Annotated in this window: 44 protein-coding genes, 1 tRNA gene and 10 pseudogenes (2 of these 55 cut by a window edge); 27 read left to right on the top strand and 28 right to left on the bottom strand. The window is 56.5% G+C overall.

Translation table 11 applies throughout. The annotated features are described in order from the left end of the window. The 4 genes from JFU47_RS05555 to JFU47_RS05540 form a co-directional block, all read right to left on the bottom strand. Positions 1-510, bottom strand: the 5' portion of a protein-coding gene (locus tag JFU47_RS05555; protein WP_140682579.1) for an extracellular solute-binding protein. Its footprint begins 1359 nt before the window's first position; only the first 510 of its 1869 coding nucleotides appear in the window; its start codon is at positions 508-510; its stop codon lies beyond the left edge, outside the window. A gap of 135 nt (positions 511-645) precedes the next feature. Then, complete coding sequence (locus JFU47_RS05550) at positions 646-927, bottom strand: peptidylprolyl isomerase (RefSeq protein ID WP_046048458.1); 282 nt, start codon at positions 925-927, stop codon at positions 646-648. A gap of 106 nt (positions 928-1033) precedes the next feature. Further along, positions 1034-1915, bottom strand: a complete 882-nt coding sequence (locus JFU47_RS05545) for an esterase/lipase family protein (RefSeq protein ID WP_201181703.1) — start codon at positions 1913-1915, stop codon at positions 1034-1036. A 288-nt stretch (positions 1916-2203) separates the two neighbouring features. Continuing rightward, positions 2204-3292 carry a 3-deoxy-7-phosphoheptulonate synthase gene (locus tag JFU47_RS05540; protein ID WP_140894770.1) on the bottom strand — a complete coding sequence of 363 codons (1089 nt, stop codon included), beginning with the start codon at positions 3290-3292 and terminating at the stop codon, positions 2204-2206. A 626-nt stretch (positions 3293-3918) separates the two neighbouring features. Between JFU47_RS05540 and JFU47_RS05535 the strand changes: the two genes are divergently transcribed. The 6 genes from JFU47_RS05535 (at position 3919) to JFU47_RS05510 (ending at position 8445) form a co-directional block, all read left to right on the top strand. Continuing rightward, complete coding sequence (locus tag JFU47_RS05535) at positions 3919-4677, top strand: carbon-nitrogen hydrolase family protein (protein WP_201181701.1); 759 nt, start codon at positions 3919-3921, stop codon at positions 4675-4677. Further along, a complete protein-coding gene (locus tag JFU47_RS05530) occupies positions 4677-5120 on the top strand; it encodes a GNAT family N-acetyltransferase (RefSeq protein ID WP_140682567.1) in 444 nt (147 codons plus the stop codon). The genes JFU47_RS05535 and JFU47_RS05530 overlap by 1 nt, the downstream gene beginning before the upstream one ends. A 126-nt stretch (positions 5121-5246) precedes the next feature. Continuing rightward, positions 5247-5888, top strand: coding sequence for a response regulator transcription factor GacA (gene gacA / locus JFU47_RS05525; RefSeq protein ID WP_123368181.1), 642 nt, complete (start codon positions 5247-5249; stop codon positions 5886-5888). A 2-nt stretch (positions 5889-5890) separates the two neighbouring features. After that, positions 5891-7714: an excinuclease ABC subunit UvrC gene (uvrC, locus tag JFU47_RS05520; protein ID WP_201181699.1), complete on the top strand. Its 1824-nt coding sequence runs from the start codon at positions 5891-5893 to the stop codon at positions 7712-7714. A 32-nt stretch (positions 7715-7746) separates the two neighbouring features. After that, a complete protein-coding gene (pgsA, locus tag JFU47_RS05515) occupies positions 7747-8307 on the top strand; it encodes a CDP-diacylglycerol--glycerol-3-phosphate 3-phosphatidyltransferase (protein WP_008150904.1) in 561 nt (186 codons plus the stop codon). A 62-nt stretch (positions 8308-8369) separates the two neighbouring features. Further along, positions 8370-8445: transfer RNA gene (locus JFU47_RS05510), tRNA-Gly, on the top strand. Positions 8446-8876: 431 nt separating this feature from the next. Here the strand turns inward: JFU47_RS05510 and JFU47_RS05505 are convergent. The 3 genes and pseudogenes from JFU47_RS05505 to JFU47_RS05495 form a co-directional block, all read right to left on the bottom strand. Beyond that, positions 8877-9691, bottom strand: a pseudogene (locus JFU47_RS05505) (HpcH/HpaI aldolase/citrate lyase family protein). Beyond that, positions 9688-10530, bottom strand: coding sequence for an FAS1-like dehydratase domain-containing protein (locus JFU47_RS05500; protein WP_201181690.1), 843 nt, complete (start codon positions 10528-10530; stop codon positions 9688-9690). Before JFU47_RS05500 ends, JFU47_RS05505 begins: the two are co-directional and overlap by 4 nt. Positions 10531-10555: 25 nt before the next feature. Next, a pseudogene (locus JFU47_RS05495) lies at positions 10556-11125 on the bottom strand (electron transfer flavoprotein subunit alpha/FixB family protein); the annotation flags it as partial. Between the two features lie 17 nt (positions 11126-11142). Between JFU47_RS05495 and JFU47_RS05490 the strand changes: the two are divergent. Continuing rightward, positions 11143-11814 (top strand): annotated as a pseudogene (locus JFU47_RS05490) (SDR family NAD(P)-dependent oxidoreductase); the annotation flags it as partial. 135 nt (positions 11815-11949) lie between these two features. Next, positions 11950-12366 carry a hypothetical protein gene (locus JFU47_RS05485; protein ID WP_201182315.1) on the top strand — a complete coding sequence of 139 codons (417 nt, stop codon included), beginning with the start codon at positions 11950-11952 and terminating at the stop codon, positions 12364-12366. Here JFU47_RS05485 and JFU47_RS33365 read toward each other — a convergent pair. Together JFU47_RS33365 and JFU47_RS05475 are read right to left on the bottom strand one after the other, a co-directional pair. Beyond that, a pseudogene (locus tag JFU47_RS33365) lies at positions 12303-12464 on the bottom strand (FAD-dependent monooxygenase); the annotation flags it as partial. The gene JFU47_RS05485 and the pseudogene JFU47_RS33365 overlap by 64 nt on opposite strands. Before the next feature lie 469 nt (positions 12465-12933). Next, positions 12934-13407 carry a MarR family winged helix-turn-helix transcriptional regulator gene (locus JFU47_RS05475; protein ID WP_201181686.1) on the bottom strand — a complete coding sequence of 158 codons (474 nt, stop codon included), beginning with the start codon at positions 13405-13407 and terminating at the stop codon, positions 12934-12936. Between the two features lie 124 nt (positions 13408-13531). Between JFU47_RS05475 and JFU47_RS05470 the strand changes: the two genes are divergently transcribed. The 6 genes from JFU47_RS05470 to JFU47_RS05445 all read left to right on the top strand — a co-directional run bounded on the left by JFU47_RS05470 (position 13532) and on the right by JFU47_RS05445 (position 20638). Further along, the gene (locus JFU47_RS05470) at positions 13532-14422 is read left to right on the top strand and encodes an SDR family NAD(P)-dependent oxidoreductase (RefSeq protein WP_201182269.1); all 891 of its coding nucleotides are present in this window, start codon (positions 13532-13534) and stop codon (positions 14420-14422) included. A 669-nt stretch (positions 14423-15091) separates the two neighbouring features. After that, positions 15092-15478, top strand: a complete 387-nt coding sequence (locus JFU47_RS05465) for an ectoine synthase (protein ID WP_201181678.1) — start codon at positions 15092-15094, stop codon at positions 15476-15478. A gap of 109 nt (positions 15479-15587) precedes the next feature. Continuing rightward, entirely contained in the window at positions 15588-16892 is a 1305-nt protein-coding gene (locus JFU47_RS05460; RefSeq protein ID WP_274609982.1) for an MFS transporter, read from the top strand. Further along, positions 16889-18418, top strand: a complete 1530-nt coding sequence (locus tag JFU47_RS05455) for a class I adenylate-forming enzyme family protein (protein WP_201181674.1) — start codon at positions 16889-16891, stop codon at positions 18416-18418. Before JFU47_RS05460 ends, JFU47_RS05455 begins: the two co-directional genes overlap by 4 nt. A gap of 32 nt (positions 18419-18450) precedes the next feature. Further along, complete coding sequence (locus tag JFU47_RS05450) at positions 18451-19437, top strand: class I SAM-dependent methyltransferase (RefSeq protein ID WP_201181672.1); 987 nt, start codon at positions 18451-18453, stop codon at positions 19435-19437. Next, entirely contained in the window at positions 19430-20638 is a 1209-nt protein-coding gene (locus JFU47_RS05445) for an acyl-CoA dehydrogenase family protein (protein WP_201181670.1), read from the top strand. The genes JFU47_RS05450 and JFU47_RS05445 overlap by 8 nt, the downstream gene beginning before the upstream one ends. Before the next feature lie 268 nt (positions 20639-20906). Here JFU47_RS05445 and JFU47_RS05440 read toward each other — a convergent pair whose 3' ends face one another. The 8 genes from JFU47_RS05440 to JFU47_RS05405 form a co-directional block, all read right to left on the bottom strand. Continuing rightward, the gene (locus tag JFU47_RS05440) at positions 20907-21605 is read right to left on the bottom strand and encodes an outer membrane protein (RefSeq protein ID WP_201181662.1); all 699 of its coding nucleotides are present in this window, start codon (positions 21603-21605) and stop codon (positions 20907-20909) included. Positions 21606-21692: 87 nt separating this feature from the next. Further along, the gene (locus JFU47_RS05435; protein ID WP_201181660.1) at positions 21693-22166 is read right to left on the bottom strand and encodes an SRPBCC family protein; all 474 of its coding nucleotides are present in this window, start codon (positions 22164-22166) and stop codon (positions 21693-21695) included. Positions 22167-22225: 59 nt separating this feature from the next. Continuing rightward, the gene (locus tag JFU47_RS05430) at positions 22226-25639 is read right to left on the bottom strand and encodes a polyketide synthase family protein (protein ID WP_201181659.1); all 3414 of its coding nucleotides are present in this window, start codon (positions 25637-25639) and stop codon (positions 22226-22228) included. Between the two features lie 348 nt (positions 25640-25987). Beyond that, on the bottom strand, positions 25988-26800 hold the full coding sequence (locus tag JFU47_RS05425; RefSeq protein WP_242485077.1) for an acyl carrier protein: 813 nt from the start codon (positions 26798-26800) through the stop codon (positions 25988-25990). A 118-nt stretch (positions 26801-26918) separates the two neighbouring features. Then, entirely contained in the window at positions 26919-28679 is a 1761-nt protein-coding gene (locus JFU47_RS05420) for an FAD-dependent monooxygenase (RefSeq protein ID WP_201181657.1), read from the bottom strand. Between the two features lie 3 nt (positions 28680-28682). Next, positions 28683-29294, bottom strand: coding sequence for an HAD-IB family hydrolase (locus JFU47_RS05415; protein WP_201181655.1), 612 nt, complete (start codon positions 29292-29294; stop codon positions 28683-28685). Further along, on the bottom strand, positions 29281-30804 hold the full coding sequence (locus tag JFU47_RS05410; RefSeq protein WP_201181653.1) for a class I adenylate-forming enzyme family protein: 1524 nt from the start codon (positions 30802-30804) through the stop codon (positions 29281-29283). The genes JFU47_RS05415 and JFU47_RS05410 overlap by 14 nt, the downstream gene beginning before the upstream one ends. A gap of 81 nt (positions 30805-30885) precedes the next feature. Further along, entirely contained in the window at positions 30886-31899 is a 1014-nt protein-coding gene (locus JFU47_RS05405; protein WP_201181651.1) for an SDR family oxidoreductase, read from the bottom strand. Between the two features lie 616 nt (positions 31900-32515). On the opposite strand from JFU47_RS05405, the gene JFU47_RS05400 reads away from it, so the two are divergent. Then, positions 32516-33112 (top strand): TetR family transcriptional regulator, encoded by a 597-nt coding sequence (locus tag JFU47_RS05400; protein ID WP_201181649.1) that lies wholly within the window; start codon positions 32516-32518, stop codon positions 33110-33112. Positions 33113-33627: 515 nt separating this feature from the next. Here JFU47_RS05400 and JFU47_RS05395 read toward each other — a convergent pair. Then, positions 33628-34521 (bottom strand): annotated as a pseudogene (locus tag JFU47_RS05395) (carbohydrate porin); the annotation flags it as partial. A 71-nt stretch (positions 34522-34592) separates the two neighbouring features. On the opposite strand from JFU47_RS05395, the gene JFU47_RS05385 reads away from it, so the two are divergent. After that, positions 34593-36110, top strand: a complete 1518-nt coding sequence (locus JFU47_RS05385; protein WP_201181647.1) for an EAL domain-containing protein — start codon at positions 34593-34595, stop codon at positions 36108-36110. A gap of 713 nt (positions 36111-36823) precedes the next feature. Here JFU47_RS05385 and JFU47_RS05380 read toward each other — a convergent pair. Further along, positions 36824-38719, bottom strand: coding sequence for a sigma-54-dependent Fis family transcriptional regulator (locus tag JFU47_RS05380; RefSeq protein ID WP_201181645.1), 1896 nt, complete (start codon positions 38717-38719; stop codon positions 36824-36826). Positions 38720-39062: 343 nt separating this feature from the next. Here JFU47_RS05380 and JFU47_RS05375 point away from each other — a divergent pair, with 343 nt between their 5' ends. The 6 genes and pseudogenes from JFU47_RS05375 to JFU47_RS33500 all read left to right on the top strand — a co-directional run. Next, positions 39063-40163 carry an ATP-NAD kinase family protein gene (locus JFU47_RS05375; protein WP_201181643.1) on the top strand — a complete coding sequence of 367 codons (1101 nt, stop codon included), beginning with the start codon at positions 39063-39065 and terminating at the stop codon, positions 40161-40163. Beyond that, positions 40141-41118, top strand: a complete 978-nt coding sequence (locus JFU47_RS05370) for a thiamine pyrophosphate-dependent dehydrogenase E1 component subunit alpha (protein ID WP_123366093.1) — start codon at positions 40141-40143, stop codon at positions 41116-41118. Before JFU47_RS05375 ends, JFU47_RS05370 begins: the two co-directional genes overlap by 23 nt. A 33-nt stretch (positions 41119-41151) precedes the next feature. Beyond that, positions 41152-42171 carry an alpha-ketoacid dehydrogenase subunit beta gene (locus JFU47_RS05365; RefSeq protein WP_201181641.1) on the top strand — a complete coding sequence of 340 codons (1020 nt, stop codon included), beginning with the start codon at positions 41152-41154 and terminating at the stop codon, positions 42169-42171. Then, a complete protein-coding gene (locus JFU47_RS05360) occupies positions 42168-43280 on the top strand; it encodes an acetoin dehydrogenase dihydrolipoyllysine-residue acetyltransferase subunit (protein WP_201181639.1) in 1113 nt (370 codons plus the stop codon). The genes JFU47_RS05365 and JFU47_RS05360 overlap by 4 nt, the downstream gene beginning before the upstream one ends. 89 nt (positions 43281-43369) lie before the next feature. Next, positions 43370-44434, top strand: a complete 1065-nt coding sequence (locus JFU47_RS05355) for a 2,3-butanediol dehydrogenase (RefSeq protein ID WP_242485096.1) — start codon at positions 43370-43372, stop codon at positions 44432-44434. Positions 44435-44884: 450 nt separating this feature from the next. After that, a pseudogene (locus JFU47_RS33500) lies at positions 44885-45010 on the top strand (DUF7740 domain-containing protein); the annotation flags it as partial. Here JFU47_RS33500 and JFU47_RS05350 read toward each other — a convergent pair. The 6 genes and pseudogenes from JFU47_RS05350 to JFU47_RS33045 all read right to left on the bottom strand — a co-directional run. Further along, positions 45009-46087 (bottom strand): annotated as a pseudogene (locus tag JFU47_RS05350) (IS3 family transposase); the annotation flags it as partial. The pseudogenes JFU47_RS33500 and JFU47_RS05350 overlap by 2 nt on opposite strands. 33 nt (positions 46088-46120) lie before the next feature. After that, positions 46121-46396 (bottom strand): annotated as a pseudogene (locus JFU47_RS05345) (methyl-accepting chemotaxis protein); the annotation flags it as partial. Between the two features lie 551 nt (positions 46397-46947). Then, positions 46948-48081, bottom strand: a complete 1134-nt coding sequence (locus JFU47_RS05340) for an aminotransferase class V-fold PLP-dependent enzyme (RefSeq protein ID WP_201117413.1) — start codon at positions 48079-48081, stop codon at positions 46948-46950. 495 nt (positions 48082-48576) lie between these two features. Then, positions 48577-48933, bottom strand: a complete 357-nt coding sequence (locus JFU47_RS05335) for a hypothetical protein (protein ID WP_201181632.1) — start codon at positions 48931-48933, stop codon at positions 48577-48579. Positions 48934-49087: 154 nt separating this feature from the next. Further along, the gene (locus JFU47_RS05330) at positions 49088-49708 is read right to left on the bottom strand and encodes a tyrosine-type recombinase/integrase (RefSeq protein ID WP_201181631.1); all 621 of its coding nucleotides are present in this window, start codon (positions 49706-49708) and stop codon (positions 49088-49090) included. Positions 49709-49804: 96 nt separating this feature from the next. Then, positions 49805-49996, bottom strand: a pseudogene (locus JFU47_RS33045) (VOC family protein); the annotation flags it as partial. A gap of 196 nt (positions 49997-50192) precedes the next feature. On the opposite strand from JFU47_RS33045, the gene JFU47_RS05325 reads away from it, so the two are divergent. After that, positions 50193-50684, top strand: a complete 492-nt coding sequence (locus JFU47_RS05325) for a phosphate-starvation-inducible PsiE family protein (protein WP_201181621.1) — start codon at positions 50193-50195, stop codon at positions 50682-50684. 57 nt (positions 50685-50741) lie between these two features. Continuing rightward, positions 50742-51167, top strand: a complete 426-nt coding sequence (locus JFU47_RS33360; protein WP_342215353.1) for a LysR substrate-binding domain-containing protein — start codon at positions 50742-50744, stop codon at positions 51165-51167. A 266-nt stretch (positions 51168-51433) separates the two neighbouring features. Here the strand turns inward: JFU47_RS33360 and JFU47_RS05315 are convergent, their stop codons facing one another. Next, on the bottom strand, positions 51434-51769 hold the full coding sequence (locus JFU47_RS05315) for a c-type cytochrome (protein WP_201181619.1): 336 nt from the start codon (positions 51767-51769) through the stop codon (positions 51434-51436). Positions 51770-52383: 614 nt separating this feature from the next. Here JFU47_RS05315 and JFU47_RS05310 point away from each other — a divergent pair. The 3 genes and pseudogenes from JFU47_RS05310 to JFU47_RS05305 form a co-directional block, all read left to right on the top strand. After that, positions 52384-53577: pseudogene (locus tag JFU47_RS05310) on the top strand (RAD55 family ATPase); the annotation flags it as partial. A gap of 9 nt (positions 53578-53586) precedes the next feature. Further along, positions 53587-53847, top strand: a complete 261-nt coding sequence (locus tag JFU47_RS33040) for a hypothetical protein (RefSeq protein ID WP_242485076.1) — start codon at positions 53587-53589, stop codon at positions 53845-53847. Positions 53848-53871: 24 nt separating this feature from the next. Then, a complete protein-coding gene (locus JFU47_RS05305) occupies positions 53872-54609 on the top strand; it encodes a sensor histidine kinase (protein WP_242485075.1) in 738 nt (245 codons plus the stop codon). A gap of 250 nt (positions 54610-54859) precedes the next feature. On the opposite strand, the gene JFU47_RS05300 is transcribed toward JFU47_RS05305, so the two are convergent. Both JFU47_RS05300 and JFU47_RS05295 read right to left on the bottom strand, forming a co-directional pair. Then, positions 54860-55585, bottom strand: coding sequence for a Crp/Fnr family transcriptional regulator (locus tag JFU47_RS05300; RefSeq protein WP_201181617.1), 726 nt, complete (start codon positions 55583-55585; stop codon positions 54860-54862). 76 nt (positions 55586-55661) lie between these two features. Continuing rightward, positions 55662-57671, bottom strand: partial view of a GH36-type glycosyl hydrolase domain-containing protein gene (locus JFU47_RS05295; protein ID WP_201181616.1) — the final stretch only. The gene runs 6639 nt beyond the window's last position; 2010 of the gene's 8649 nt are visible here — the last part of the coding sequence; its start codon lies off the right edge, out of view; its stop codon occupies positions 55662-55664.

The raw sequence follows: 57671 nt of genomic DNA, 5'->3' as shown, positions 1-57671 counted from the left end.
TTCCACTTCGACGCCTTTGACGTCGGCAAATTGGGTGCGATAACGCAGGCTACCCTGGGTCATCAACAGGTCGAAGGTGTAGCGCACGTCTTCGGCCGTGATCGGTTTGCCGTCCGCGAAACGGGCCTTGGGGTTCAGGTAGAAGCGCAGGAACAAACCGTCGTCCGAGCGCTCCATCTGCTGCGCCACCAGGCCGTACACGGTGTAAGGCTCGTCCAGCGAACGCTGGGCGAGGGGCGAGTAAAGCAGGCCGTCGATCTGTGTGACGCCAATGCCTTTATCGATGTAGGGCAACATATGATCGAAATGACCGATTTCGACGGCCGAGCGGCGCATCGTGCCACCCTTGGGGGCTTGCGGGTTTGTGTAGGCAAAATGACTAAAGCCGGCAGGATACTTCGCCGGTTCACCGTACACGGTCAACGCATGTTGCGGTGCTGCAGTCACACCGGTGACGCTCAACAACAGAGCCACGGCAGTGAACAATAAAGTAGGGAACGCCAGTCGCATTGTCAGCCTTAGAGCCGGGTGGTCAATATCCGCAATTTGTACGCTAGCGGCGCGTCCCTCGCCACCCGTATCACGTATCCCAAACACAACGGCCCACCAAAAGGTGGGCCGTTGTGCAAAAAACTCAAGGGTTGATCAGTCCTGACGGCTGGTCACTTCCAGCAGGTGGTAACCAAACTGGGTCTTGACCGGGCCTTGCACCACGTTGATCGGTGCGCTGAAGACCACGGCGTCGAATTCCTTGACCATCTGGCCTGGACCGAACGAACCCAGATCACCGCCCTGGCGGCTGGACGGGCAAGTGGAGTTGGCTTTGGCGACTTCGGCGAAATCAGCGCCGCCTTCGATTTGGGCTTTCAATTCGTTGCACTTGGCTTCGCTGGCAACGAGGATGTGACGGGCAGTGGCTTTAGCCATGGTGAAATACTCCTTTCAATGTTCAGTAAAGTGCGGAGCCTACCGGATTCAGTGGTCTATTTCTTCTCAAAGTTCCCTCCCGTCCGCACAGATCGCGGGCATTCCTTTATGGGCCGGCATTTCTCAGGCGCTCCGCATGCTGCACATAAAGGGCAATCGGGTCGATGCCCTTGCGCAGCGGACCGGCGGTCTGGCTGAGGCTGTCCAGATGGTCCAGCGGGTAGTCGGACCGAATGACTTTGCCCAAATGGGAGCTGTAGCGGCCAACCAGGCCATCGTTCTGCTCGGGTTCGGTGGTGAAGTAGTGGGAAAAGGCACGGAGGAACCCGTGCAGCGGACTCAGAGCATCAAGCCCTTTGTCGAGGATGTCGCCCTGCAGGGTGCCGCTCCAGGAGTAATAACGTACGCCGTTAACCAGTTCGCGAACCTTGCCACCCCAAGTTTTCGGCAACCCCTGGGGGTACTTGTCGTTAAACGCGCCTACACCTTCGGTGGTCAGGGCATTCAGAGCGGCGATGGCGTTCTGCGGCAGGTGACGGTGGCCGCTGAGTAACGATAGAAAGTCTGCAAACAACGTTGCAACTGTCGAGGCGACGTGTTCCGGCAGGCGCCCTGGCGTGAGCGCCTTGCGCAAGAAGTCGGCCAGTTCCGAGCCGTGATTCGGTCCGCTGACGGACGTCACCGAAGCGATTACTTGCGGCGCTATTGCTGCTGCGTAACGTGCGGCGAGTGCGCCTTGGCTGTGGCCGATCAGGTTGACTTTGTTGGCACCGGTTCCTTCCAGTACCCGTTCGATCTGCGCCAGAAGTTGGTCGCCGCGGACTTCATTGCTATGGGTAGCCGACAGGTGCGGGATAAACACTCTTGCACCTGCACTCCTGAGGGCCTGCTTGACGTCATGAAAGAGTTCGATTTTGCCGATGCGATCGAAGCCGAAGAGCCCGTGGACCAACAGGATCGGATACTGAGTAGTTGCATTCCGTAGCATGTTCTTTCCTTTTTCGCAGTGGTTCAGAGGTGTGTTGATGGGCTCACTCTAAAGCACACCAGCAGCTCGGCGTTGTATGAAAAAGCCGCTGTAACCTGATGAAAACGGAATAGAAAATGTACGAAAGTTCGAAAGTACATGAGGTCTTGTGCGGAATATTTGGACATCTTTTTATCTGTAACAGAGCGTTTTCCTGCGATGGCCTACTTCGGGAACATCCTTTGCCTGTTGATAGTGTCTCGATTCCGACGTCCAGTCCTCGATGGGAGGACTGGAAGATGGGTTGCCTCACGCCGATTGTTGATCCCTGCGCTGCCCTCTGAGCCGATCGGCTGCCTGGCGCAACAACAATTCCGTGCCGCTCCAGCCGAGGCAACCGTCCGTGACGGACACGCCGTAACGCATTGACGGGCCCAGCGGTTGGCAGCCTTCGAACAGATGACTCTCGATCATCATGCCGATCAGTGATCGATCACCTTGCAGGCGCTGTTCAAGCACGTCGTTAAACACCGCTGGCTGACGCAACGGGTCTTTGCCGCTGTTGGCATGGCTGCAGTCGACCATGATCCGGGCCGGGATCTTCAGTTTGGTCAAATCGCTGTTCACCCGGGCGATGCTGTCGCGGTCGTAGTTCGGCCCGCGGTGTCCGCCACGCAGCACCAGGTGGGTGTCGGGGTTGCCCGGCGTCTGAATGATTGCCGGATGACCCTGGCTATCGACACCGAAATGGCGATGCGGATGGGCGGCAGAGCGCATGGCGTCGCTGGCCACACCGACACCACCATCGGTGCCGTTCTTGAAGCCGACCGGCATGCTCAGGCCGCTGGCCATTTCCCGATGGATCTGCGATTCGGTGGTGCGAGCGCCAATAGCGACCCAGCTCAACAGATCGTCGAAGTAGCCGGCAGCCATTGGTTGCAGCAGTTCGGTGGCAATCGGCAGTCCCAGGTGGAGCATTTCTCGCATCAACTCGCGGGACAGGGTCAAGCCGGCGGCCATGTCGTCGCTGCCGTCGAGGTGAGGATCGTAGGCCAGGCCTTTCCAGCCGACCGTGGTGCGGGGTTTTTCGACGTAGGCGCGCATCACCAGCAGCATTTCATCACTGACCTCGGCGGCGAGGCGGGCGAGGTTGCCGGCGTATTCGAGGGCGGACTGAGGATCGTGAATCGAGCAGGGGCCAACAATGACCAGCAGACGGGAGTCTTCACCGTTAAGGATCGCGCGAACCGCCTGGCGGTGGGCGGCGACTTGCTGACTCAGGGCGTTGCTGAGTGGCAGTTGCTGTTTGAGTTGCAATGAGCTGGGCAGACGCAGAGTCAGCGCTTCATTAGCAGGGCTCAAGGTGGACAGCGGCAGAGCAGAGACGGACGAGTTCATATTCGGGCTTCCTGGGCTGGCGGCGGGTTCGTTCCCGCGCGCTCGGCCCTACTGGGGTGTTCGACAATTAGCCGGATTGGCTGCGTGTGTGTGCTTGCCACCTGTGGGTGACCGATCGGAGGCGGCAGGCTGTCCCGAGCGGAGGCTGCTAAATCGCCAGGCGGTAAAACTGTCGTAACGGTAATAAGTGGCGTAGTTCATTTTTTGAATCCTCTGGTTGTCTGGTGTGTCGCTAAAAATGTGCGGGGCTGAAAAAACAAAACCCCCGGTCGGGAAGCCGACCGGGGGTTGAGAATTCTCTGGTGGCGACCCGTTTAAAGTGGGCGCCGTGTGGGTATCAGGCGCGCCAGTGGCTAAACCAATACCCAAAATAAAAGCTGACCGGAGCACAAACGTCATTCACCCGGGCAGCCGCCACCGAGCGCAGGGCGCTGACGGTACGAAGCTGTGAGAGGGGGCTGGACATGGTCTTTCTCCGATGAGTGCGCCGAGCTTACTCGAGGCCGGTACGTGGATTCAATCAGAAAATGCTATCGATCACCGGAGGCATTTTCTATCGCTTGAGTGCGTCGCCGGTTATGACACACTTTGTGCTCCGCTTACGTGCAACGTCACAAGGACGAACCATGACGCCCCTGATCATCGCCGCTGCTCAATCGATCTCCATCGCCGGCGACCTTGCCGCAAACATGGTGTGGCATCAGCGCTTCATGCAACTTGCCGCGGAGCAGGGCGTGCAATTGCTGGTGTTCCCGGAGTTATCGCTGACCGGGTACGAACGTGGACTTGCGGCGGAATTGGCCATTGCGCCAGACGCCGAGGTTCTGCAACCGCTACGGGATTTCGCGCAGGAAGTTGGTGTAACGACTGTCGTCGGGATGCCGATTCGCCTGTCGGAGGATTCGCCCGTATTGATTGGGGCGCTGGTGTTGGGCGCTGATGGATCGCTCGGGATCTACAGCAAGCAACATCTGCATCCAGGCGAGGAGGTTGCATTTGCACCGGGAACCGGCGGTTCGACCCTGAACATTGGTGTCGATACGGTCGCGTTGGCGGTGTGCGCGGATTTCTCTCACGCCAGTCATGCCGCCGCGGCGGCGCAGCAAGGCGCCGATCTCTATGCGGCGGGTGTGCTGATCACGGAAAACGGCTACGCCCCGGATACCGCGTTGTTGCAAGGCTACGCCAGCGCTCATTCGATGACGGTCCTGATGGCCAACCATGGAGGTGCAACGGGTGGCTGGGAATCGGCAGGACGCAGCGCGATCTGGGCGTCGGACGGTTCGCTGATTGCGGCCGCACCGGGTACAGGCAACCTGATGGTCGTGGCTCGCCGCGATGCTGAAGGCTGGAACGGGCAAATAGTGGCTGTCGCGGAGGCTTGATGGCATTTGAATTACGCCCGGCGACGCTCCGGGACCTCGACTTCGCTCGTGAACTGACCCGCAACAACATGCTGCGCTATTACATTCAGCACGATCTGCTGTGGCAGGACGAAGGCTTCGATATAGGCTGGGCCGGGCGCGAGAACTGGTTGATTGTGAGTGGCAGTACGGTGCTGGGCTTTTTCAGTCTGAGTCGTGACGCCAAAGCCCTGTACATCCGCGAATTGCACGTCCTCGAAGCGTTTCGAGGGCAGGGCGCCGGTTCCTGGGCGATTGATCAGGTATTCGCCATGGCGTGCAAGGAACGGCGTCCGGCATTGCGTTTGACGGTTTTTGAAAATAATCCCGCGCAAGCGTTGTATGAGCGAAAGGGCCTGAAGGTGGTCGGCACAGACGCGTGTTTCCTGAGAATGCAGCGCGATATCGATGCCTCGCCTGGCTGAAACACGCATGCGACAAGCCTTTCAAGATGTATTGAAACTTTTTATATGACGCTTGCCGCTAGGTCTGCCAGTTGCTTTTTGCTAAGGTGTCGGCAACCCAATAAGACCATATCGCGAGGTGTCTGCTTGATTAGGGTGCTAGTAGTCGATGACCATGATCTCGTTCGTACAGGCATTACACGAATGCTGGCTGACATCGATGGCCTGCAAGTAGTCGGCCAGGCTGAGTCCGGGGAAGAATCCCTGCTCAAGGCGCGTGAGTTGAAACCCGATGTGGTACTGATGGACGTCAAGATGCCCGGTATCGGCGGTCTTGAAGCCACGCGCAAATTATTGCGCAGTCATCCGGATATCAAAGTCGTCGCGGTCACCGTGTGCGAAGAAGATCCGTTTCCGACGAGGTTGTTGCAGGCCGGTGCCGCGGGTTATCTGACCAAGGGTGCCGGGCTCCCGGAAATGGTCCAGGCTATCCGCCTGGTGTTTGCCGGGCAGCGCTATATCAGCCCGCAAATCGCACAGCAACTGGCGATCAAATCCTTCCAGCCGACCAATGATTCGCCTTTCGACACCTTGTCGGAGCGGGAAATCCAGATCGCGCTGATGATTGTCGGCTGTCAGAAGGTCCAGATCATTTCCGACAAACTGTGCCTGTCGCCAAAAACCGTGAACACTTACCGTTACCGCATTTTCGAAAAGCTTTCGATCAGCAGCGATGTCGAGTTGACGCTGTTGGCGGTTCGTCATGGCATGGTCGATGCCAGCCTCTGAAAATGACTGAAGTCTTCGATCCAAGCGCCTTTCTGTCGACGGTCAGTGGGCGTCCCGGTGTGTATCGCATGTTCGACAGCGAGGCACGCCTGCTCTATGTCGGCAAGGCCAAGAACCTCAAGAATCGCCTGTCGAGTTACTTCCGCAAATCCGGTCTTGCGCCCAAGACCGCGGCGCTGGTCGCGCGTATCGCTCAGGTCGAAACGACGATTACGGCCAATGAAACCGAAGCCTTGTTGCTTGAGCAGACGCTGATCAAGGAGTGGCGTCCGCCCTACAACATTCTGCTGCGCGACGATAAATCCTACCCCTACGTCTTTCTCTCGGATGGCCAGTTCCCTCGCTTGAGCATCCATCGCGGTGCAAAAAAGGCCAAGGGCAAATATTTCGGCCCTTATCCCAGCGCCGGTGCGATTCGTGAAAGCCTGAGCCTGCTGCAAAAGACGTTTTTCGTTCGTCAGTGCGAAGACAGCTATTACAAGAACCGCACGCGCCCTTGCCTGCAATACCAGATCAAACGCTGCAAGGCGCCCTGTGTCGGGCTGGTGGAGCCTGAGGTGTATGCCGAAGACGTACGACACTCGGTGATGTTCCTCGAGGGGCGCAGCAATGCGCTGACGGATGAGTTGTCCGCAGGAATGGAAGAGGCGGCGATCAACCTCGAGTTCGAACGTGCGGCCGAGTTGCGGGATCAGATCTCATTACTGCGTCGGGTCCAGGACCAGCAAAGCATGGAGGGCGGGACAGGCGATATCGACGTGATCGCAGCGTTTGTCAATCCGGGTGGTGCCTGCGTTCATTTGATCAGTGTGCGCGGCGGGCGGGTGCTGGGGAGCAAGAACTTCTTTCCGCAGGTGGGTATTGAGGAGGACGTTTCTGAAGTCATGGCGGCGTTTCTCGGCCAGTACTTCATCAGCAGTCCCGAACGCGACTTGCCGAGCGAACTGATCGTCAACGTGGTTCACGAAGACTTCCCGATCCTGATCGCGGCCATCGATGAGCTGCGCGGTCGCGAATTGACCATCAGTCATAGGGTTCGTGGTACGCGAGCACGCTGGCAACAATTGGCGGTCACCAATGCCGAGCAGGCCCTGGGAGCGCGACTGGCCAACCGTCAACACGTTGCTGCACGCTTCGATGCCCTGGCGGAAGTGTTGAACCTGGATGAGCCACCGCAACGCCTGGAGTGTTACGACATCAGTCACTCCAGTGGTGAAGCAACCGTGGCATCCTGCGTGGTGTTCGGTCCCGAAGGTCCGATCAAGTCCGACTACCGTCGCTACAACATTGAAGGCGTCACCCCGGGCGATGACTACGCCGCGATGCATCAGGCCCTGACCCGACGATTCAGCAAACTGAAGGACGGGGAGGGCAAGCTACCGGACATTTTGCTGGTGGACGGTGGCAAGGGGCAGCTGTCCATGGCCCGCGACGTGCTCAATGAATTGGCCGTGCCTGATCTGATTCTGCTGGGCGTAGCCAAGGGCGCCACGCGCAAGGCTGGTTTCGAAACCCTGTACCTGAATGATGCTGCCCACGAATTCACCTTGCGCGGTGATTCCCCCGCGCTGCATTTGATCCAGCAGATACGCGACGAAGCTCACCGTTTCGCGATTACCGGGCACCGCGCCCGTCGTGGGAAAACCCGCCGCACGTCTACACTGGAGGGCGTCGCCGGTGTCGGACCGACCCGTCGCCGCGATTTGTTGAAACATTTTGGTGGATTGCAGGAGCTGTCTCGTGCCAGCATCGAAGAGATCGCCAAAGCACCCGGGATCAGTAAAAAGCTCGCAGAGTTGATTTATGCCAATCTGCACAGCGAGTAGAATGCCCCCTCACCTCGTAGCCAGTTGTGCCGATGAATATCCCTAATCTGATTACCGTACTACGCGTCCTGCTCATTCCGATCTTCATTTTACTGTTCTACCTGCCGTATCAATGGAGCTACCTGGCGTCCGCCTCGGTGTTCGCATTTGCCGCCGCCACAGACTGGCTGGATGGGTATCTGGCCCGCCGACTGGAACAAAGCACACCGTTCGGGGCTTTTCTCGATCCCGTGGCTGACAAGCTGATGGTCGCTGTTGCGCTGGTATTGCTGGTGCAAGAACATGGCAACCTGTGGCTCACACTGCCGGCCGCCGTGATCATCGGTCGCGAGATTGTCGTCTCGGCACTTCGCGAATGGATGGCCGAACTCGGCGCCCGCGCTCATGTCGCCGTGTCGAACCTGGGCAAATGGAAAACCGCCGCGCAAATGCTGGCGCTGGTGATCCTGCTGGCCAATCCGTCGGATTTCACGTTCTGGGTGCTGCTGGGTTACGCCTTGCTGCTGATATCCGCGGGCCTGACGTTGTGGTCCATGGTCCAGTATTTGCGGGCTGCCTGGCCGCATCTGAAGACCGACGTGGAAAAGAAATAAACTTTTTTGAATCAAGGGGTTGACGGGGCATCTGGATTCTATAGAATGCGCCTCACCAAGACGCGGGAATAGCTCAGTTGGTAGAGCACGACCTTGCCAAGGTCGGGGTCGCGAGTTCGAGTCTCGTTTCCCGCTCCAAGCATTAGAAAATGGATCTCTTAAAAGAGGTCCATTTTTTTCGTCCAAAGAAAAGTCATTCTTTGGCTTTTGCCGCGCCGCCCCTGAAAACACTCAGATCCAGCCCCAATGGGCACATTTTCCAGTACATCAATCTGGTGTTTGGCAGATCGATTTTTTCGTGGTGCCAGCCTCGAAACCGTACCAGGCTCTTCAATCCATACGAGACATTGCCAGGGTGCTGGTCGCTAGCGGCATCGATCCGCGTGTCCATCAGCAGCTGGAGCGTAATGCTGGGCGCCTGACCACGGAAAACACCTAAGAAGCAGTCTTTCAACTTCGACGTGACCATGGCGGTAGTGAGGTTGATCGAAATAGCATGGGCAAGACTGGCAATAATGGGTCATGACACCATCCTGCAGGGTGGGAGAATAAAAATGGCTGTTGTCGGACTAGTTCGCGCGCGCGAGAATGGCTTGTGCACGACCAATGACTGGGGCATCGACCATTTGCCCATCCAGCACGAAGACGCCTTCACCGGAGCTGGCGGCTTCGACAATGCGCTGTGCCCAGTCCAGCACTTGCGCGCAGGGCTTTAAGGCTTTGTGGATGATCGCCACCTGACTTGGGTGGATACACAAGGCGCCACCAAAACCCATGTCGCGGGCGAACTGAACGGTGTTGCGCAGTCCTTCAGTGTCCTCGATTGACGGGAAGACACCGTCCAGCGCCGGGGCCAGCCCGGCAACCCGAGTGCTGAGCAGCACGGCATAGCGGGCGTGACTCAGAATCTCTTCGGCAGCCCGGCTGCCGGTACTCAAGTTCAGGTCCAGACCCAGATCGAGGCTGCCGAACGACAAACGCTCAACGCCCCGTGCGCTGGCAATCGAGTCGAGCGCAGCCAAACCCTTTGCACTTTCGATAATCGGCCAGATCGGTTTTCCAGTGCTACCTGCGTTGATGACGTGCGCAGCGCTTTCAGTTTTTGGCAGCAGAATGCCGATCACGCCGGCATGGCGTCGGCAAAGGTCCAGATCCGCACCGTGCGCCCAGTGGCCCGGGGCGTTCACGCGAACCAGAATCTGCGCATCCGGGGTTCACTCAAAAAGCGCTCAAGGTTATCCCTGGCCTGCTCTTTGAGGTTTTCCTGCACCGCATCTTCCAGATCGACAATCACCCGGTCGGCGCCGGTGGCAATGGCTTTTGCGATCCGCTCAGGACGAGTGGCCGGCACAAACAGCGCAGAACGAACAATCGGCGTGCTCATAAGATTTCTTCCTGATTGAACTCGATTTCTCCAAGCTGGGCGATGCCATCCTGATTGCCTGCCCAAACCTGTGCCTTGCCGCCGTCGATCAAGCGTCCGCCGACCTCGAAGGGTTGAGGCGAAATCAACGGTCGAACCCCGCGAAAGCTAAAGCGCTTCAATCGCGCGCACGGGTGCGCTTTGGTAAGCGCCCGCAAGTTCAGGGTGGCGATCAATGGACCATGCACCACTAGTCCCGGATAACCTTCGGTCTCAGTGACATAAGGCCAGTCATAGTGAATTCGATGTCCATTGAAGGTGACTGCGGAGTAGCGGAACAGCAGGGCCGGGGAGGGTTCGACCGGCTCACGCCATTGGCCTTCAGGGACCGAATCGCTGCCGCTCAGTTTGGGCGGCGTCGTTTCCCGGTAAACGATGTCCTGCTCATCTTGCAAGACGCGCTGGCCGTCCTGGAAATACTCGTGGCGCACCGTGACAAACAACAAAGAGCCGGTGCGTCCGTGCTTTTCTTCGACATTGAGGATCGTCGACACACAGATCACCTCGGCCTCAACCAATAACGGCTGGTGAAACTCAAGTCGGCTACCCGCCCACATGCGATTGCGATTGTGCGCCGGCGGTAAAAAGCCACCGAGCGCCGGATGCCCGTCCGGACCCAGTTCACTGGCGGCAACCGGCTCCTGAAAAAACGCCCAGTGCCACAAGGGAGGAAGTGCTTCGCCGGGCTGCGGCGCCACTTCGCCCAATGTTGCTGCGATTCGTTTGACCAGGTTGAAACTGATTCGGTCTTGGCTTTCCTGACGACGGCCAATCCAGGCGGAAAAATCGAAAGTGTTCATGTACGTCACTCCTGTCGGTCGGTGATCAGGCCAGGGCGGCCATTTCGGGGATGGCTTCGAACAGGTCCGCTACCAGGCCGTAATCGGTCACCTGGAAGATCGGAGCTTCTTCGTCCTTGTTGATCGCAACGATCACTTTGGAGTCCTTCATGCCGGCCAAGTGCTGGATCGCGCCGGAAATACCGACCGCGATGTACAGCTGTGGAGCAACGATCTTGCCGGTCTGACCGACCTGCATGTCGTTGGGTACGAAACCTGCGTCAACCGCAGCGCGGGAAGCGCCAACCGCCGCACCCAGCTTGTCGGCCAGGGCGTACAGGTGTTTGAAGTTGTCACCGTTCTGCATGCCTCGGCCGCCGGAAACGACGATCTTGGCTGCGGTGAGTTCCGGACGATCGGACTTGGCCAGTTCTTCACTGACAAAGCTGGATTTCCCCGCGTCGTAAACGGTGTAGAGCGCTTCTATCATCGCCTAGCCACCTTCAGTCGCCACGGGGTCGAAACCAGTGGCACGCACGGTGATAACCTTCACGGACGCGTCGGACTGAACGGTCGCGATGGCGTTACCGGCATAAATCGGGCGTTTGAAGGTGTCAGCGTGCCCAGGCCGGTGCATCGGTAGCTTTGGCGGACGTCAATGGGGAGGCGGTGCGTGCTGCGGCCGAGGAATTGGTTCGCGCAGGTTTTAAGGCCACTGGCATTCGTTGTGATGTCGCCGACGTGAATCAGGTCGAGGCCATGGTCAAGGAAACCGTCGCCACTTTCGGGCGTCTGGACGCCGCCTTCAACAATGCAGGAATTCAAAATCTCCTAGCGGAAACGGCTGACGCTACCGTCGACGATTACGACAAAGTCATGTCGGTCAATCTTCGTGGCGTGTGGAGCTGCATGAAGTTCGAGTTACAGCACATGCGCCGGCAGGGCAGCGGAACCATCGTCAACTGCTCCTCCTTGGGTGGGCTGGTAGGAGGCGCCGAGCGGGCCAACTACCACGCTGCAAAACATGGGGTTATCGGTCTGACCAAAAGCGCTGCGCTTGAATATGCCGCGCGCAACATCCGCATCAATGCCGTATGCCCAGGGCTGATCTGGACCTTGATGGTCGACCAGATGGTCGCTTCGGGTCAGGGCGAGGCTTTGGACTCGATGGTGAAAAGAGTGCCTATGGGCCGTCACGGGTTGCCTGAGGAAATCGCCGATACGGTTCTGTGGCTCAGCAACTCCACCTCCAGCTATGTGACCGGTCAGTCCATCTCAGTGGATGGCGGTTTCATCATGCGTTAAGACGCCTGCAAGGAGGTTGCTTGCAGAAAAGTATTCTCTCCCAGCCACAGCATGAACCCAGTTCGATTTGGTGCGGCTCTTTTAGAACCGTCCGTGGGGTTGCGCCTGAAATTCAGTCAAAGGAATAAGAATTCGATGCCGCCGTCCAATGTCTCCAAGCAGAACAGCGTTTTGCTGATTGTCCTAGGCACAGTGATTTTATTAGTTGGCCTGTTCATGCTGGGGGGCGGAGGCTATCTCATCACGCTTGGCGGCTCTTGGTATTTCACGCTCGCAGGGTTGGGGCTTACCCTCAGCGGGGCCTTCGTAATACAGCGCCGCCTGATCGGTGCACTGCTCTATCTTATAGTGTTCGCGGCATCGATCATTTGGTCGCTTTGGGATGTGGGGTTCGCCTTCTGGCCGCTGTTTTCGAGCCTGTTTGCACTGGCGGTACTCGCTGTCGTCGTGCTTGTAGCGATGCCACACTTTCATTGTATTGGACAGCAAGCGTCTGCGCCGTCCGCACCGATCAGATACTGGGCGCGAACAGAATGCGAGTGCCCATTTTGATCCCGTACGGTGGCGACCACGCAATCCGCTTCCTCAACCAAACTCTCCAGCTCGAAACCACCCAGGCTGGTCACCGATTTCAGTCGGGAAACCTGGTCGCCCGCATCAAGGGCGAGAGTGGGGACCGTCCCTGGAGCTGTAACGCCTGAGGCTCGCAAAATATAGGTGAGTCTTGTTTTCTGCTCCGTACGCATACGGAAAGACGCCACTCATTTGAGCGGCGTTTTCATTTGTGTGTAATTTGATCGTTATTTTCGTTTCGGAGCAGGACAGTCAAAAATCATCAGCCAACGAATGGTTGCAACTTATGTCTTGGGCGAGCTGCCTGCACTGGTGGAATATGCGCAGCGGCCAATGGTATAGGAGGAGTAGCTGTATCGAGCTTCTTGACACATTCTGGGCCGATAACAGCCCTGAGAGCAGAACCTGATGCTGACCTTCTCCGCCGCCGACTTCGAAGACTTCGGCTGGTCGCGCTCTTATTTGCCTGCCTACATGAAACAGAATCCGGAACCAGCGGCGCATCACCTCTCCGCTGTAGGTCTGTGATTCTTACTCGCTGTTCCTTTACGGTGGCAGACCGTTGAATCGACGCAGTAACTGCGTCAGCTGTTCTAGATCAACATCGCTCCAGTCGTCGATACGCTGCCGAAAAACGTCGCCCTTGTGAAGAATTGCCTGACGAATTTTTTTTTGGCCTCGACGGCTCAAACTCAAGATGGTGCCTCGACCATCCAAAGGATCCGGTCGCGCTTCGACCAGTTCCAAATCGATAAGCCTTGCCGTCAACCGGCTCGTTGCACTTCGATCCATCGCCACGGCTTCGGCGACACAACTGACCTTCGCAGGCCCGAACGCGTGAAGCCAGTGGGCAATGTGAAACGCTGCCGGTGGTAAGTCTGGGTGAAATTCGGCGGACGTCGCTACCGTCAAGGCGCGCGAGGCGCTCAGCAGCGCACTGAGTTGTTCGCCCAAGGCGAGAACGAGGGGCTCTCTATCGTGGACTGCCTGAATGGCCGTCTTGTTCTCAGGTGTTTCCATTCCTGTCTGTTCCCGTTTTTTGCTAGCGAAATTTCTCAACCAGCCGTTCGTTGATGGACAAATATCCATTTAAGATTATAGTGGATATTAGTCCACTAAATAGCTTGAATAACAGTGATAGGCCCTGACGAACAGCGATGCCACCATTGTCCTTACAGGCGCCACCAGCGGAATTGGTCAACTTGCTGCCGTCGAGCTGGCAAGACGTGGTGCCAACCTGGTTCTCACGGCACGTGACAAGACAAAGGCTGCTGCGACTTGCGCGCGCATTCACGACGCTGCCCCCGGCGCGCGTGTTGAAGTTCACTATGCGGACTTCAGTAGCCTCGATTCCGTTGCTGCGCTCGGCTTCGAAATCGCTTCGCGATACGAACGCATCGATGTGTTGATCAACAACGCTTGCCTCCACGCATTTGAGCAGCGTGTCACCGTTGATGGCCATGCCGAGATGCTCGCCGTGAACTACCTCGCTCCCTGGCTGCTGACAGACATCTTGCGAGAGACGCTGGTTCGCTCGGCCCCATCCCGAATTGTCACGGTCGCGTCCGAGGCTTCAAGACGCAGCGGCGGGCTGACGCCGGAGAAAGACCTCTTCGACACGGCTCCATTCACGCGCCTTGGTTCATCGAGGATCTATTCGAAAACCAATCTGATGGACATTATGTTTTCGCAGGATCTCGCGGGCCAGCTTCATGGCACCGGCGTGGCGGTGCATTGTCTCGATCCGGGCTTCAACGTCACGGGCCTCGGCCGAGAACTTGGTTTCTCTGCGCAGCTCGCAAGGGCTTTCAACTGGTTGCGCATAGGAGATCCGCAGCGTGGCGCGGATATCATCGTACGGTTGGCGACCGATTCACACCTTTCGCCGGCATCGGGTGGGTACTTCTCGGTGAAGGACGCAAAGCCAATACATCCGACGCCGCCAGCCGATAACGCCACTGCCTGTCGAGAACTATGGATGGCGACATCAGCCCTTCTCGCAAACCGTGATAGGGCAGTCCCCCGAAACTGTTAAATGACATCACCTCTACGACTAGAAGCATGAGGACATCCCTACGGTGAGCGCGTACCGACGTCAGTGCAACGCATTACCAGTGACGTTCCGAGCCTGGCATATTCCGACGTCACAGTGTGGCTAATGTGCCTATGCCGATTGCACCGCAGCACTGACGTTTGCCCTATGACGGGTATGGTGTGTCAGCAGGATTTGTCTTGCTTTTTTGCGGCAAAGACAGAGCGATCTCAGCGAGCCTGAGTAGGCACGCGGATCTCGACTCTGCCATCCTCTGCACTGAGCGGGTCAGAAAAAACGCGTTGACACTCATAAATTGTTACACGTAGGATCCAGGCTCTTCAGGAGCAACAATCGGGTCAAGGAATGACTGGTCTGCCGTAATGGCATGCGTGCAACCTGCACGTCCTGCGATAAAACTTTCTGCATTTCTTGTAGGAAAGCATCCCTGTTTATCTGGTTGTGTTTTGCTCCTGAGCAGGGCGCCTGGATTCATTCGATCTCAAGAAAGACAGCGCTGTCCCGAAAATGAGGTGCTTTAAGCGATCTGCCGAGCATTTGCCGTGCGCCAGCTTGCCTTTGTGTTACCTGTTTGACGTTGACCGATCCAGCCACTCCGTTTGCCTCGCATTTCTGAGTGCGATAAGTCCAAATATTCACAAGGAACTGAATATGTTTGTTCGTAGTATCTCCGACGTTGAAAGAACCGATTTTTTTGTCGAGTGGGGTTCAGGCACCAGCCACCGCCTGCTGACAGAACAGGATGGAGTCGGCTTCACTATCTGCCACACCGTGGTTCGAGCCGGTACGGAATCGCTACTTCATTATCGCAATCATCTCGAGGCCTGCTATTGCATTGGTGGTGAGGGCGAAATCGAAGACATGGACGGCACCATCCATGTAATTCGTCCGGGAGATATGTATGTACTGGACAAACATGATCGTCACTATCTGCGCGGCGGCAAGTTCACGGATCTGATCCTGGTCAGCGTTTTCAATCCTCCCCTCGCAGGCACCGAGCGACACTCTATAAATAATCAGAGTGCCTCTTCGTATTGAGTTGCGCAGTGGACTGCCTCTTCGACGGGGCCAGTCGTTTCTAACCAACGAGTAACGAGACGACAGGGCTTCTATCAGACCTGTCGAGTGATTGTGTGGAGTTGATGATATGAGATTGTTCAGGCCGTTACTTCAACGGCCCGTGGCATTGCTGTGGGGAGGGTTGGCATTATCCTCAATCGGAGACGAACTTTTCGCCATCGCCATCGCCTGGATGGCGGTACAGATCGCTGGGACCGACGCGAGCTGGCTCAGCGCATTGCGCGGAGCTGCGGCGTTGACCGGCGCTTTGCTGGGCGGGATATGGGCAGAGCGTTGGGATCACCGCCGTACCATGATCGGAGCCGACCTGGCACGGGCCGGGCTGGCATTGATTCCGGTGATCGCCTGGGGGCTCGGCATCATGAGTCTCTGGATGCTGGCGGTGCCGCTCATGCTCATGATGATCGTCAACTCGCTCTTCGAGCCGGCGTTACGTGCCAGTCTGCCGCGCATTGTCGCGGTGCCGGACCAGTTGCAATCGGTCAACGCGCTGTTCGACGCCATCATTCGGGTTGCCCGAGTGATTGGGCCGATGCTGGCAGCGGCGATTACGTTGCTAATCCCGATCGAACATCTTTTTACCCTGAACAGCATTACTTTCCTGATCTCGGCGTGGGCGGTCATGAAGCTGAGCAAAGCGTTGCCACGCCAGCCTGTGAAAGTCACCAGCCGGCGCGCCGGTTTTACGGCCGGCTGGCGAAGCCTGGTGGGACGCTGGCGTATGCAAGCGGTGTATGTGTGTGCGGGCCTGGGCAATGTCGCCTGGAGCGTGGGGATTTCAATCGGCATGGCGCTGGCGGTCGTCAAATACGATATCCAGGGTTTTGGCGTGCAAGGTTTCGCAGCCTACGGCCTGATCATGGGGGCCTATGGCGTGGGCAACCTGATCTCCATTTTTGTCGTGGGCAACCTGCAAATCCGCCGCTTGTATCACGGCTTTACGTTCGGCTCGGTGGTCAATGGCCTAGGCATCGCAGCCATTGGCGCGGCCGTTCTGTACCTGCCACCGGAACAGGTTCTGGCGGGGATGATGGTCGGCGCTGGTCTGGCGGCACTCGGCGGGCCACTGATCGACATCTCATTCATTCTGCTCATTCAAACCCGGTTCAAGCAAAGCGAGATCGCCGGGTTGGCCAGGCTGCGCTTTGCCGCGCTAGGCGCCTCAATTCTGATTGCCGGTGCCTGTGGTGCAGCTCTGTACGCTCATTTTGAAACGGGCGTGGTGATCGTTGGTGCCGGGATTTTCGAAGTGATCGTCGGCGCAATCGTGCTGCTTGTTCCCAAAGATAACGACGCCGTACAGGCCAACAATGAAGAAGACCGTGCGTTGTCGTCTTCACCTTTTGCGGAAGGCGGCGAGGTGGCCAAATGAAACAATTCCATGATTATGTAAAAGATCACGCCGAGCGAACGCCGGACAAACTCGCGCTGACCGTCAGCGGGCGAGAAATCAGCTACGGTGCGTTGGACGAACTCGCCTCTATGGTTGCACAGCGGTTAGTTGCCACGGGGATGAGGGAAGGCGACCGGGTCGCACTTCATGCGCCAACGTCCATCGAAACCATAGCCTGTGCGCTGGGCGTCCTGAAAGCCGGGTTTGTGTTGGTGTTGATGCACTACGGCATTGCCGCCGAAAAACTGATCCATCAACTTGACGATATCAAGGCAACGACCTTGATCGTACCGGCAGGGGCAAGCCTCGATGAGTTGTCCGGGAAGGTGCATTTGCAGTTCGTCATGCACATGGGTGAATGGCGCACCCGCCGATACGCCGGGTTGAATGAGGTCTATCCAGCGTGCAACGGCGGACTTGATGGCAATGAAGTGCGCGTCATCTTTCACACCAGCGGCTCGACGAAAGATTCCAAAGGCGTAGCGGTCAGTAACACCAATATGGTGGCGGCCTACACGGCAGTTTCCGGTTATCTGGGAGGCTTTGAGAATGCGGTCATACTGAACTTCTCGCCCCTGCATTTTGATTATGGTTTTTACAACATCATGATGCCGTTGCTCGGCGGTGGGCATTCGGTTACCGAGAGCGCACTGCCTGAGCGGCCGGAGCACTTGCTTGACTTGATTCTGCGCCACGCAATAACCGGAATGCATATTCTGCCGCCCGCCGTTCACTACCTTTTGCAGGCCGCCCCCGAAGCGTTTCAAGCTGAAAAAATCAAATCCCTGAAATACATCGCCAGCAGCGGACAGGCGTTGCCGCCCAAGCATATACAGCAATTGCGAACGCTCCTTGCGGACGTTGTCGTTTACTCCATGTATGGCCTGACGGAGTGCAAGCGAGTCGCGTATTTACCACCGGATCAACTCGATCAACGCCCCGGTTCGGTGGGCAAGCCGATTCCCGGGGTCAGGGCGTTTCTGGTTGATCAGGCCGGACAACTGATCACCGAGCCTGATTGCGTGGGAGAACTGGTTGTCGCGGGTGACCTGGTGATGCTCGGTTACTGGAACAAGCCGGAACTGACCCGACGAGTTATTAAAAATAATCTGTTTGGTGAGGGGCGGGTTTACTTCACCGGTGACCTGTTCAAACGGGACACAGAACAGTACCTCTACTTTGGCGGTAGAAAAGACAATGTGTTTACGCGGCGGACTTTCCAGGTGAACCCCCGGGAAATCGAGCATGTGATCGTCGCTCATGAAGCAGTGAGCGAAGCGGTGGTGATTCCCGTCCCTGACGAAGTGGCCGGTCATGTTCCGAAAGCCTGCGTGGTATTGAAAAAAGGCCGTGAGTTATCTGCCGACGAGCTGATTCGGTACTGCACCGCCCAATTGGATTGGTACATGGTGCCCGCCATGGTCAGTTTTCATGAGGCGTTACCCCTCAACCTCAACGGTAAAACCACGGCAAGTCTCTTGGCGGCCGGCGCTGTAGCGATTTAATAAACATTCAACACGTAAACGGAATTACGGAAATGACCACTCATTCAAACCCTGCGTTTGTCGATTCTGCCATGAATAAACTGGCCGATTACTTTGATGATCTGGCAAACGGGAAAGTCCAGGTACCCAGGCAATCCGTCACAACGAGTATTCGCGAGCGTATCCAGGACGATGATGTAACGGCCTACCACGACTTGCTGGTGACACAGACGGGACCGCTGTTTTTGCACTTTCTGGCCAGCGTGCCGGGGATTTTGGAAGAGCTTTCACACGTTGGCGTGGCGCTTGACCGATATACCCGCGAGCGACGAAAAGAAGATGATCGACTCTTCACCTTGTGGGAAGTCGACGCATTTGACGGGAGCAGTGCAAGGACGTTGGCCAAGTATTCCCACGGGGCAATCCGAACGCTGACCAATTCTCCGAACAAGGCCAACCGGCAGCATTTCGACGCGCACGCTGACAAGGAAATTTCGGCGTTTTACTCAGGCTCATTTCTTCAGGTCACGGACGATATCGTGGCGGACTCATTGGGTTTGGCCGCACCATTTCGCGGGGTCGATTATGTCTATGAGATGGCGGCATTTCAGTTCTACGGCCGAAACAGGGACGAGCATCTGAAGTTCGTTTCCCGCTTCTTGCGAGAGGATGGCCTCGCGTTCTTTCTGGAAAAACTCAATCAGCCTGATCTCGCAGAGTACGAGCGGCGGGAACGGGTCAAGGACGAGCTGCACAAGTCCCATTACTTTTCCGAGGCGCAAATTGCCTGGAAAAAGGACGCCATGCTGTTGCAGATGGAAAACGGTCAGATCCTGTTCTCTGACTTCGTTGAAGCGGCGTCCCGTTATTTTTCTCATATCTATGTCATCTGGAATGGCACCAATTTCTATGAGTTTGTCGCATCCAATGACGAGAAAAGTATCTGCAGGTTCATCGAGTTGCTTGGCGAACCCTTTATCCCAGAAGGGTTCTGCTTCGAGTCTCCGGTTGTCAGGAAACTTTCATATCCCCATGACTGATTTCGAGGTGACTACGTTCATGGACTGGATGGCGAGCCTGTCATTGGATCATCATGAAACCTGCGATCGCGCGCGAAAACTGCTTGGCCGGTGGCGGGCCCGCGCCGCTGCAACCGAACAGGCTCGCTGTATTTCACCGCAGACGGTGGAGGAGCTGCTTGCCGAAGGGCTGATGCAGTTGTTCGTGCCGGAACGTTATGGCGGGCCGCAGTGCGACTGGCCAACCCTGGTTGAGGCGTCTCGAATTGCCGCACGAGCTTGTCCCTCGACCGGCTGGATGATCGGTCTTGTGGGTAGCCATGCGGCGATTGTCGGCAGGCTTCCTTCCATATGCCAGGAGCATGTCTTTGCGGATGGGCCGGGGCAAATCATTGCGACGGCGTCCGTGTCCAAAGATGTCTCGATCCACAAGGTCGACGGTGGCTTTCGCGTGAGTGGCACTTGGCGCTTCAGTTCGGGGGTCGATCATGCCGGCTGGGTAATCGTATCCGCCAAGGACCCTCGGGAGGCATCGCTCAACCCTGTGCTGATGTTCACACTCCGCATCGATGCAGTTCGGATCGAGGATGCCTGGCATGTCACCGGAATGTGCGGCACCGGGTCAAAAGACCTTCGGCTTGATGATGTCTTTGTGTCAGATGCTTGGGTGGTCTCGCAGTCCGAATGTTTCGGGCCCGCACCGGCAGGCACCAGACACAATCCGGACGGCTACCTGTTTGATGTGGCGTTCATTCCGTACCTGGGCAGCTTGCATATCGGTCCGGTGCTCGGCTGTGCGGAGGGCGCCTATGATGAGTGCCTCGCAGCCCTGCGGAATCGCCTGGCCACGGAGGAGGGCGCAGTCGCAAAGACCCGGCCATTACAGCTGGAGCGACTCGCGGAAAGCGCGGCGCAGTTGAGTTGTGCCAGGCACCTCTACTACGCGATTGCATTTTTACTGCATAGCGCCGGCGTGGCAGGCCGGTCGCTGTCGGCGCAAGAGTTGGTGACCCTCAGGCGGGATCGAGCCTACCTGGTTCGGTTATGTGTTGAGGCCGTTCAGCGGCTGGTGCAGCAAATGGGGACAGCGGTGATTTTTGAGGCGAACCCGGTGCAACGTCACTGGCGTGACCTTCAGGTGATGGCGTCCCATTTGGATGTGAATTGGGAGAACGCAATGCTCGCCTATGGTGATTTTGAATTGGATCACCACGAAATGTGATCGTGCTACAGATAGGTGAGGAGGAGGCTGAGGTGTACGCCAATTGCTTGATAATGTTGTCGGCCAGTGTCGTGATTGTCCCTGCCATCGTATTGATGATTGCTTCAAGTGTTTGCGCTTGGACAGAGCCCATCCTCTCGTAAATGATGGGTAGTGCATCGATTTCTTTGGCTGAATACGTCCGTTGCACAGGCTCAGATACTGGCGCTTTTCACCGGCTTGTCGTAGCGACGCCTTGCCAGTTTAAGGCGCCGATCTGTTTAATCACTTAGAACCCGTAATGCAGGCCGATCATTAATGACTGGGCGCTGTAGTCAGTTCGAACATCGCCTTGGGGCAGGCCTTGAATGTCGCCGAAGTGCGCATCGCGAGTTTTGGTGTATCGATAATCCAGGGACATGGACCATTGATCGGTGAGCTCGAAACCTACCCCGGCTCCGAGTTGATAGGCCGATACGGTGTCGCGATGAGTGCCGCCGAACTGGACTCCGCCGGCTTCCAGGCCACTGACCGACAAGGTGCTGTAGCCCAGGCCACCGCCAATGTAGGGAGTGAACCGACTGAAGGGCGCCGGGAGATTCAAGACGTCATACCAGAGGTTGGCCATCAGGCTGGTGACTTCTTCTTTGCCCTTGCCCGGGATGCTCCCGCCGCCCTCGTAGACCCGGTTATTGAACTGGGTCAGGGTGTTTTTGCGGTAACTGAGTTCCACTTCAGGCCTGAGCCCTACGGGGAATCGCCAACCCAATGCCAGTCCAGTGGCGTAGCCGGAGTCTAACGGGTGGTCGAACTGCATCTCGACAAAATCGAGGTTGTTCTGGTTAAGGTCCTGCGGGGCAACCCAGTTCAGGCCGCCCATGACACTGATGTAGGGGCCGAGCGTGTCGGCGGAACTGGACGCAGGGGTGATAAAGCCCATGCCAATGACGCCCATCACGAGATACTGAGTGCTTTTTAGTAGGTTCATGCTCGGTCCGAAGTGTGCCGTTATCGATAAGTAAGCGAAGCGTGCTCAGGCGCGAGCGTTCAACACGCCCATTCCTGTGATGTTTCATTAGTGCTGCAAATGCGTGCCAGGCTTGTCGAGCGCGAAGTTGCTAATCGCATTCGCCCGTTGTTCCACCAGAGTGCGCAGGTTGTCCAGTGCGGTGGTCATTGCTGCCGTCAGCATTTTTCGTAACAGCCCGCGGTATAAAAAGCTTAAGGGGCCGGAGATCTTCGCGCTGTGGGTGACCTGGGTTTCATGCGGGGAAAGTCTATGCATCTGGTGATCGAACTCGAGGTCGATCCAAAGCAGTCTTGCCGTGTTCCTATAGCTTTCATGCATCCTCACTGCTTCCAGTTTCAGTGGCATGTTCAGGCCATTCTTGAGGACACACTTGCCCCGCGTTCCAGGCTGGAACGGGCCATTGAGTTCACAATGGCTGACGTCGGTATCCCATAACGGCGCTTCTGAGAAGTTGCTCCAGATCTTCCAGATTTCAGAAGGCGGCGATTTGACTCGGACTTGCACATTTACATCGTTCACGGCGACACCTTTGTTGTGTGGGGCGCTGGCATGCTGGAGAGTGAGATCAACTCAAAGCCTCACGCAGCAGGCGCGGATTGACTCAGCACTTGAGCGGTAATACTGGCTTGACCGATTTTTTCGCCCCGGTTGAACAGGTCGATGTAGATACGGTTCGTTTTGAATGGCTGATCCTGCGTGTCAAAGCCGGCTTGCGGTGCCAATGACAGCGGGCTGTTCCTGGGGATTGGTCGATCCAGAGTGAAACTCAAGGCCAGCAGGTTCATCGGGGTATTGAGTGGGATTCGTAGATAACTGTGGGCAATCTGCATGTAGCACTGGCGGGCAACTTCGAGGAAATAGACCATCGAATAGTGCTCGGGGTCGCCCTCCTGGAAGATGTGCTCATCCGGCAGTTTGAGCGTGTCCACGCTCAAGCCCTGGGCGATACCGCTCATCTCACTGACGATGATGTTTTCTTCTCTGGCCTTGTGCAGCAAAGCCTTGTCGCGGCAGCGAATAGCCGTGAACTCGCCGGCGGGCGATGTCTCGAACGCCGAGTTGTAGGCCATGCCAAGGATGCACGTGCACATCAGCTTTCCGGCCTGCATGACCTTGGCGTTGAAGACCTGAGGGTCTTTGCCTTGTTCCAGATGAAGATCAATCGCACCCTGCTTCTGTACGTATTGCTGGAACTTGATACTCAAGGTTTTCACATAGGCAACTCGGCCGCTCAGCGGGGGCATGGCGAGTTCAATCAGTTGCAACACGCCCTCGAGCAATAAAATGCCGGGGATGTGATCAAGAGGATGGTCGAAGAAGTAAGGGTGCGCTTCATTCACCACGAGCTGGGCGTGCAGTGACTGAGGGCCACGCTGGACGTTGGCGATCACGATATTTTCCGGGCGACGTTTCCAGTGCCCGGGGCGCGGGGCTTCAGAGCCACGGTGCAGGGTGAAAAGTCCCTCCATGGCGCGAGCTCTGACACGCAGCCCCGAGAGCAACGTGCTGGTCAGCAAATCGCTGAGCTCCAGCACGTCGACGCCGTCGTGTCGCGGCTCCCTGACCAGGCTGACAGGTCGGGCAGGCAGGATGACCTGCTGCAGTTCTTGGGGCGCCGAGTGAGCGAAACGCAACGTGAAGGGATGCTTGACGGCGGCGGGTTCGGCCGCGGCCGGGCGCCACTCCTGAAGCTTTTCAGTAAATAACCACATCACTGCCTTGCCGGCCTCGCGCACCTCGATCACCGTGTGAGCCGAGGCACTCAACAGCACCGCCAACAGGGTTTCGATGCCACTGGCTTCAGCCAGGAAACCGGTAATCTCTTGCAGTGAGCTGCTTGCATGAGTTGCATCAGGCTGCAGCTCGCAGACTTCAATGTTCTGGTATTGAGTCCGCGCTTTGCCCAGCAGTTGGCAAGCCTCTTCCAACGAGTTCGCGGCATGGGCCAAGACTGCCGCGCGGATCACCAGTAAAGGCTTATCGCTGGAGCTTGGTAGATAGGGGCGCAGAGCAAGCACCCCCAACCCTTCGCCTTGCAGTGTCGCTGAGTGCCGGGCGCGTTCGATCTCTATTTCGCCACTGATAAAACGCCCTGCACCGAGCAAGAGCGTCGTCACGCCATCCTTGAACCATTGCTGCGATGCCAGCAAGGTTTGCCAGAACAAGCCAGGGGTGCCGACCAGTGTTTGATGGAAACCTTTGAAGTCAAAAATTTTCGCCGGATAGCCGGACAACATGTTCGGCAACATGGTTGCCACGTCCGTCACCTCCACACCCGGTGGCATGCCTTGAGCCTGGGAGTAGAACTTGTGGGCGCCGCTATACGCATTGCTGAAGCGTTCCCCACCCATGTTGCAGCACATGACCATCGCGGTGCCGGGTGAACCCGCCACGCCCGGCAGGCGTTGCAGTAAATGATTGATGCGATCGGTGATTAACAGCTTGAACGGATCGACGTGGGCCAAAGGTTTGGGGCCCATGCCGAAACCGTCGATATCAATGACGCGATCCTGTGCCAGGAATTTTCCCAGTAAAGGCTGACCCGCAGTGGCGGCGCAATCAACGAAGCGCCCATACGGGAAACTGACTGACGGTGCTGCTGGCTGATCGAGTTGTTGCTTGAGAGCCTGCAAGGAGAAGTGACTGCCGATCGCCGCTTCAGCCTCGACAATGGCAAGGTCCAGCATCAGCACGCCGGGGACGACCCGGGGGACGGCAGGACGGTTGTCGGGAATGTATTCATCCACCACCAGATGCGCATTGGCGCCGCCAAAACCAAAGCTGGATATGCCTACCCGGATCGCCGACTGACGATCAGCGAGGGGCTGAACCTGCTCTGTGGCCAATTGCAGGCAGGTCTCATCGACTTTTGCGCTGGGGCGGTAGTCGGGCTGAGGTGGAATACCTTTGTGACGCAATATCATCAGCGCCTTGGCGAGCGAAGCGCCTCCCGCGGCGGCCAATGGGTGACCAATGACGGATTTGATCGAACCGATCGTTATCTTTTTGCCATCTGTGCGATGAGGGGCGAAGAAGCTGTTCAACGAGTCCAGCTCTGTCGCATCACCCAGCGGTGTACCGGTGCCATGGGTCTCGATGTAGTCCACGTCGTTGGGGTCAAGACCGATGTAGGCACGCTGGTAAGCCGTGCACTGAGCCTGTTTGCCTGGCGCAAACACTGAGCCTTCGGCGCCGTCGGCCGAAAGTCCCAATGCCCGCAAAACACCCAGGGGGCGGCGCTTCGCAATCAGGGCCTGCGATACAGGCTCGACCAGAAAGGCGACCGCACATTCGCCCGGCACAATGCCGTCAGCGTACTGTCCGAACGCCTGCATTTGGGCTCGGGAGGAAAAGGCGGTCAACTGCGAGAACCCCAGAAACAGCGCTGGCGGCAGTACGGTGTTCAGTGCCATGACAATCGCGTTATCCGCCTGTCCGCTGTTGACCAGCGCTTGAGCCATATCGATTGCATAGGGGAACGAACTGCAGGCGGTGTCTACCGATAACGCAGGGCCACCCATGGCAAAAGCCGCCGCCAGTTCAGCAACTTGTTCACCCGGCGTATAACCCCATGGTGCATCGGTTGTTGCGCGGACTCCGGTGACGAAGTAACTCTCATCACTCCAGGACGTCGCGACCACCAACGCAGTGCGCTCCTTGATCAATACCGAGCCTTGTGCGGCAAGCTGGGTGAGGAGTGTCTGGAGTACTTTCTTGCCGATGGCGACTTGCCGTCCTTCATGGCGTGAAGGGGTCGATGCGTCATCGGCCAGGCAATAAGCACTGTCCAGATAAGTACGATCCTTTTCCCCTTTCTTTGCTGAATAGATTGACGCCTTATTCAGCTCCCAGCGTGTCAGCATCGAATGGATGGGCGCTACCTGTCCCTGCGAGAGCAAGTGCCAAAGTGCATCCGTTGAGGGTGCCCCGGGAAACTCTCCAGCCATTGCACTGAAGCAAAAATCGCCCTCTGTCGTTACCGCGCCACTCATACCCATTCTCCTGGTTGTCAAAATGCTGGGTGATCTTTGCGATCACCCGGATTCCATTCCATTTTTTTACAACGGCTCAGCCCAGCCTTGTCAGCAACGACATGGCGTCTTGCGGCGTACGACGCGACATCAGCGCCTCACCGGCAAATTCGCTGACAGGGCACTGTTGCGCCATTGATTGGCAGAGTGTTTCTCGGGCAAAACCGCTGAGCCCCAACTGTGCGAAAGGCGTCTCGATGTCGATCGACTTTGGGGCGTCGGGGATCAGGGGGGACAGGGTGTTTAAAAGCAGATTGCTTATCTGCTCCTGGGGGGCTGTTGGGCTTGTTGGTTGCGCTTCGCAGGGTGTTACTGAGGTCGACTCGGGGAGGCCAGAGCAGCTTCAATCAGTGCGATTGTTTCCTGTGGGAACTTGGCGTTGACCAACTCAGTGCTGTTGGCCTTGAGTTGCGGCCACATAGCGACGATCACTTCCTGGAAGTCCAGTTGCACCAAGGAGTCCAGGCCCAGACTTTCATAACTTTGCTTCTGGTCGATCTGGTCAACCGTAAAACCGGTGATATTCGCCAGTTGTTCAAGTACCCATGCTTCGATATCCACGGCGGGTGCCTGCGGATTGGCTTCAAGCCGTGCCAGCAAGACGGTGGGCGAGGGCGCATCGAAGAGCGACGAGGTGAGTTCTTTCTTTTCCGGGAAGTGTTGAGCCAGGGATTCGAAAATATCGACCAGCCCCAGGGAGTCGATGCCCAGACTCTCGAAACTTTGATCGAAGTCGATTTGTTCCTTTTTGAAACCAGTGACCGAACTTATTTCGGTGCGCAACCATTGCCCGTAACTGAGCGCAGGCGTTTGTTCCGCAACGGGTGCCGATGCCAGCACTACCGGGTTTGAGTGTACGGGCTCCAGGACAGGCAGGCTTCTGTTGACGGGTGCTTCAACCCCATGGGCATAAACGCCTTCCAGGACTTGTTGATGAGCGTTGAAGTAATGCGCAGTGACGGTCTCGGCCTGCTCCAACACACGCATCAATATGGATTCTTTTTCGATATTGGAATCGCAAAGTGAATCAATAATTTTTTCTGAAAGAGAGAAATAGCTATGAGCTATTTTTCCATTGGACACGATGAATTCCTGCACAACATCGTTGAGTTGGACGCGCATGGGGTTCTCCTAACCAAAGTCGGTATATGTTTTCTATCAACAAGAAATCAAAAGTCATGGCCCAGGGCTGGGCCTTGTGTCACTCAATGAAGCAAACAGGCAGTATCCATATAGAGACTTAAAGTTGGAGTTCCACTGCGTCGATCTCGGAAGATGTTATTTTTCTGGCCCCTTTGAGCAGCCCGGATCTTACGTTCAGATAAGTGAAGAGCGTGATTGCATCAGCCCCCTGGAAAGCGATGTAGCCGTCAGGACGAATCAGCATCAATGTGCCCTCTTTGGCATGGTAGCGCTTGTGCAGCCGCCAATCGGGGTCCAACAACGTTGAGTGCCAGAAAGGCAGCTCGGAGCTACCCAGAGCATCAATGACGCAATAAGCCTTGATGCCTGGGTAATCCTTCTCCGCCGACTCGGCCAGCGAGTAATAGTCCGGTAGCAAGGGGGAAAACTGATCGGCTGCGCTAAAAATCAGCAGCGTGAAGGTTCCCTGGAACAAGTCGATCAAGCGTTTTGGCGGCATACCTTGCAGTTGCCACAGCTCAACATCGGGAGCCAGTTGACCTGCGCGAGGTGCCGACGTCTGGAATTCGGGTTTCTTCCCTTTTTTGTCCCAATTCATGCGCTGCTTTTTCGTCAGCGATTCTTGAATGTAATCACTTTTGCCGTAGTGGTACTGATGACCGGAAATCATCGTGGGCAACTTGCGCTGAACCTTGCGCCTGCTGCTCAGCAGTGGCAAAACATTGTCGCGCAGCCAAACGAGGGCGCGGTGCCTGAGGGTTATCAGTCCGGTCAGTCGGTGTGCCGTTTTCTCGACTTCCAGGGCGACTGGGTAGCGTTCTTCGTTGTAGCTTTCCAGCAGTGATTGATCCGCCAGGCCCTGATCGACATAGGCCATTTTCCACGCCAGGTTGTAGGCCTCGGAAACCCCCAGGTTCATCCATTGCCCGCCGATCGGGCTGCCGATATGAGCCGAATCGCCCACTAGAAACACAGAGCCTTGTTGCAGCGACTGCACGCGGCGATGTTGAAAAGAGGCGATGGTGGTCGATGAAATATTGGACAGCGTCATCTTTTGCCCGCGTCCTTCGCACAACCGCTGAAAGTTCTCCAGGCTCAAGGAAGGGCGCTCATCTTCTGGCGGCAGGTCGTAGGGCATCTCAATGAACAGTCGATAACGGGATTGGGCGCTGATCGGCGCGACCGCCACATAACCATCCTGCGAACCCAGGAAGAAAGCCCCTTCGTCCTTGCTTCCAGACCACTCGATATCGGCATCGGCCAGCATGAAGAAACGGTCGTAGGACGATCCTTCGAAGGTCATCTCAAGACGTTTTCTAATGTTGCTGCGAGCACCGTCGCACCCGACCACCCACCGACTGGTAAAGGATTCGTCGTTGCCATCCGCATGATGGAGCGTCATTCGCACGGATCCCGGCTGGTTTTCTATATCGACCAGTTCGGTATTCCACTCGACATCCACCCCCAACTTGTTAAGTCGCTCAAGCAGAATCTTTTCTGTTTGCGGCTGTGGCAAGCTGAGGAGCAGGGGATAGGTCGTATCCAGGTAGGAGAAGTTGTAGTTCAGCACCCGTTTGGCGTTCGACTGCACCGAAAACTGGTTGATCGTGAACCCGTCGTTGATGGCCTGATCGGCAACACCCAGATCGCGAAAAACTTCCAGAGTTCTGGAATGAATGGCCATCGCTTTGGTAGCGGTCGAGGGGCCGGCATTCTTTTCAATAATGCGAAAAGAGACGCCCCACTTTTTCAGCATGATTGCCAGGGACAGGCCAATAGGGCCAGCACCGACGATCATTACTGTCGGGGTGTTACCGGGGCCGAAGTGCTTGGGTGCCAACGTGCTCAGAGTGTTCATCTGTTAGTACCAGTTTCTATAGAAGGGAGAGTTGGCAATGCCGAGCAGGGCATCGTCACCTGATGAATCTCCGTAGGCATAAATGTAAAAGTCATCAAGGTTGCTCAAACAGCCTTTCAGCCGTGTGACTTTTTCTCTCTCAACACAGTTGGTACCTGATATTCCGCCGGTCAGTTTGTTCTTTGCAGTCGCCAGGCGGGTGCCGCATACATAATCAAAACCTGCTGCCTGTCCCCAGGGAATCAGGTAGTTCTCCGGCGAGTTACTGACCAGCGCCGTGACATGCCCCATGGACTGATGCCATTGCAGCCGGCGCAAGGCCTCGGGCCTGAGCCAGAGCGGTAGCTGTTCGGTAATGAAATACTTGGCATGCTCGCGCTCTTGCTCAACTGACAGGCCACCCAGGTAACAGGCAATGAACGCCAGGCGCGCCTGCATCAACGGTGTGATGCCAAGGATCACACTGAGCATTTTGGGCAGCAGGGGAACGATCCTTAGCCAAAACGACTTGGTCCCCACGATAAAACGCATGTAGCGCCAGAACGTATGCCTGTCGGTCAATGTGCCGTCAAAGTCGAAAACGGCCAGTACCGGTTGTGTGCTATTTGCTTGCATGGATCTCTTCCTTGAGAGAGAAAATCTCGATGGTTCTGGGCAGTTTGAAGCCTGAGAGGTAGCGCGAGAGCAGGGTGGAGATAGCGCTCTGGGTCAGGTCACCGCTTCCTTCAACGCACAGGTGCAATACGTTGACCTCCTTGTTGTCAGGGACGATGTAAGCCTTCGCGCGCACCACGCCAGGATGCTTCAGGGCAATGGATTCGATTTCGGTCAGGTCGACCATTTGCGCTTTAATCTTCGAGATTCGCAGGCGTTGGCAATAGAAGAACACATGTCCATCATCGTCCCGCCAGACCAGATCCCCCGTGTGTAGCCAGCCATCACGGAAGAACCGGGCATTGGCGTCCGCGGCATCGTTATATCCGTCAATAACCATCGAACCGCGTATCAACAGTTCGCCGATACGCCCAGGTGCGACGTCTCGCCCCTGAACATCGACGACCCGCAGCTCTACGTTGCGAATCGGTTGCCCCATGGCGCCGCGATGGACCTTGCCAATCGAACTCTGGACTATCACTGGCATGCTCTCGGTCAATCCATAGCCTTGCAGCACCGGATTGCACCCCAGCAGCCTTCCCAGTTTCTCGGCTTCGTCCGCCGGTAGATGGCTGCCACCTGAATAAATCATCAGTTGTGGGTGCATCGACAACAGCACGCCTTTGCGTTTGGCGAGTCGCGTGTTGAAGTAGCGAATGACGTCGGGCACCAGGCAGGCGAAGGTGACCTGATACTGGGACAAGATTTCCGCCAGATCCCTATTGAGCAGGGTGTTGGTCATTAACAGGGTGGCGCCCACGCTCAATGGAAAGACCATCATCACGGACAGTCCGAAGATGGCATACAGCGGCAGCGTCACCAGATGAACGGATCCGACCCCTTGAAGATGAAACTGCTCATGCAGCCCATCGCTCGATTGCGTCAGGTCAAGGTAGCGGTGAGAAACGGCCAGAGGTTTACCGGTGCCCCTATACGTGAACTGTACCGAGACGATCGGATTGCCTTCGGGCAGTAACAAAGGTTCGGCCTGTCTAGGAAGCTGTGAATCGGCCGTTGCGTTGTCGGGCAGGGGAGAGGATGGCTCGCTTGCGGTGTTCAATACCAAGGAGTGATGAACGCCGTAGGCAGGCTGAAATGTCTCGCTATGTTGCTCGAATAGCGTTTCGGTCGTCACGACCAGCGTCGGCCGGGCAATACTGATGACGCTGCTCATTTCGAATGGCGTCAGTTTGTAGTTGAGGATAACCGGAGTCGCCCCACGCCCGATGATCGCCAGATAGTAAGCGATGAACTCCACCCCATTGGGTAGAACAACCGCCACTTTGTCGCCTGGTAATACACCTAGATTTTTGAGTGCGCCGTTGCACTCTTCAGCCTTTATTCGCAACTCGCGGTAAGTGACGGTCTCTTCTTCCGCGTCCAGGTTCCTGATAGCAATGTGGTCTGGGAACGATTCTGAAAAGCCGACGAACCGATGCAGAAAACCTTCTTTATATGAAAGGCTTTTCATTTACCAACCTCTCTCAATCCTTGAAGTAATGGTTAGACAAAAAAAGTACTACAGAGGCAGGCTATATATAGGTTGTTTCAATTACGCATTTATGTAGTTATTTTTCCGATACCAGTCCAGGGTATCGGTCAGTGTTTCAGCTACGGGGCGGAACTTGCATTCCAGCTCTTTTAGGCTTTTGTTATGGCTGAAGTGAGTGCGCCCTTGCTCTTGCTCTATGAGTTTGACGGTGGAGGTGCTGATGAGCACCGGATTTTTCGTAACTCGGTAATAGCCTTCATACACCAAGGCAATTATTCGCAGCATGAACAGTGGGATTTTTCGCTCCGGAGCTTTTACGCCGCTGACACTGGAGAGTGCCTGGAAAATGCTTTTCATGTTCATATGATTGCCGGCTGCCAGATAACGCTCTCCGGATCGGCCTCGTGTGATTGCCGCGAGTTGATGTTCCGCTACATCCCGGGCGTCTACTACGGAAAAACTTCCAGGCAGCACGCCAGGCAATTTCATTCCGACAAAGTCGAGCAGGAACTGTCCTGATGAGGTCGGGCCGATATCCCCGGGACCAAACATCCAGCCCGGTAATACCATGGCGATGAACATATCCGGGTGTTGCTGCAAAAATTCCTGAACTTTTTGCTCGGACAGTATTTTACTCAAGTAGTAATCGTCAGCATCCGATTCACTGCGAGACATCGTCTCATCGATCACTTGGTCTTTGTTGCCCTTCAATACGGCAATGGATGAAGTATGGACTGCACGACGAATGCCGGCGGCGTAAGCGGCTTGCAATAATCGCTCGGTCCCGGTGACATTGGTGTCATACAGTTTTTGCCAGTGTTTTCCACCTTTGTAACTGTCTCGGAAGTAGGCAGCCGTATGAAACAGGGCATCACAGCCTTGCAGGGCATGGCTGAAGGCGTCGACATTAAGCATGTCGCCTTCGACAAATTCGACAGGCAGATTGCCGAACTGCTTCCTAGCTTTTCCTATGGAACGAACCAGTGCTTTTACTTTGATATTTCGCTTTAAAAGCGCATGAACCAAATTATTACCGAGCAGGCCAGTAGCGCCTGTAACAAAGGCATATTCCATTAAAATCCAGCTCCAGTGGGGTAACCTGCTGCTGCATTGAGATTGATGTCACTGGTCTCGATGCTCTGATCAGGTGTTGGCTGAACCAACGATGCAAGTAAAAACCATTCGGTATCTGAAAATCAAGTGGTATTTCGTTATGGGCATAGAAGCGACGTCCCTGATCGTGACTTAAAGCTAGTAAATTCAGCATCTTAGCGCCTAGCCGGCAGTAGGAATTTCACCTGGGGCGGGCGGATTAAGGTCATTGAAAGAAATTTTTAGCCGCTTGTCGTCTGCGTCTTCGGGGAGCCACACGATAACCTTGCCGATTCGATCGATCGGGTGGGCCACGCGTTAGGCTGGATACCGAAGTGCCTGAGCGTGCTGGAGTTGACGCCTCTTTATGAGTTGCAAGCGCTTGCAATGCCGGCGCTGCGTGTCGATGCAGCGTATCTCGCCGCCTCCGTTCCCATACATGGCATTTACATGGCACTTTTTAAAAGCTTAAATGTAAATTGATTAAGATGGTCTAGTATAAGGTATAGTAGTTAAATCCGTATTTTGCAGTGAATAGCAAGCTTGTTGCATTCAGTTACAAGTAGATATTTTTTGTTTGGCCAGAGGAGCCGAAGGTGTGATTAAGAAGAGATTAGGTCGTGAAGAAAGTCAGCAAGTAACAAGAGACAAGTTGTTCGATACCGCCACTGATCTTATGGTTAGGAAAGGCTTTCACGCCGCCAGTGTCAATGCTATATCTGAGGAGGCTGGCTTTTCAAAGGGAGCATTTTTTTCAAACTTTACAAGCAAGTCAGACTTGCTTTTACAATTAACCCAGAGATTCAAGCGAGTTGAAATCGATCGATTGGGTGTTACTCTGGCTTCTGGATATTCATCAGAAGAACTGGCTCATGGATTGAATGCTTATATTGATACGCTTAAAGATAATGCCAGTTGTGCGATTCTTGATGCTGAACTACAACTGATCGCCTTGCGCGATGAGGAGTTTTCAACGCATTACTATGCTCTGCATCAGGAAAATAGTGAGGCCTTGGGCAAGTTGATTACGATTATATTCAGTCATGCAGGCAAGAAGCCTCCATTGGAATGTGCCACTCTTGCAAAGACATTCACCGCTCTGTCGGAAGGTTTGATACTGCAAGGACATAAAGACCCGGCTTCTGAAATAAAATTGGTATTAAACTCGCTTATTCAGACAGCAGAGCCCTTATAGAGTATTTTCCAATCTTGTGGCATATGCATTATTCACATGTCCGAGGCTCAGATCTCGGACAGGATGTGAGTGGTTCCCCCTGTGTTCAGACAACTTTTCGGTGCTGTATTCGCAAACTAGCAAACCTCCATTGGCTGTGGTGGTGCGTTGCTGATTTATACCTCTAAAAATATGAATAAGAACGCTCAGGGGAACACCGAACAGTCGCTTCGGACAACTGTTCCGGCGCTCCAGAACGAATGCTGTGGGTGCATGTTTTGTCCTGAAGTCGATCGTGCTGAAGCAGGAAGTTTTTCCGCAACGTTAGTGCTGCAAATGGCGGTATCGATCAGGCTTTTCAGCTTGATAAGGAGCTGGTCGACGCGGCGCCGGACACCCATTAAGCCGTGCATTCGAGCATCGAGTCGTTCAATGGGCAATATTGGCCAGGACAGTCTGAGGCAACTCAGGCGGGCTTTGGTCGCGCAGAAACTAACGATCAGTTCACGTATAAGTTGTTGCCCGACCTAATACTTCTAGAACCAAGTCTCCATTTGCACACCCAATTGCCACTCGCCGCCGGACTTGAAGCCCTTCTGACCAAAATCGTCTGTTGCGCTGAAGTTATCCAGGTCCCTGGACCAGTTCATGTAGGTGGCGAACAGACGCAGTTCCGGGCGAATGAAAAAGTCACCGGTCTGGGCCTTGAAGGTCGGGGCGAAGGTGAGTCTCCAATAGTCGCCCTTGGCTGCCTGGCGGCCATCGTAGCCCAATGCATTGAGGTTCATGGTCTGCCAGCTCAGCTCATATTGCATTTTGAAGTTTCTGGTCAGTTCGTTGGCCAGGCGCACGTTGAGCGTCATGTAGCGATAGTCGTCGCCGGGGACGTAACGATTCTTGCTCTGCTCGGCAATCAAGGCCTGTGCGATGCGCCAGTCCTGATTCAGGCGGGTATGGCCATATAGCGCCAGGCGCAATGTCTGAGCCTGGTCCAGCAAGTCGCCGTCGGCACCAATGCTGTTGACCTCCGCCCCTAGCCCTTGGCCATACAGCAGCGCCGCCTTGAAGTAGCCTTCTTGACCAAAGAAATCGGGGCGGTGGTAGGCGAGCATGCCATGGGCGCCACTCGAGGCAGGGCTGAACCCAGACTTGTTCACCCGGGTATCCCTGGCGAATTCCTGCCTGCTCTTGTCGTTCAGGCTGGCATCGTTCTGGCCTGAAGAAATGCCATTGAGCATGACCTGCCAACGGCCCTCGTCGAAAAATTGATTGAGGGTCGCAACATAGCTGCGAATGTCCTTGTTTTCCTCGGTGCCGAAGTCACCGTAGGAACGGCTCATCAGCGATGCGTTGATGCGCCAGTCTTCGGCCAGGTGCACGTCGTAGATACCCCCGCCGGTCCCGGCCAGGAACACTATCCCCCTGTCCATCGATCTGGATCACTTCAAGAATGTGAACGACACGCTAGGTCATGCAATTCAGTGATTGACTGGTTCAGTGTGTGCGCATCCGCGATATCATCGGGCGTCTGGGCGGTGACGAGTTTGCTCTGATTTTGGTGATGCAGCAGGGACAACAAGGCGCCGCGCTGGTCGCCAGCAAGATCCGCGAGGTGCTGCGTGCACCCTTCGAATTACAAGGCCACGAAGTAAACGTGACTGCCAGTATCGGCATCACGATCCATCCCGAAGACGCGTCGGATTTCGATACCTTGATCAAGTATGCGGATACGGCGATGTATCGGGCCAAGCAGGCTGGACGAGACACTTATCGTTTCTTTACGGCTCAAATGAATGCCGATGTGCAGGCCAGACTCAACCTGGAAACAGCCTTGCGCAGGGCTGTTGAAAATGAAGAATTTGTTTTGTACTACCAACCCAAAGTGCGACTCAACAGTGGTCGCATATCCGGTCTTGAAGCGCTGCTGCGCTGGCAGCGGCCAGGGCATGGAATGGTGCCGCCGAATGAATTTATTCTGCTATTGGAGGAGACTGGATTAATCGTGCGGGTGGGCAGTTGGGTCATCTCCTCGGTCTGCAACCCAATCGGGTTATGGCTAAACTCCATGGTCGGCGCGGTACAAGTGTCGGTGAATGTGTCCGGACGTCAATTCGTTGAAGGTGATCTGGACGCAGACGTTATCAGAGGGCTCGAAATCAACGGTATTCCGGCAGACCTGCTGGAGCTGGAGCTGACAGAGACTTCGCTGATGGCGAACACCGAGCGTACGATTGGTACCTTGCGCAATCTGAAGCATCGATGTGTGCAAATTTCCATTGATGATTTCGGGACTGGCTATTCCAGTCTGGCTTATCTACGATGTTTCCCCATCGACAAACTGAAAATTGACATCGCCTTCATCCGCGACGTGACGACCAATCCCGACGATGCGGCCATTGTGCTGGCCATTATCCAGATGGCCCATAGCCTGAAACTCGATGTGGTCGCCGAAGGTGTCGAGTCGGCTGCGCAAATGATGTATTTGCGACGCCACCATTGCGACTATATCCAGGGTTTCTGTTTCAGCGCGCCGCTGCCGGTGACGCAAGTGGAGAAAATACTACGTGACGAACAGCATTTGCTGCTACCTGTTGGCGCGCGAAGTACTCAGCAAAAAACACTGCTGTTGGTAGACAACGAACCCCACATGCTGGCTCCCTTGCAACACTTGCTGCGCCAGGATGGCTACCGTATTTTGGCTGCGCGGTCGGCCGCCGAGGGGTTTGAATTACTGGCACTTAATGAGGTGCAGATCATCCTGTGCAATCAGCGCTTACCGATCAAGAACGGTAACAGCGGGGTGTTCCTCGACAACGTTAAGGAACTGTATCCCGATACATTCCGGATATCGCCTGGAGACATCTATAGGGAATCAATTCTGGACGCAATGAATCGTGGTGCGATTTATTGCGTCTATACCAAGCCGTGGGACGACATACTGTTACGCGACAATGTGCGCGAAGCATTCCGCAGTTATTGCTTGTTGCATAATGTTTTCACTGATGATCTGGACGGATGAGTTGCACCAAGCCTGAGTATTAGTCTGAGCATATCGATAATGTAGGTCGTTCAACTGGGCGAAGCGCCCGTGCTCAAGATCCATGAACGCTATCTTCCCGTCGTATTCGGATTTGAGTTGCCGGCAAGCGCGCTCATGGCATAGAAAATCGAGCGTCAGGCTGACAATGATGACGGCGATGAAAGTGGCGATCGCGTTCCAGAGATGGCCCGCACAATTCGGTAGTCGTCCGCGCGGCCAACACCAATTCCCATGCTAATTGGTGAAGAACGAAGTACATGAGTCATCTCAAGCGGAAACCATAGATCTATCTTTCGGAGGGGACTCATCTCCTGTTGATCCTGCGCAATTGCCACCGCCGGCTTGATGATCGTTCGTCCGATTGGCTAGGGGTAGAATCCAATAGCCTTGCTTAGAATTACCCCTTTTTTCGCTCTTGAAACACCCCAAAAACAAGTCCAGAATTGAGTCTTTTCCTGCTCCGGCAAGAAAAGAAACCCCTTAGATTTCAATGGGTCGGACGCTAGATACGAGTCTCGTTTCCCGCTCCAAGATTCAAAAAAACGCCACTCAATGAGTGGCGTTTTTTTGTGCGCGACATTTACGTTAAGTGTTGAAAATAGAGGCCTTGGGAAGCGTCAGAAAAGCACAAAAAATGTTAGTTTAATAATTCTTTCTGAAATCAATTAGATGATGCTTGCTAACTGATAGGGTCATTCAGCCTGGCTTCTGCCCGGCATCTCTATGCCGTGCTGATGCACCCGCCGGTACAGGGTTGCCCGAGAGATGCCCAAAGCCTTGGCGGCGGCGGTGGGTTTCCAGCGATGACGCACCAGGGCATCGAGCAGTGTCTGGCGTTCGGGGCTCGCGCAGCAATCATTGGTGTCACCGGAGCTTGGGCCATTAAGCCTGTGACCTTGCAGTTGCTCGGGCAAATGGTTGACCTGAATCAGGTTTGAGTCGCACACCGCACAGGCATAACGCAGCACGTGCCGTAACTGGCGAACGTTACCTGGCCAACGGTAGCCAAGCAGGCATTCCAGAGCCGCGCCTCCCAGTTGCATGGGGGCTGCGCAAAGCGTCGATTCCTCATCGAGAATCCGGTTGATCAGAGCCAGGCGGTCACTGCGGTCGCGCAGCGGCGGCAACTGGAAGCGCGCTCCACTCAAACGAAAGTACAGGTCTTCGCGAAACTCGCCCGCGGTGACCAGTGCTTCCAGATCGCGGTGACTCGCGCAGACAACCTGAAGGTCGATCACTTTGCGCCGTGAAGCACCCAGTGGCGCCACTTCACCCTCGGCTAGAACCCGCAGCAGCCGGGTTTGCAAGGGCAGGGGCATGTCGCCGATTTCATCGAGAAACAGCGTGCCGCCGTCGGCCTGTTCCAGCAGACCTTGCATGCCCTTGCTCGAGGCACCCGTGAAGGCGCCGGCGACATAGCCAAATAATTCGCTTTCGATCAAGTTCTCGGGGATCGCCGCGCAGTTCACTGCAACAAACGGACGCTCGCGGCGCTGGCTGGCCTGGTGCAACTGACGGGCGAAGACTTCCTTGCCGGAGCCGGTCTCACCCTGGATCAGCACCGGCAGGTTGCGGTCTTTGACCCGCACTGCAAGGCGCAGGCTTTCTTCCAGTCGCGGATCGAGTTCGGCGGATGTCAGTCCCAGTCGCGAAGCGTTGCGCTTCACCCGCCGTGGCACGCTTAGGCGACCATGCAATTCCGTGTGGCCACCCTGACTGTGCAACAGGCATATCGACTCGTCACTGGCCCGATGCAGCAACTGCTGATCGAACACTTGGCCAATGTGTTCCGGCAGTTGACCAAAACGGTGCAATAGCCATTGCCGCGCCGCCGGGTTCAGCGCCTGCAAACAGCCGTCTTCGTCCCAGGCGAGCAAGTAATCGGGTTGGCTGTCGACATAGCCCGGGCTGCGGTGGGCTCGCAGCACCCAGTAACCCTGGGCGCTGCTCATGAAAAATGCCTGTTCGATTTCATGCGCGCTCTGCACCACCATCTGCCGGATCAGGTGTTGGGAGCGACGGTCATCGGGTGAGCGCACCGCCGACACATCGAGCACACCGAGCAGTTCACCCTTGGGGTCGAAGACCGGCGCCGCTGAGCAGGTGAGACCGATAAACGCGGCGCGAAAGTGATCGCGTTTATGCACCGTGACCGGCGTTCGCGCGGTCAGTACCGCGGCCACGCCACACGTACCTTCCTCACCTTCCGACCAGCAAGTGCCCAGGTAAAGACCGGCCTTGCGGCAGTCATTGCGGATGGAAGTTTCGACGCGGTAGTCGATGGTCTGGCCCTGAGCGTCCGTGAGCAGGACGCAGTAGTCGGCATCGCGGACCCGACCGTGGAGGCGGGCGACCTCTTCACTGGCGATGCGCAAGAATAACTCGGAGCGCTCGCGGCATTCCTGCAGCACGTTCTGCGAGAGGATCCGTGGCCCTTGCAGTGAGCCGGGATCCAGGTGGTGTTGCTCCATCGAGCGGCGCCAGGAGTCGAGAATCAAGTCCGACACAGGCAGCTGCGGCAGGTGCCCGGCATTCTTCAAAACACGGCTGACGCAATCCACATGCGCCTTTGAGTGTGCGGAAAGCATTAAGGCCTCCGGTTCCATCTTCTTTTAGTTGTGCGGCTATTAAGCGCCGTTCATTGGCCGCAGACAAGCGTCGGCTCAACCGGGGCTGGCGGTGAGACGCGACGTCTCACGGTCTCTTCGCCACCTCGTGCAGCCTGACATGACGCGTCTCATTCGGGCTTGATTCCGGCCACCCTTGAGTTCACATCGGACCGCTCTAAGGCGGGGTTATGCAGGTGTTTTTGCGGATCTGGCACCGGCCTTGCTCTAGCTCTGGCAACCAGCCCGACTGGCAACCCAATAATAAAAAGAGGTGCCCGATGTCCTGCCGAGACTCTTTCCCTGTTCTGCCCGTGGTGGCGTCATGAGTCGTGCGCCGCTGACCGTAGGCATCATCGCCAACCCGGCATCCGGTCGGGACGTGCGGCGCCTGACCGCCAACGCCGGGCTGTTTTCCAGCACCGACAAAGTCTCGGTGATCCAGCGCTTACTGGCTGCCTTTGGCGCCACGGGCGTCGAACGGGTGCTGATGCCCACCGATATGACCGGCATCGCCGCCGCCGTGCTGAAAAACAGCCACGGTCGCCAGGCTCGCAGCAGTCACTGGCCGGCCCTTGAGTTCCTCGACCTGACCCTGCGCCAAAGCGTCGAGGATACCCGTCACGCGGCACGCTGGATGGCCGAACGCGGCGTTGTCCTGATCGCTGTGCTGGGCGGCGACGGAACTCACAAGGCGGTGGCCGCCGAAGTCGGCGACATTCCGCTGCTGACCCTGTCCACCGGCACCAACAACGCCTTCCCGGAACTGCGAGAAGCCACCAGCGCCGGGTTGGCCGGCGGGCTGTTTGTCAGTGGGCGGATCCCGCCCGAGATCGCCTTGCGCCGCAACAAACGCTTGCTGGTGCGCGAGCCGAGCCGTGGCCTGTGCGAGATGGCCCTGGTGGACGTGGCGGTGTCCTCGCTGCCCTTCGTCGGCGCGAGGGCTATCAGTCGCGGGGCCGATCTGGCCGAGGTGTTTGTGACCTTCGCCGAACCTCAGTCCATTGGCATCTCGGCCCTTTGCGGCTTGTGGTTTCCCGTGTCACGTCAGGCTCCAGGTGGGGCCTGGATGCGCCTCGATGCGCAATCTCCCGAAGCGCTGCTGGTGCCTCTGGCTCCCGGCCTGCTGCAAGGCTGCGGCGTGCTCGCTGCCGCAAGCCTTGAACCCGGCGTCGCCCATGGTCTGTGCCTGGCCAGCGGCACGCTGGCTCTGGATGGCGAGCGCGAGATCGAATTCAACGCCCATGACCGCCCCACGGTCACCCTCGATGCCGGCGGTCCGCTGAGCATCGACGTCAATGCGACCCTGGCCTATGCCGCGCAACAGCGACTTCTGGCCATCGGCCGTGAACACCCGCAACACCCTTTGAACCTCGAGTCTCAAGACACCCTGGAGAATAAAAATGTCGACACAGCTGACCGCTGATCAATTGCTGCATGCCTACCAGGTGATGCGCACCATCCGCGTCTTTGAAGAGCGCCTGCACGTGGAATTCGCCACCGGCGAGATTCCTGGTTTCGTCCATCTGTATGCCGGCGAAGAAGCTTCAGCCGCCGGGGTCATGGCCCACTTGGGTGATGACGATTGCATTGCCTCCAACCACCGTGGTCACGGCCACTGCATCGCCAAAGGCGTCGATGTGTACGGGATGATGGCCGAGATTTACGGCAAGAAAACCGGGGTCTGCCAAGGCAAGGGTGGCTCCATGCACATCGCCGATTTCGAGAAGGGCATGCTCGGCGCCAACGGCATTGTGGGGGCCGGTGCGCCGCTGATCGTGGGCGCGGCCTTGGCCGCCAAACTCAAGGGGACTGACAGTGTGGCAGTGGTGTTCTTTGGTGACGGTGGCTCCAACGAAGGCGCGGTGTTCGAAGCGATGAACATGGCCTCGGTGTGGAATCTGCCGTGCCTGTTCATTGCCGAGAACAACGGTTACGCCGAAGCCACGGCCTCCAACTGGTCGGTGGCCTGCGATCACATCGCCGACCGCGCTGCCGGTTTCGGCATGCCCGGGGTTACGGTGGACGGCTTCGACTTCTTCGCCGTTCACGAGGCTGCCGGTGCCGCCGTGGAGCGGGCCAGGGCCGGGGAGGGGCCGTCGCTGATCGAGGTCAAGCTGACTCGCTATTACGGTCACTTTGAGGGCGACGCCCAGACCTATCGGGCGCCGGACGAGGTAAAGCATTTCCGCGAGCACAACGACTGCTTGATGCAGTTCCGCGAACGCACCCTCCGCGCCGGGCGGGTGCAGGTCACCCAGTTGGACCAGATTGACAGCGAGGTGGACCTGTTGATCGAGAACGCCGTGCGTAAGGCCAAGTCCGACCCCAAGCCGAGCGCCGCCGATCTGCTCTCGGACGTCTACGTTTCCTATCCCTGAACGCCCCCTATAACAAGAATCGAGACCTTCATCATGGCGAGAAAAATCAGTTATCAGCAGGCAATCAACGAAGCTCTGGCCCAGGAAATGCGCCGCGATCCCAGCGTGTTCATCATGGGGGAGGACGTCGCCGGTGGTGCCGGTGCCCCCGGTGAAAATGACGCTTGGGGCGGGGTGCTGGGCGTGACCAAGGGCCTCTATCACCAATTCCCTGGGCGAGTGCTGGACACGCCATTGTCGGAGTTGGGATATGTCGGTGCCGCAGTGGGCGCCGCGACCTGTGGTGTGCGCCCGGTGTGTGAATTGATGTTCGTCGACTTCGCCGGTTGCTGCCTGGATCAGATCCTCAATCAGGCGGCCAAGTTTCGCTACATGTTCGGTGGCAAAGCCTTCACGCCACTGGTGATCCGTACGATGGTCGGCGCCGGGTTGCGGGCCGCCGCCCAGCACTCGCAGATGCTGACCTCGTTGTGGACCCATATTCCGGGGCTAAAAGTGGTCTGCCCGTCGTCGCCTTATGACGCCAAAGGTTTGCTGATCCAGGCCATCCGCGACAACGACCCGGTGATCTTCTGTGAACACAAAATGCTCTACAGCATGCAGGGTGAAGTACCGGAAGAGCTCTATACCATCCCCTTTGGCGAAGCCAACTTCCTGCGTGATGGCAAGGACGTGACGCTGGTCTCCTATGGCCGCACAGTCAACACCGCGATGGACGCCGCCCGCAATTTGGCCGCGCGCGGCATCGACTGCGAGGTGATCGACCTGCGCACCACCAGTCCGATGGACGAAGACAGCATATTGGAAAGTGTGGAGAAGACCGGACGTCTGGTGGTCATCGACGAAGCCAATCCGCGTTGCTCCATGGCCACCGATATTTCGGCTCTGGTGGCGCAAAAAGCCTTCGCCTCGCTCAAGGCACCGATCGAGATGGTGACTGCGCCGCACACGCCGGTGCCATTCTCCGACGCCCTGGAAGACCTCTACATTCCCGACGCGGCGAAAATCGAGAGCGCCGTGCTCAAGCTGATCGAGTGGAGCAAGCGTTCATGAGCCAGATTCATACCCTGACCATGCCCAAGTGGGGCCTGTCCATGACCGAGGGCCGGGTCGATGTCTGGCTCAAGGAGGAGGGCCAGGCCATCACCAAGGGCGACGAAGTGCTGGACGTCGAAACCGACAAAATCTCCAGCAGTGTCGAGGCGCCGTTTTCCGGGGTGCTTCGTCGGCAGATCGCCCGCCAGGATGAAACCCTCGCGGTGGGTGCGTTGCTCGGCATCGTGGTCGACGGCGAGGCCAGCGAGGCGGAGATCGATGCGGTGGTCGAGCAGTTTCAAGCCGCGTTCGTGCCCGGTGACGGTGCCGAGGAAGACAGCGGGCCGAAACCGCAAAAGGTCGAGCTGGACGGGCGGTTGATCCGTTACTTCGAGCGCGGCGAAGGCGGGGTGCCGTTGGTGCTGGTGCATGGCTTTGGCGGTGACCTGAACAACTGGATGTTCAATCACGAAGCATTAGCCGCTGGCCGCCGGGTGGTTGCACTGGACCTGCCGGGCCATGGCGAGTCGACCAAACAGCTGGAGTGCGGAGACCTGGATGAGCTGAGCGGCGTGGTGCTGGCATTGCTCGATCACCTGGACATTCGCGCAGCGCATCTGGTGGGTCACTCCATGGGCGGCGCGGTATCGCTGAACACTGCGCGTCTGGCTCCACAACGGGTACGTTCCCTGACATTGATCGGCAGCGCGGGTCTGGGCGAGGACATCAATGGCGATTACCTGGAAGGCTTTGTCGAGGCAGCCAACCGCAATGCCCTCAAGCCACAGTTGGTGAAACTGTTCTCCAATCCCGAGCTGGTCAACCGGCAGATGCTCGAAGACATGCTCAAGTACAAGCGCCTGGAAGGAGTGGGCGCGGCCTTGCGCCTGCTGGTATCAGGCTTGTTCAAAGAAGGACGGCAACAGCTCGATCTGCGCGGCGTGGTGCAGGACGGTCAGTTGCCAGTGTTGCTGATCTGGGGAAGTGACGACGCGATTATTCCGGTGAACCACAGCGCCGGGCTGAAAGCCCAGGTCGAGGTCCTGCCAGGTCAGGCGCACATGGTGCAGATGGAAGCGGCCGAGCAGGTCAACCGATTGATTCTGGACTTTGTGCAACAGCACTGACGCCCCCCTGGCGGCCTCTCGCGGGGCGCCAGGACCAACTATTTCAAGGAGATTTCGCTATGAGCCTTTCAATCAATCCGCAACGCAGCATGCGCGCCGCTGTCTGGCACGGCCGCCACGATATCCGCGTCGAAGACGTTCCGCTGCCCATATCGCCACCTGCCGGCTGGGTGCAGATCCGCGTGCAATGGTGCGGAATTTGTGGGTCCGATTTGCATGAGTACGTGGCCGGGCCGGTGTTCATACCGGTTGACGCACCGCACCCGCTGACCGGGATCAAGGGCCAGTGCATTCTCGGTCATGAGTTTTGTGGTGAGATCGTCGAACTCGGTGCCGGTGTTCTGGGTTTCAGTGTCGGTGAACCGGTGGCGGCCGATGCCTGCCAACATTGCGGCACCTGCTACTACTGCACCCATGGGCTGTACAACATCTGCGAGAACCTGGCCTTCACCGGGCTGATGAATAATGGTGCCTTCGCCGAACTCGTCAACGTGCCGGCCAACCTGCTGTACAAATTACCGGCAAACTTTCCTGCTGAAGCCGGGGCACTGATCGAGCCCCTGGCGGTGGGCATGCACGCCGTGAAAAAAGCCGGGAGCCTGCTCGGGCAGAATGTGGTGGTGGTCGGTGCAGGCACCATTGGCTTGTGCACCATCATGTGCGCCAAGGCTGCCGGTGCGGCTCAGGTGATCGCTCTGGAAATGTCTGCAGCGCGTAAGGCCAAGGCCCTGGAAGTGGGGGCGACCCATGTGCTCGATCCCAATGAGTGCGATGCCTTGGCTGAGGTACGGCGCCTGACGGGCGGGCTCGGGGCGGATGTCAGCTTCGAATGCATCGGCAACAAACACACGGCCAAGCTCGCGATCGATCTGATCCGCAAGGCCGGCAAGTGTGTACTGGTGGGGATCTTTGAGGAACCCAGCGAGTTCAACTTCTTCGAGTTGGTGGCTACTGAAAAACAAGTACTGGGCGCGCTGGCCTATAACGGTGAGTTCGCTGACGTGATCGCTTTTATCGCTGATGGCCGGTTGAACATCACACCACTGGTGACCGGGCGCATTCAGTTGGAACAGATCGTGGGTCAGGGCTTCGAGGAACTGGTCAACAACAAGGAGCACAACGTCAAAATCATCGTGTCACCCGCTCGAGTCTGAAGCGGCTGAATCGGGCGATGGCCCAGGCTATGTGAAAACGCATACACCGTTTGAAGTCTGCATTGCTACATAAAATCTGCCAGCGTTTGGTTAGTCAGTCAGCAGACCTGAAATTTGCGTAGGAACGCAATTTTTGTTCCGATTCTGACTGTCAAACTTGCTCTAAAATTGGGTTGCCAAGCACACCAACCTGCTGGCGCTCAACGCCGCCATTGGTGTTAGTCCTCAGTTTGGTGTTGCCTCAGCGCTTGAGCGGGCCGTGTTGTCGCGGCGGTTTAGATCTGGCGATATCTCGGGGCCGATTGGGGCAATCGTTGTCATCAGCTTGTTGGGATGATTGCCTCAAAATGCAAGGAGGTCACAAACGCGTCAGTACTGCGTTGCTCATTGATCGCGCGTTCACAGAAGCGAATTCGCTACACTGAGAAGCTAAATTATTGGGGCGCTGTTATGAACCTCTCTGACGCAACACTAGTGCTGCTTCTGGCGGCTCGAATCCATGGGACGGACGAAGCTGTCAGGGCTTCGGCGAAGAGCGTTGTGAAGAAGCTGCCACGTAGCAAACGTGTAGTGGTCAACTAATCCCGGACACGACGTTAAGTTTTTCTTCGGCCCGAGCTGGCGCCAGCCCACCGTTGAATTGATGGGGTCGAATCCAGTTGTACCGATGCATCAAAAAATGGCTGATATCGCGCTGAGCTTCTTGAACAAATCTGTAGCCCACGGTCGGTATCCATTCCGTTTTCAAGCTGCGGAACACGCGCTCCATCGGCGCATTGTCCCAGCAATTTCCCCGGCGACTCATGCTCTGACGCATTCGATAACGCCACAGCCGCTGGCGAAATAAACGACTTGCATACTGCGACCCTTGATCCGAGTGAAACAGCAGACCTTGAGGCCTTCCACGTTGCTCGTAGGCCATATCCAGCGCTTTGATAACCAACTCGGCGTCCGGCTTTTCCGACAGCGCCCAGCCCACCACCCGGCGCGTACAAAGATCCAGCACGACAGCCAGGTAATGCCATTTCCCCTGGGCCCAGATGTAGGTGAAGTCGCCGCACCAGATCTGGTTGGGTGCCGGAACATCGAACTCCCGATTCAAGATGTTCGGGATATCCAACCGTTCAACCGTCGCTCGTTTATAGGCATGTGATCCGGGCTGTTTACTGACGAGGTCAAGCTCGCGCATCAGGCTGCGCACTTTGAATCGTCCGAGCTGCTCACCGTCTTCACGCAGCATCGACAAGATGCTGCGACTGCCCGCAGCACTGCGACTTTGCGTGAACAGTTCATTGACCCGACTGCGCAGCCGAAGCCGCTCAACGTCGGGAGTCCGGCGCCTGAGACGCTGGGCGTAATAACACGAGCGAGTGACTTCAAACACCTTGCACAGCCAATCAATCGGCTCGTGGACGCTCAGTTGGTCAATCAGCGCGAACGCTCGTGATCTTCCGACATCAAGAGCGCGGTAGCCTTTTTTAATATCGATTTCTCTCGCTCAAGCCGAGCGATACGAGCTTCCAGTTCCTGGATTTTCTGCTGTTCCGGGGTCAGGGCTTTGCTCTGCGGAGTGACGCCTTGGCGCTCCTGCTGAACCTGATCAACCCAACGACGCAGGGCCGACTCACCGACACCCAGTGAACGGCTGGCTTCGAGTGTCCGGTTTCATTAGACCACTACAGAGTGCATCGTTGTCACTACTCCTTGCGTCGCGTTCTGGATACGCTCAATGACGCTACCGATTTCTCCTACAGAATCTTGAGTTCGCCTGGCCAAGCTTCTGACTTCATCGGCAACCACTGCAAATCCACGTCCACTTTCCCCAGCTCTAGCGGCCTCGATAGCTGCGTTCAATGCAAGTAAATTGGTTTGTTCGGCAACGCTACGGATGACCAGCACCGAACCGATTTCTTCGCTGTTCTTCGCGAGTTCCTCGACCTCTCGAACGGCCTTGCTTACCTCTTGAACGAGGCTATCGATTTCATGCGTACTCCGCTCAAATATCGCCACACCCTCCTTGACTGATTGGCCTGCACCCCGCACTGCACTAGCTGCGTTTGACGCGCTAAAAGCGACTTCATGCGCTGTCGCGCTCATTTCCGTCCATCAAGTATCAAATTGCGTTATTACTTCCGATCCATGAGGAACCATCCCAGGTCGCTCTGGAGTTCATTACAGTGCTCAAGGAAATGCTCCGCGCGCCGTAACGTCGTTACCATGAATTGTTGCCACTGACCGAAAACTGAAACAATAAAGGCTGTTTTGCCGACTGAAAACTGACCCAGCTGTTCAACTGCTTCTAAATGGCTTCGTTGGAAACCTTTTCTGATAGCGCTGAGGGGCGCACGTGTCAGTAAGACGCGTGCACGGGCTTTCCCTTATGGTTCTAACATGGCGTCCGGGCGACCAGCGTCATATTCGTCGAAGATCAGCGCCTTGGGCCGGCAGTGCCCAGGGCAGGATGCCTTCCTGGAATTCACAAGTTCGGTATGTGCTGCGGGCAAGATGAGGGCTTAGTTAACCATCACCTCGTCCAGTGCCTGCTCGAGGGTGCTGACCGTGCGCTCGATGTTGTGCAGCTTTTCGAGTCCGAACAGACCGATGCGGAAGGTCTGGAAGTCGGCCGGCTCGTCGCATTGCAACGGTACTCCGGCGGCGATCTGTAGGCCGTGGTTGGCAAATTTCTTACCGCTCTTGATGTCGGCATCATCGGTGTAGCTCACCACTACGCCAGGGGCCTGAAAGCCGGCTGCGGCCACGCTTTTGATGCCTTTGCCGGTCAACATTGCGCGCACCCGATCGCCCAGAGCCTGTTGTTCGCCGCGAACCTTGTCGAAACCGTAGGCTTGCGTCTCTTTCATCACTTCGTTAAATCGCGCGAGGGAATCGCTGGGCATGGTCGCATGGTAGGCATGTCCGCCCTGTTCGTAGGCCTGCATGATCTGAAGCCACTTTTTCAGGTCGCAGGCGAAGCTGCTGCTATGCGTCTGTTCGATGCGCTCGAGGGCCAAAGAACTGAGCATCACCAGGGCGCAGCAAGGGGAGGCGCTCCAGCCTTTCTGCGGCGCGCTGATCAGTAGGTCGACTGCGCATTTCTGCATATCAACCCAAAGCGTGCCTGAGGCGATGCAATCCAGCACGAACAGGCCACCCACCGCATGCACGGCGTCGCCGACGGCCCGTAGGTACTCGTCGGGCAGGATAATCCCTGAGGAGGTTTCAACGTGGGGGGCGAAGACAATCTGCGGCTTCTGCGCCTGAATGGCTGCCAGCACTTCGTCCAGAGGGGGTGGGGCGTAGGCAGCCTGGCGACCAGTGTCGACCGGTCGGGCTTTCAGCACCGTGGTGGCCGCCGGGATGTTGCCCATCTCAAGGATCTGGCTCCAGCGATAACTGAACCAGCCGTTGCGTATCACCAGGCATTGCTGGTCGGTGGCAAACTGTCGCGCCACCGCTTCCATGCCGAATGTGCCGCTGCCCGGGACCACCGCAACAGCCTGGGCGTTGTAGACCTGTTTCAGGGTCCTGGAAATGTTCTTCATCACGCCTTGAAATGACTGCGACATGTGGTTGAGCGAGCGGTCGGTGTAGACCACTGAGTACTCGACCAGCCCCTCGGGATCGATACTGGGATATAGCTTTGACATGGGGTAACTCCTTTGGCAGAGATCTCAGTGGTATCGACCCTGCCCTAAGCCTTGGCAAATGACAAGATTGCTCGGATTGAATTTCGACTTCTGTCGAGCGGCTGGCATCATCAGGTCGATTACTGGACGTAGCAATGCTCGCAGGTGGCTGCTGAGTTGTGGGAGGGTGGGCCTTAAAGGTTCCTACCTCCTTACGTTCGGTCGATAACGACCAGTTACGAAGGGCAGCAGCCGACCGATTCTGTTGAAAAAGTCGGTCTGCCCAAACTGCCTGACCATTGGCTGGTGAAAACGCCTTTTTTGCACGCTGCTACGTGAAATCCGAGTCCGGAAGCCTCTGCCAAAAGTAAAGATTTCAATCTCGGACGCGTACTTTTCCGATGCGCAAACCATGGCCGACTTTTTCAACAGAATCGACCCATAGCGGTCTTTCGGGAAAAGAAAAATAAACAAAACCAGACGTATTTCTTCTTGGAAATCACGACGTGTTACGTTCTATGGCTTCAATCGGGAAACACGAAACCATTTAAACACCTCTTCAAGTTCATGCTGTTCACACAGCTGTCCGGCTTTGGTTTCCAAGGCAGGGACGATCGAAAAAGCGTCAGTCGGGAGCTGAGTTGTGTCAGCTTTGCGAGCAAGAGCAAGGACAAACCAGCAACAGCTCGCAAAGTGGAATGGACTGTCTTGTTTAGCCGTAAGCTTGAGCGCAAATGCGAGCGCCGCATAAGCCTCGTCCGGTTCTAGCCTCGCTATGATTGCCTCTCTGGTATGACTCAAAAACCATTCATCATTTTCGGAACGAGCAAGCTCGTTTTCTAGGCAATCTTCAAATTCGCTTACTACGCTCAATCGATATGTTCTCTTTTATTTTTCAGAGTTCGATAGTAAGTCGAATCGCCGATGCGATGCGCAACTCGGTGAGGGGGGCTGTGAGAAAGCCGATTTTGTGAGTGGCCGGTTAGTCGAATAGCGACGGTCTAGCATCGACCGTCGCTATGGATGATCAGACTTCAGTCTGTTCCGCCATTTCCAGGGCATCATCGACCTCGATTCCCAGGTATCTGACGGTGCTTTCAAGCTTCGTATGACCAAGCAGGAGTTGGACAGCTCTCAGGTTCTTCGTCCTGCGATAGATCAGCGATGCCTTGGTTCTCCGTAGTGTGTGAGTACCGTACATGGTTGGGTCAAGGCCAATGGCGGTCACCCACGCTTTGACTATTCGAGCGTATTGTATGGTCGAGAGGTGGTCTGAGTCGTGCAGCCGGATCGGAAACAAGAAGTCCTCACTTCGAAGGTGGGCCTGATGCATCCAAGCCTCCAGAACCGTTCGGGTTTGCTCAGTGATTTCAAATTGCACAGAGTGCTGGGTTTTCTGCTGCATCACGATGGCTCGTGATGATACATGTACTCTATGGGCTATATCTCGTACTCGCAGCTTGGTTAAGTCACAGGCGCGCAGTTTGCTGTCGATAGCCAAGTTGAAGAGTGCCAAATCCCGTGCCTTCTCCGCGAGCTGGAGTCTGACCCGAATGGCCCAGATATCTCTGACTCGAAGCGGTGCTTTCTGGCCGCCAATCTTTCCCTTGTTCCAAGGCTGATGGCTGTGTGTGGCAATAGTGTTCATGGCTGGTCCTCCACGTTGAGGGAGGACAAGGGTGGATTAGTCACAGTGAGTGAGGGGCGCTATCCGACCCAAGCGGACGGTCGGCTTGGCGTAGATTCAGATCTGGCAAGCAGGTCTCTCGCCCAACCGCTCTACTAACTTTACGAGATAACCTTCGGGATCCTGGACGATGAATTCGCGCTGGCCTACTTCTATATTTTCAGCCTGATACCAAGCGTCTTTGCTATCTCGATAGAGTGGAAATCCAGCCTGACCAAGTGTCTGGATAATGGGTGTGACATCCTCAACATTAAGTTTGCGAAGACCCGCCCGATCGGCTCGACCACCTTGACGAAATTGCCTCCTGGCCTAGCTCACCTTCTGGATGCAACTGGTTCCGGGATAGATGATACTGGTTGCTCTTGAAATGGCTAGAACCGTCACTATCTCGCCCGTCGTAGGGCCATGGCGCGGGCTCCATGGCCATGAACTGGAGGATTCGTCCATGACGAAGCGCGGGCTATCAGAACCAGACTCCTCTTTTAAACGTTTCCGGGTGCAATGGGCGCTGATGAATGCTTATGAGAGGTTCGAGCAGATAATCGTTTTCTCCCTGAGCCTTATCATCGCCAGTGTGATCCTCATGGCGATGCTCCAGCTCTGTCGGCGCCTGCTTCCCATGTTGATATCGGGGACAATCGATCCGCTCGACCATGAAGTGTTCCAGTCGATTTTTGGCTCGATCTTTACCGTCCTGATTGCGCTGGAATTCAAGCATTCGATAGTTCGCCCAGCGCTACGACGTGACAGCATCGTCCAGGTGAGAACTGTTCTGCTGATCGCGCTGTTGGCGCTCAGTCGCAAATTCGTGATTCTGGATTCGATGACTACACCAGCCATTACTATTGCCGCGCTGGGTTTCGCTACTCTTGTGCTTGGCATCGTGTGCTGGCTTCTCGGCAAACAGGGTGGCGATTCAAAGGTTGATGGGGAATAAATAGATACGCGCTTACCCGATTGACCTGCTAAAGCTGAACGGAGGCATTCACAACTGGTGTCTGCCTTCGGAGGTTCTAGTCTTGATATAGATTTGAACGCACACCGTGGCGTGACCTTTCTGTCAGGGCACAATCAACGCCCGCAGGCCTGGCGATTTATGGATGGCGGTAGCGAGCAATGTCACGTCAGTCGCCAAGGCATTACCGTCAACGAGCCCAACGCCTATGTCGAGTGTGGCGTCGCAAGCTTTCGCATTCTTCAGGCACTAGGTATTACGCTGGACCGTTTTCTGGCGGACGGAACTTTGGTTGAAGTGCTGCGCCCCTATCACCCACACCCGGGGCCGGCGTCAGTGCTGTACCCCAGTCGCTCGCATCTAGCCCCGCCGGTTGAGGTCTTTGTTGATTGGGGGCGTGAACAATTCCCAAACTCTATGGGCCCGCAGCCTAGATCTGGCCGCCAGCTCCATCCGTACTACTAGATGCCTTTGGCGCGTTTAGGTTTGTGGGATGCCAACCACTCTTTCTGCTCAGCGTCGATGAAGCTGCCGAAGATGCGAAACATAGACGTCAGGCATGGCCACTTCTCCTTTGAATTAGGAAAGCGTAGCAGCCAAAAAAATGGCCCGCATGCGGGCGGGCCAAACGGGAATTCTTCAAAGGAGCAGGGGTAATCTGCGCTCCATTCTGTGAGCATTGCGTGAAAAGCATGTCGCCGAAACGAAAGCATTCGGTCGAAGCAAACACACTACTTTTGCTGATGCAGGTATTTCTGAATTGCATCAATTTCAAGTTTGCTTGGCTTTACACCGTTGTCAGATTTGAAGCTAGCGCTAGCCCAATGCGGCATTGGCGCCTTCAGAGGCTTCCCATGGTCGTCGATACCGCTCAGCACGGCTCGCTCAAATACTTTTGATTTCCACTCACTGGCATCTCCGGCCAGCTTAGGTGCCGATCCTCCCGTGCCTCGAGGCCCGTGACAAACAATGCAGTTATCTTGAAAAAGTGTTTCTCCATCTGGCGGTGATGCCATTGCCGATGAGCAGGCGAGTAGGGCTATGAACGTCAGAAATGCGCATTTCATTTTAGGCTCCTGGCGACCCAACGATGACGTGAGCTGCTTAGGGGCGCTAAGTGAGAGCGTAGCAGGAGGCGAATGACGATGGGCGAGAGGACTTCAGGTAGCGAATCCCGACGCTGGGCCGGACTGCTTTCTCATGCGTGCTGGATTAGCTTGATCTACCGCTGGACTGCGGTAAGCGACTCGCCAGCCTCCTTGACGGCTGATCTTATCTCATTCTTGGAAACCACAAATTTTTTGTGCCCAGTACTTAAGCTCGCTACCGTCCTTAACGTGAGCTCTGATCTCGTCTGTGCCGCAAATGTGTTTGCGCTGCTCCATAGGGCTCTCCGTGTCTTGTTCATGGTGTGAGGCGATTAAAGGATTTTAGGTATTCGGCGCGTGTTCGCGCCGCTTAGCTATCCAGTCGTGAAGATCTGCAGAAAAAGCGGCCCATTTGGGTCGCTGGAGTTTTAGCGATTGACTGCTTCTGGCCGTTTTCTGTCCGTTGCCACCAGCAGCTTTGGGCCGTTTGCTGTCTGCCGCGAAGGGCCGTAGTCGACCCAAAGCAGCCAATCAGGCTGTTTTGAAAACAGGCCCATTCCGCCCCCGTAGATGACCGCAATTTCATAGATGCCAACTTGTCCGACGACACCCAAACCGGGAATCTGGACGAAGTGCTACGGCGCATTATCAGCGAGGTGGAGGCTCACTCACCGGCTCTGGTGTTTGTCGACTCGTTCCGCTCTGTGGTACTGGCCAGCCAGACTCAGGACAACCCAAACAACAATCTGCCGCAGTTCGTTCAGCAACTGGGCATGTTGATGACCACCTGGCAGGCGACAACCTTCTTGATTGGTGAATATTTCACCGAAACCGACACCAACCCTATTTTCACCGTGGCTGACGGCCTGATCTGGCTGCGCCAGAGCGTTGAGCGCAACTCGATGGTGCGCAAGATAGAAATCATGAAGATGCGCGGCCAGCCGACATTGCCGGGGCTGCACACCTTCCGTATCGCCACATCGGGCATCAAGGTCTTTGCGCCTGCGACTTTCAACCCGGTTGAAGCTCCGCTGGAGTTCCCGATCAAACGCCTGAAAATGGGCGTGCCACAACTCGACGAGATGCTTGGCGGCGGCCTGCCCCGTGGTTATTCCTTGCTAGTGGCCGGGCCGTCGGGCTCGGGCAAAAGCATTCTGGCCGGGACCTTCCTCGCCGAGGGCGCGCGCAATGGTGAAACCGGTGTGATCGCGGTGTTTGAACAGCGGCCTAATTACTCCCAGAACGCCACCCTTTCGGGCCTGATCCAGAGCGGACAGGTCAGTCTGGTGGACAGCCGCGCCCCGGACCTGTCCATCGACGAAATCGTGCATTTACTGCTCAGCGAGATCAGCCGACTGAAAGCCACCCGCGTGGTGATCGATTCGCTGTCTGGCTTCGAACTGGCGCTCGCGCCGACCTTCCGCGAAGACTTTCGCGAGTCGCTGTCGCGCATGGTCACTGCTTTGACGAGCACCGGGGTCAGCGTGTTGATGACCTCAGAGCTGGAAGACCGCTACACCGACCTGCGCTTCAGCCCTTACGGCACGGCATTTCTCACCGACGCAATCATCGTTCAGCGCTACATTGAAGTGCAGAGCCGCTTGTTGCGGATCATGGCTGTGGTCAAGCTGCGCGCCAGCGCTCATTCCGATGAGTTGCGCCAGTACCACATCGACGATAAGGGCCTGCAGATAGGCGAAATGCTACCGGATCAGGAAGGTTTACTCGGTGGTAGACCGACTAAACAGCGTTCAGGATCGGTATGCACAGGAGATAAAAATGTTTGAGACCGACTCATGAGTAAAGCCGGCGCCGAGAATGAGCGAGAAATGATCAATGCCGCTCACGTACTCTTCCTCCTAGGCCAAAAAACCGTTGAAGCACGCACTGTATTAGCAGCCCTGCAAAAACAGTTGAGCGAAGCCAGTGATCGGCTGGTGGATACCCAGCAGGTTGAGCAAGTGATTGAGGCCAATCAGCAGTTGGTACTGGCGATACTCTTGGCGCAATCCGACGCTGTAACACCCCCTCGCTTGGAAGAGCAGCGTTTGTACTAGGAGCTGCGAGAGGCGAACGCCCAGTTGGTCATAGCTGCGCTCAGCGCTCAAGACCTTCAGGCGACAGCTGAGCGCGCACTGAGCCAGCAGAAAAGCGTGCTTGCAATGGTGGCCCATGAGCTGCGAAACCCACTCACACCCATCAGCATGATTGCAGAGCGTATGGTTCGGCTGCCTAGCGACCAGCTACCGCGGATGCGTGAGTTGATCGAGAGCCAAGTACAGCATATTTCACAGCTGGTCGACGACCTGCTCGATGTCTCCCGCGCCAGCACTGGCAAGTTGAGAATCGATCGCCACGATGTCGACATGATGCAAATTCTGAGTAGCGCTATTGACGCATGTGGCTCTGTGATGATCGCGCAAAAGCAGCATTTCGACGCTCATCTTCCCGATGGCATCTTGATGGTGAACGGTGACCCAGGACGACTAGCCCAGATTCTTCACAATCTACTGGCGAATGCGGCCAAGTACACCCCGGTCGGCGGCCACATCGAACTGTCTGTAACGGTTGGAGCCGGTGTTTTGAGGATAAGTATCTCCGACAATGGAATTGGCATTTCGGCCAAGGCTCTCCCGTTCATTTTTGATCCTTATGTCCAGGACGAGCACGCCATAGGGTTCAATGGGTCTGGCTTGGGCATTGGGTTGACCGTAGTTCGGGAGCTAGTCGATGCACACGGCGGCAAAGTTATCGGGGTGAGCGAGGGTAGTGGGAAGGGGAGTGAGTTCGTGGTGACGTTACCGTTGTTGAACCATTAACTTCCTTTAGAGCCAGCGGGCTGAAGGACGAGAAGTAGGGGCCTAAATCTCCGAGACTACCTTTGCAGACTCGATTGCCAATGTCCGCGCAATTTCAGAACAGGGGCTGCCAAAGATCGGTTAATGGGAGAACAGTCATCTCGAAGGTGAAAGCAACCCTAGTCTTATGCGGGGTTAGCGGGAGCAATATCCGCTCGCTGACCGGTTTAAGGGACAGCCGGTATTGCCGCTGGCAATCAATTCGAACGCATCATTCGTCCTGACGACGGGTGTAATGCAACAGCCGATCGGTTTCGGTCTTGACTACCAGGTAGCACTCACAGCTGAGCCGTTCCAGGCGCGCTCTATCCAGTACCGTTATCTGGCCTCGGCTGTACTCGATGACGCCTTGACGCTGCAGTTTGCCGGCCGCTTCCGTGACGCCTTCGCGGCGCACGCCCAGCATGTTGGCGATCAGCTCCTGGGTCATGTTCAGGCGATTGCCGTGCAGGCGATCCAGCGACAACAGCAGCCATCGACACAATTGCTGATCGATCGAATGATGGCGATTGCACAGGGCGGTCTGTGACATCTGCGTGATCAGCGCCTGGGTGTAACGCAGCATCAGCAGGAGCAGATCGCCATGACGGTTGAACTCTTTCTTGAGCTTTTGCCCAGGCAGGCGAAATGCACCACCGGCACTTTGCACCACCGCCCGACTGGATGTGCTTTCGCCGCCCATGAACAGCGCTATGCCGATCAAACCCTCGTTTCCGACCACGGCGATTTCTGCTGACGAGCCGTTTTCCGTGACATGCAGCAGGGAAACGATGGCGTCGGTCGGAAAGTAAACGTGCCGCAAGGTGTCCCCCGGTTCATACAGCACATCGCCCAGCGCCAGACTGACCTGCTCCAGATGCGGAACAAGGCGCTGGAGGTCGACGGCCGGTAGCGCCGCAAGTAGATGATTGTGGCTTGGATTGGGGGAGGCATGCATGGCAGAGCATCCGTGACGGAACAGGGGCGTGCCCACTCAGGGTACTCCCATGCCCGCCATGGCTGGTGATCAATGTCTATTCATCGGCGGCATGCTCGAATTCCAGCGCCTGAGGCCTGGGTGACCGGGCGCGACAATCTACCCGAACCCAATGCTCCAGACCGCCGTCATCCAGTGGCAGCGCACCGTCACTCAATGGCTGGCCATCGAGGGTCATGGAGGTGAAGGTCGAACTGCCCTGACGCACATCAAAGTGGTAGAGGGTTCTGCCGAAGCGGTAGTGCAAGATGAAGCCCGGCCAGTCGACGGGTATCAGCGGTTCGATTCTGAGCGTACGGCCGCTGCGTTGAACGCCCAACAATGACTCGACAATCAGCCGGTACATCCAGCCGGCAGAACCGGTGTACCAGGTCCAGCCCCCTCGCCCGGCATGGGGTGCGGCGCCGTAGACATCCGCGGCCATGACGTAGGGCTCGACCTTATAGATGTCGATTTGAGCGTTGTTGGCAGGGGCGGCGGGGTTGATCAGATTCAGCAGTTCCCATGCTTTGCCTGCTTCACCCAACTGCGCAAACGCCATGCCCGCCCAAACGGCAGCATGCGTGTACTGACCTCCGTTCTCGCGCACGCCTGGCACGTAACCCTTGATGTAGCCGGGGTCCAGGGCGCCCTTGTCAAACGGTGGGTCAAGCAGCAACACGGCGCGGATGTCACGTTTGATCAGATGCTCATCCAATGCCTGCATGGCCTTGATCTGGCGGACGGCAGAGCCGGCCCCTGACAGCACTGACCAGCTTTGAGCAATGGAATCGATACGACATTCTTTATTGCTCGCCGAGCCGAGAATTTGTCCGTCATCGAACCAGGCACGGCGATACCAGGCGCCGTCCCAGGCACTTTGATCGAGGTTGCGTTGCAGCGTCACCGCGCTGTCGCTGCAGCGTTTGGCAAATACGTGATCACCGTGCAGGCGGGCGGTCACCGCGAATTGCTCCAGCACCTGATAGCTGAAGAAGCCCAGCCAGACACTTTCACCTGCACCCAGATGGCCGACGCGATTCATGCCGTCGTTCCAGTCACCAGAGCCCATCAGCGGCAACGCATGATGACCGCGGCGCAGGCTGTGTTCGATGGCGCGCACGCAGTGTTGATACAGGGACTCTCGCAGGGGCGATACCCCGGGGAGGTCATAGTAGGACTCTTCTCCGGCCCCCAGTTGGCGTCCTTCCAGGTATCCGGCGGCCTCTTCCAGTACACCCACGTCTGCGGTCATTTGTACATAGCGGTTGGTGGCGGCCACCAGCCACAAAAAGTCGTCGGAGCAGGCGGTGCGAACCCCTCGATTCATCGGCGGGTGCCACCAATGTTGCACGTCGCCTTCCACATACTGATGGCCGGCGCACAGCAACAGATGCGCTCGCACGGCTGCCGGATCTGCATGGATCATCGCCATGCTGTCCTGCAGCTGATCGCGAAAACCGATGGCGCCACCTGACTGGTAGTAGCCGCTTCGGGCCTGGAAACGGCACGCGATGACCTGATACATCAACCAACCGTTGACCATGACGTCGACCGCAGGCGCGCCCGTTTCAATACGAATCGCCCCGAGCAATGAGCGCCAGTGTTCCCGTACTTTCTGCAATTCCTTGGCGGCCACCAGGCTGCCACGATAACGCTGCACCAGCTGGGTGGCGGCGTTACTGGAAGACGCCGCCCCCAGGCGCAGAATGACTTCCCGAGTATCGCCATCGCCGAGTTCGATCGACACTTGCAGGGCGGCACAAGGGTCCAGACCGCCGCCCATGCGTCCGGACAGACCGGCGTGCTGCATCGCTGCCGGTGAGGCCAGGGTGCCACTGCGGCCAATGAATTCAGTACGGTCACCGCTGACACCGTGATCGATCGTGTCGGTGTCAAAGAACGCCACCCGCTCGGAAAACTCCACCGAATAGGCGTTGCGGGCGAAGAAAGCCCCGCTGGCGGGATCCGATTGGGTGACCACATGCATCGCCGATTTGCTGCGCAGATCGCCCAGCACCCATTCCACATACCCCGTGACCGACAATGACCGGCGGCGTCCCGAGCG

It is taken from the genome of Pseudomonas sp. TH39(2020), assembly GCF_016650715.1.
Lineage (GTDB): Bacteria > Pseudomonadota > Gammaproteobacteria > Pseudomonadales > Pseudomonadaceae > Aquipseudomonas > Aquipseudomonas mandelii_C.
Note: the sequence above shows the minus strand (reverse complement) of the source record. Positions and strands in the feature narration are given on the sequence as shown.

What these genes read in the sequence shown, in the direction of transcription:
- JFU47_RS05445 (WP_201181670.1), top strand. Translation starts at nt 19,430, where the DNA reads ATGACTGATTTCGAGGTGACTACGTTCATGGACTGGATGGCGAGCCTG.
- JFU47_RS05425 (WP_242485077.1), bottom strand. Translation starts at nt 26,800, where the DNA reads ATGCGCGTCCAACTCAACGATGTTGTGCAGGAATTCATCGTGTCCAAT.
- JFU47_RS05360 (WP_201181639.1), top strand. Translation starts at nt 42,168, where the DNA reads ATGAGCCAGATTCATACCCTGACCATGCCCAAGTGGGGCCTGTCCATG.
- JFU47_RS05415 (WP_201181655.1), bottom strand. Translation starts at nt 29,294, where the DNA reads ATGCAAGCAAATAGCACACAACCGGTACTGGCCGTTTTCGACTTTGAC.
- JFU47_RS05330 (WP_201181631.1), bottom strand. Translation starts at nt 49,708, where the DNA reads ATGAACACTATTGCCACACACAGCCATCAGCCTTGGAACAAGGGAAAG.
- JFU47_RS05550 (WP_046048458.1), bottom strand. Translation starts at nt 927, where the DNA reads ATGGCTAAAGCCACTGCCCGTCACATCCTCGTTGCCAGCGAAGCCAAG.
- JFU47_RS05325 (WP_201181621.1), top strand. Translation starts at nt 50,193, where the DNA reads ATGACGAAGCGCGGGCTATCAGAACCAGACTCCTCTTTTAAACGTTTC.
- JFU47_RS05380 (WP_201181645.1), bottom strand. Translation starts at nt 38,719, where the DNA reads ATGCTTTCCGCACACTCAAAGGCGCATGTGGATTGCGTCAGCCGTGTT.
- JFU47_RS05465 (WP_201181678.1), top strand. Translation starts at nt 15,092, where the DNA reads ATGTTTGTTCGTAGTATCTCCGACGTTGAAAGAACCGATTTTTTTGTC.
- JFU47_RS05315 (WP_201181619.1), bottom strand. Translation starts at nt 51,769, where the DNA reads ATGAAATGCGCATTTCTGACGTTCATAGCCCTACTCGCCTGCTCATCG.
- JFU47_RS05485 (WP_201182315.1), top strand. Translation starts at nt 11,950, where the DNA reads ATGCCGCCGTCCAATGTCTCCAAGCAGAACAGCGTTTTGCTGATTGTC.
- JFU47_RS33040 (WP_242485076.1), top strand. Translation starts at nt 53,587, where the DNA reads ATGAGTAAAGCCGGCGCCGAGAATGAGCGAGAAATGATCAATGCCGCT.
- JFU47_RS05375 (WP_201181643.1), top strand. Translation starts at nt 39,063, where the DNA reads ATGAGTCGTGCGCCGCTGACCGTAGGCATCATCGCCAACCCGGCATCC.
- JFU47_RS05365 (WP_201181641.1), top strand. Translation starts at nt 41,152, where the DNA reads ATGGCGAGAAAAATCAGTTATCAGCAGGCAATCAACGAAGCTCTGGCC.
- JFU47_RS05300 (WP_201181617.1), bottom strand. Translation starts at nt 55,585, where the DNA reads ATGCATGCCTCCCCCAATCCAAGCCACAATCATCTACTTGCGGCGCTA.
- JFU47_RS05500 (WP_201181690.1), bottom strand. Translation starts at nt 10,530, where the DNA reads ATGAACACTTTCGATTTTTCCGCCTGGATTGGCCGTCGTCAGGAAAGC.
- JFU47_RS05420 (WP_201181657.1), bottom strand. Translation starts at nt 28,679, where the DNA reads ATGAACACTCTGAGCACGTTGGCACCCAAGCACTTCGGCCCCGGTAAC.
- JFU47_RS05545 (WP_201181703.1), bottom strand. Translation starts at nt 1,915, where the DNA reads ATGCTACGGAATGCAACTACTCAGTATCCGATCCTGTTGGTCCACGGG.
- JFU47_RS05540 (WP_140894770.1), bottom strand. Translation starts at nt 3,292, where the DNA reads ATGAACTCGTCCGTCTCTGCTCTGCCGCTGTCCACCTTGAGCCCTGCT.
- JFU47_RS05455 (WP_201181674.1), top strand. Translation starts at nt 16,889, where the DNA reads ATGAAACAATTCCATGATTATGTAAAAGATCACGCCGAGCGAACGCCG.
- JFU47_RS05450 (WP_201181672.1), top strand. Translation starts at nt 18,451, where the DNA reads ATGACCACTCATTCAAACCCTGCGTTTGTCGATTCTGCCATGAATAAA.
- JFU47_RS05430 (WP_201181659.1), bottom strand. Translation starts at nt 25,639, where the DNA reads ATGAGTGGCGCGGTAACGACAGAGGGCGATTTTTGCTTCAGTGCAATG.
- JFU47_RS05410 (WP_201181653.1), bottom strand. Translation starts at nt 30,804, where the DNA reads ATGAAAAGCCTTTCATATAAAGAAGGTTTTCTGCATCGGTTCGTCGGC.
- JFU47_RS05370 (WP_123366093.1), top strand. Translation starts at nt 40,141, where the DNA reads ATGTCGACACAGCTGACCGCTGATCAATTGCTGCATGCCTACCAGGTG.
- uvrC (WP_201181699.1), top strand. Translation starts at nt 5,891, where the DNA reads ATGACTGAAGTCTTCGATCCAAGCGCCTTTCTGTCGACGGTCAGTGGG.
- pgsA (WP_008150904.1), top strand. Translation starts at nt 7,747, where the DNA reads ATGAATATCCCTAATCTGATTACCGTACTACGCGTCCTGCTCATTCCG.
- JFU47_RS05530 (WP_140682567.1), top strand. Translation starts at nt 4,677, where the DNA reads ATGGCATTTGAATTACGCCCGGCGACGCTCCGGGACCTCGACTTCGCT.
- JFU47_RS05460 (WP_274609982.1), top strand. Translation starts at nt 15,588, where the DNA reads ATGAGATTGTTCAGGCCGTTACTTCAACGGCCCGTGGCATTGCTGTGG.
- JFU47_RS05405 (WP_201181651.1), bottom strand. Translation starts at nt 31,899, where the DNA reads ATGGAATATGCCTTTGTTACAGGCGCTACTGGCCTGCTCGGTAATAAT.
- JFU47_RS05355 (WP_242485096.1), top strand. Translation starts at nt 43,370, where the DNA reads ATGCGCGCCGCTGTCTGGCACGGCCGCCACGATATCCGCGTCGAAGAC.
- JFU47_RS05340 (WP_201117413.1), bottom strand. Translation starts at nt 48,081, where the DNA reads ATGTCAAAGCTATATCCCAGTATCGATCCCGAGGGGCTGGTCGAGTAC.
- JFU47_RS05440 (WP_201181662.1), bottom strand. Translation starts at nt 21,605, where the DNA reads ATGAACCTACTAAAAAGCACTCAGTATCTCGTGATGGGCGTCATTGGC.
- JFU47_RS05535 (WP_201181701.1), top strand. Translation starts at nt 3,919, where the DNA reads ATGACGCCCCTGATCATCGCCGCTGCTCAATCGATCTCCATCGCCGGC.
- JFU47_RS05475 (WP_201181686.1), bottom strand. Translation starts at nt 13,407, where the DNA reads ATGGAAACACCTGAGAACAAGACGGCCATTCAGGCAGTCCACGATAGA.